The 57,671-nt window shown below is 57.3% G+C and carries 45 protein-coding genes, 3 pseudogenes and 2 riboswitches (1 of these 50 running past the window's edge); of the genes and pseudogenes, 14 read left to right on the forward strand and 34 right to left on the reverse strand.

The features are described from left to right. Window positions 1–508: 508 nt before the first annotated feature. The 10 genes and pseudogenes from AC6I6H_RS13875 to AC6I6H_RS13920 all read right to left on the reverse strand — a co-directional run bounded on the left by AC6I6H_RS13875 (window position 509) and on the right by AC6I6H_RS13920 (window position 11,849). Window positions 509–2,488 (reverse strand): WD40/YVTN/BNR-like repeat-containing protein, encoded by a 1,980-nt coding sequence (locus AC6I6H_RS13875; protein ID WP_497954458.1) that lies wholly within the window; start codon window positions 2,486–2,488, stop codon window positions 509–511. A 182-nt stretch (window positions 2,489–2,670) separates the two neighbouring features. Next, window positions 2,671–2,799: pseudogene (locus tag AC6I6H_RS13880) on the reverse strand (zinc-binding alcohol dehydrogenase family protein); the annotation flags it as partial. A 110-nt stretch (window positions 2,800–2,909) separates the two neighbouring features. Beyond that, window positions 2,910–3,272: a winged helix-turn-helix transcriptional regulator gene (locus AC6I6H_RS13885; protein WP_497954460.1), complete on the reverse strand. Its 363-nt coding sequence runs from the start codon at window positions 3,270–3,272 to the stop codon at window positions 2,910–2,912. Window positions 3,273–3,362: 90 nt separating this feature from the next. Then, window positions 3,363–4,163 (reverse strand): polysaccharide deacetylase family protein, encoded by an 801-nt coding sequence (locus AC6I6H_RS13890; protein ID WP_497954461.1) that lies wholly within the window; start codon window positions 4,161–4,163, stop codon window positions 3,363–3,365. A gap of 12 nt (window positions 4,164–4,175) precedes the next feature. Next, window positions 4,176–6,152, reverse strand: a complete 1,977-nt coding sequence (locus tag AC6I6H_RS13895) for a beta-galactosidase trimerization domain-containing protein (protein ID WP_497954464.1) — start codon at window positions 6,150–6,152, stop codon at window positions 4,176–4,178. A gap of 1,326 nt (window positions 6,153–7,478) precedes the next feature. Then, window positions 7,479–8,213, reverse strand: a complete 735-nt coding sequence (sigK, locus tag AC6I6H_RS13900; protein WP_497954465.1) for an RNA polymerase sporulation sigma factor SigK — start codon at window positions 8,211–8,213, stop codon at window positions 7,479–7,481. Between the two features lie 118 nt (window positions 8,214–8,331). Next, entirely contained in the window at window positions 8,332–9,288 is a 957-nt protein-coding gene (locus AC6I6H_RS13905) for a 3'-5' exoribonuclease YhaM family protein (protein WP_497954466.1), read from the reverse strand. Window positions 9,289–9,666: 378 nt separating this feature from the next. Beyond that, a complete protein-coding gene (locus AC6I6H_RS13910) occupies window positions 9,667–10,251 on the reverse strand; it encodes a beta-sandwich domain-containing protein (RefSeq protein ID WP_497954467.1) in 585 nt (194 codons plus the stop codon). Next, window positions 10,244–11,191: a hypothetical protein gene (locus AC6I6H_RS13915; protein ID WP_497954468.1), complete on the reverse strand. Its 948-nt coding sequence runs from the start codon at window positions 11,189–11,191 to the stop codon at window positions 10,244–10,246. The genes AC6I6H_RS13910 and AC6I6H_RS13915 overlap by 8 nt, the downstream gene beginning before the upstream one ends. A gap of 202 nt (window positions 11,192–11,393) precedes the next feature. Then, window positions 11,394–11,849 (reverse strand): GNAT family N-acetyltransferase, encoded by a 456-nt coding sequence (locus AC6I6H_RS13920; protein WP_497954469.1) that lies wholly within the window; start codon window positions 11,847–11,849, stop codon window positions 11,394–11,396. 180 nt (window positions 11,850–12,029) lie between these two features. On the opposite strand from AC6I6H_RS13920, the gene AC6I6H_RS13925 reads away from it, so the two are divergent. After that, window positions 12,030–12,659, forward strand: coding sequence for a nitroreductase family protein (locus AC6I6H_RS13925; protein ID WP_497954470.1), 630 nt, complete (start codon window positions 12,030–12,032; stop codon window positions 12,657–12,659). A gap of 20 nt (window positions 12,660–12,679) precedes the next feature. Then, the gene (locus AC6I6H_RS13930; protein WP_497954471.1) at window positions 12,680–12,976 is read left to right on the forward strand and encodes a putative quinol monooxygenase; all 297 of its coding nucleotides are present in this window, start codon (window positions 12,680–12,682) and stop codon (window positions 12,974–12,976) included. A gap of 237 nt (window positions 12,977–13,213) precedes the next feature. Here the strand turns inward: AC6I6H_RS13930 and AC6I6H_RS13935 are convergent, their stop codons facing one another. From AC6I6H_RS13935 to AC6I6H_RS13950, 4 genes are read right to left on the reverse strand one after another with little or no spacing between them, the layout of a single operon-like run. Next, window positions 13,214–14,005, reverse strand: a complete 792-nt coding sequence (locus AC6I6H_RS13935) for a sugar phosphate isomerase/epimerase family protein (RefSeq protein ID WP_497954473.1) — start codon at window positions 14,003–14,005, stop codon at window positions 13,214–13,216. A gap of 45 nt (window positions 14,006–14,050) precedes the next feature. After that, window positions 14,051–15,361 carry an ABC transporter substrate-binding protein gene (locus AC6I6H_RS13940; protein WP_497954475.1) on the reverse strand — a complete coding sequence of 437 codons (1,311 nt, stop codon included), beginning with the start codon at window positions 15,359–15,361 and terminating at the stop codon, window positions 14,051–14,053. Between the two features lie 20 nt (window positions 15,362–15,381). Further along, entirely contained in the window at window positions 15,382–16,215 is an 834-nt protein-coding gene (locus AC6I6H_RS13945; protein WP_497954476.1) for a carbohydrate ABC transporter permease, read from the reverse strand. Then, window positions 16,212–17,096 carry a carbohydrate ABC transporter permease gene (locus AC6I6H_RS13950; RefSeq protein ID WP_497954478.1) on the reverse strand — a complete coding sequence of 295 codons (885 nt, stop codon included), beginning with the start codon at window positions 17,094–17,096 and terminating at the stop codon, window positions 16,212–16,214. Before AC6I6H_RS13950 ends, AC6I6H_RS13945 begins: the two co-directional genes overlap by 4 nt. 229 nt (window positions 17,097–17,325) lie before the next feature. Between AC6I6H_RS13950 and AC6I6H_RS13955 the strand changes: the two genes are divergently transcribed. Beyond that, window positions 17,326–19,152: a cache domain-containing sensor histidine kinase gene (locus tag AC6I6H_RS13955; RefSeq protein ID WP_497954479.1), complete on the forward strand. Its 1,827-nt coding sequence runs from the start codon at window positions 17,326–17,328 to the stop codon at window positions 19,150–19,152. Next, on the forward strand, window positions 19,133–20,710 hold the full coding sequence (locus AC6I6H_RS13960) for a helix-turn-helix domain-containing protein (RefSeq protein ID WP_497954481.1): 1,578 nt from the start codon (window positions 19,133–19,135) through the stop codon (window positions 20,708–20,710). Before AC6I6H_RS13955 ends, AC6I6H_RS13960 begins: the two co-directional genes overlap by 20 nt. Window positions 20,711–21,332: 622 nt before the next feature. Here AC6I6H_RS13960 and AC6I6H_RS13965 read toward each other — a convergent pair. From AC6I6H_RS13965 to AC6I6H_RS13980, 4 genes are all read right to left on the reverse strand, one after another. Next, window positions 21,333–22,616, reverse strand: a complete 1,284-nt coding sequence (locus AC6I6H_RS13965) for a glycoside hydrolase family 125 protein (protein ID WP_497954482.1) — start codon at window positions 22,614–22,616, stop codon at window positions 21,333–21,335. Between the two features lie 250 nt (window positions 22,617–22,866). Next, window positions 22,867–24,747 carry a molecular chaperone HtpG gene (gene htpG / locus AC6I6H_RS13970; RefSeq protein WP_497954483.1) on the reverse strand — a complete coding sequence of 627 codons (1,881 nt, stop codon included), beginning with the start codon at window positions 24,745–24,747 and terminating at the stop codon, window positions 22,867–22,869. 443 nt (window positions 24,748–25,190) lie between these two features. Next, the gene (locus AC6I6H_RS13975) at window positions 25,191–26,174 is read right to left on the reverse strand and encodes an ADP-ribosylglycohydrolase family protein (RefSeq protein WP_497954484.1); all 984 of its coding nucleotides are present in this window, start codon (window positions 26,172–26,174) and stop codon (window positions 25,191–25,193) included. 406 nt (window positions 26,175–26,580) lie between these two features. Next, window positions 26,581–27,231 (reverse strand): SMI1/KNR4 family protein, encoded by a 651-nt coding sequence (locus AC6I6H_RS13980; RefSeq protein ID WP_497954485.1) that lies wholly within the window; start codon window positions 27,229–27,231, stop codon window positions 26,581–26,583. Between the two features lie 463 nt (window positions 27,232–27,694). On the opposite strand from AC6I6H_RS13980, the gene AC6I6H_RS13985 reads away from it, so the two are divergent. Then, on the forward strand, window positions 27,695–28,138 hold the full coding sequence (locus tag AC6I6H_RS13985) for a hypothetical protein (protein WP_497954486.1): 444 nt from the start codon (window positions 27,695–27,697) through the stop codon (window positions 28,136–28,138). A 608-nt stretch (window positions 28,139–28,746) separates the two neighbouring features. Here AC6I6H_RS13985 and AC6I6H_RS13990 read toward each other — a convergent pair. From AC6I6H_RS13990 to lipA, 5 genes and pseudogenes are all read right to left on the reverse strand, one after another. Further along, a pseudogene (locus tag AC6I6H_RS13990) lies at window positions 28,747–28,902 on the reverse strand (NADP-dependent oxidoreductase); the annotation flags it as partial. Next, window positions 28,896–29,042 (reverse strand): hypothetical protein, encoded by a 147-nt coding sequence (locus AC6I6H_RS13995; RefSeq protein WP_497954487.1) that lies wholly within the window; start codon window positions 29,040–29,042, stop codon window positions 28,896–28,898. The pseudogene AC6I6H_RS13990 and the gene AC6I6H_RS13995, both read right to left, overlap by 7 nt. Before the next feature lie 258 nt (window positions 29,043–29,300). Continuing rightward, window positions 29,301–30,992, reverse strand: a complete 1,692-nt coding sequence (locus tag AC6I6H_RS14000; RefSeq protein ID WP_497954516.1) for an ABC transporter ATP-binding protein — start codon at window positions 30,990–30,992, stop codon at window positions 29,301–29,303. 423 nt (window positions 30,993–31,415) lie between these two features. Beyond that, window positions 31,416–32,219: a lipoate--protein ligase family protein gene (locus AC6I6H_RS14005; RefSeq protein ID WP_497954517.1), complete on the reverse strand. Its 804-nt coding sequence runs from the start codon at window positions 32,217–32,219 to the stop codon at window positions 31,416–31,418. A gap of 101 nt (window positions 32,220–32,320) precedes the next feature. Further along, window positions 32,321–33,274, reverse strand: coding sequence for a lipoyl synthase (gene lipA / locus AC6I6H_RS14010; RefSeq protein ID WP_497954518.1), 954 nt, complete (start codon window positions 33,272–33,274; stop codon window positions 32,321–32,323). Window positions 33,275–33,507: 233 nt separating this feature from the next. Between lipA and AC6I6H_RS14015 the strand changes: the two genes are divergently transcribed. Then, window positions 33,508–34,584, forward strand: a complete 1,077-nt coding sequence (locus AC6I6H_RS14015) for a lactonase family protein (protein ID WP_497954488.1) — start codon at window positions 33,508–33,510, stop codon at window positions 34,582–34,584. Between the two features lie 631 nt (window positions 34,585–35,215). Here the strand turns inward: AC6I6H_RS14015 and AC6I6H_RS14020 are convergent. After that, window positions 35,216–36,463: a stalk domain-containing protein gene (locus AC6I6H_RS14020; RefSeq protein WP_497954489.1), complete on the reverse strand. Its 1,248-nt coding sequence runs from the start codon at window positions 36,461–36,463 to the stop codon at window positions 35,216–35,218. Between the two features lie 164 nt (window positions 36,464–36,627). Beyond that, window positions 36,628–36,771: pseudogene (locus AC6I6H_RS14025) on the reverse strand (helix-turn-helix domain-containing protein); the annotation flags it as partial. 468 nt (window positions 36,772–37,239) lie between these two features. Between AC6I6H_RS14025 and AC6I6H_RS14030 the strand changes: the two are divergent. Both AC6I6H_RS14030 and AC6I6H_RS14035 read left to right on the forward strand, forming a co-directional pair. Further along, window positions 37,240–37,785 carry a hypothetical protein gene (locus AC6I6H_RS14030; protein ID WP_497954490.1) on the forward strand — a complete coding sequence of 182 codons (546 nt, stop codon included), beginning with the start codon at window positions 37,240–37,242 and terminating at the stop codon, window positions 37,783–37,785. Window positions 37,786–37,822: 37 nt separating this feature from the next. Beyond that, a complete protein-coding gene (locus tag AC6I6H_RS14035; protein ID WP_497954491.1) occupies window positions 37,823–38,119 on the forward strand; it encodes a hypothetical protein in 297 nt (98 codons plus the stop codon). A gap of 69 nt (window positions 38,120–38,188) precedes the next feature. On the opposite strand, the gene AC6I6H_RS14040 is transcribed toward AC6I6H_RS14035, so the two are convergent. Next, on the reverse strand, window positions 38,189–39,100 hold the full coding sequence (locus tag AC6I6H_RS14040) for a LysR family transcriptional regulator (protein WP_497954492.1): 912 nt from the start codon (window positions 39,098–39,100) through the stop codon (window positions 38,189–38,191). A gap of 140 nt (window positions 39,101–39,240) precedes the next feature. Here AC6I6H_RS14040 and AC6I6H_RS14045 point away from each other — a divergent pair, with 140 nt between their 5' ends. Next, window positions 39,241–39,831, forward strand: a complete 591-nt coding sequence (locus AC6I6H_RS14045) for a LysE family translocator (RefSeq protein ID WP_497954493.1) — start codon at window positions 39,241–39,243, stop codon at window positions 39,829–39,831. A gap of 174 nt (window positions 39,832–40,005) precedes the next feature. Here AC6I6H_RS14045 and AC6I6H_RS14050 read toward each other — a convergent pair whose 3' ends face one another. After that, the gene (locus tag AC6I6H_RS14050) at window positions 40,006–40,920 is read right to left on the reverse strand and encodes an NAD(P)-dependent alcohol dehydrogenase (RefSeq protein ID WP_497954494.1); all 915 of its coding nucleotides are present in this window, start codon (window positions 40,918–40,920) and stop codon (window positions 40,006–40,008) included. 164 nt (window positions 40,921–41,084) lie between these two features. Between AC6I6H_RS14050 and AC6I6H_RS14055 the strand changes: the two genes are divergently transcribed. Further along, window positions 41,085–41,543, forward strand: a complete 459-nt coding sequence (locus AC6I6H_RS14055) for a hypothetical protein (protein WP_497954495.1) — start codon at window positions 41,085–41,087, stop codon at window positions 41,541–41,543. 395 nt (window positions 41,544–41,938) lie between these two features. Here the strand turns inward: AC6I6H_RS14055 and AC6I6H_RS14060 are convergent, their stop codons facing one another. Continuing rightward, the gene (locus tag AC6I6H_RS14060) at window positions 41,939–42,769 is read right to left on the reverse strand and encodes a helix-turn-helix transcriptional regulator (RefSeq protein WP_497954496.1); all 831 of its coding nucleotides are present in this window, start codon (window positions 42,767–42,769) and stop codon (window positions 41,939–41,941) included. Between the two features lie 207 nt (window positions 42,770–42,976). Between AC6I6H_RS14060 and AC6I6H_RS14065 the strand changes: the two genes are divergently transcribed. Beyond that, complete coding sequence (locus AC6I6H_RS14065) at window positions 42,977–45,037, forward strand: beta-galactosidase (RefSeq protein ID WP_497954497.1); 2,061 nt, start codon at window positions 42,977–42,979, stop codon at window positions 45,035–45,037. Between the two features lie 881 nt (window positions 45,038–45,918). Here the strand turns inward: AC6I6H_RS14065 and AC6I6H_RS14070 are convergent. The 5 genes from AC6I6H_RS14070 to gcvH form a co-directional block, all read right to left on the reverse strand. Then, window positions 45,919–47,310 (reverse strand): MATE family efflux transporter, encoded by a 1,392-nt coding sequence (locus tag AC6I6H_RS14070; RefSeq protein WP_497954498.1) that lies wholly within the window; start codon window positions 47,308–47,310, stop codon window positions 45,919–45,921. A gap of 106 nt (window positions 47,311–47,416) precedes the next feature. Next, window positions 47,417–47,818, reverse strand: coding sequence for a YrdB family protein (locus AC6I6H_RS14075; RefSeq protein ID WP_497954499.1), 402 nt, complete (start codon window positions 47,816–47,818; stop codon window positions 47,417–47,419). A gap of 26 nt (window positions 47,819–47,844) precedes the next feature. Further along, on the reverse strand, window positions 47,845–48,657 hold the full coding sequence (locus AC6I6H_RS14080) for a TetR-like C-terminal domain-containing protein (protein WP_497954500.1): 813 nt from the start codon (window positions 48,655–48,657) through the stop codon (window positions 47,845–47,847). A gap of 1,506 nt (window positions 48,658–50,163) precedes the next feature. Beyond that, window positions 50,164–50,916: an MBL fold metallo-hydrolase gene (locus AC6I6H_RS14085; RefSeq protein WP_497954501.1), complete on the reverse strand. Its 753-nt coding sequence runs from the start codon at window positions 50,914–50,916 to the stop codon at window positions 50,164–50,166. A gap of 569 nt (window positions 50,917–51,485) precedes the next feature. Further along, window positions 51,486–51,881, reverse strand: coding sequence for a glycine cleavage system protein GcvH (gcvH, locus tag AC6I6H_RS14090; protein ID WP_497954502.1), 396 nt, complete (start codon window positions 51,879–51,881; stop codon window positions 51,486–51,488). Between the two features lie 177 nt (window positions 51,882–52,058). Then, window positions 52,059–52,156: riboswitch (glycine riboswitch) on the forward strand. A 3-nt stretch (window positions 52,157–52,159) separates the two neighbouring features. Beyond that, window positions 52,160–52,252: riboswitch (glycine riboswitch) on the forward strand. A gap of 90 nt (window positions 52,253–52,342) precedes the next feature. Between gcvH and gcvT the strand changes: the two genes are divergently transcribed. From gcvT to gcvPB, 3 genes are all read left to right on the forward strand, one after another. Continuing rightward, complete coding sequence (gcvT, locus tag AC6I6H_RS14095; RefSeq protein WP_497954503.1) at window positions 52,343–53,464, forward strand: glycine cleavage system aminomethyltransferase GcvT; 1,122 nt, start codon at window positions 52,343–52,345, stop codon at window positions 53,462–53,464. Window positions 53,465–54,336: 872 nt separating this feature from the next. Continuing rightward, window positions 54,337–55,689 carry an aminomethyl-transferring glycine dehydrogenase subunit GcvPA gene (gene gcvPA, locus AC6I6H_RS14100; RefSeq protein ID WP_497954504.1) on the forward strand — a complete coding sequence of 451 codons (1,353 nt, stop codon included), beginning with the start codon at window positions 54,337–54,339 and terminating at the stop codon, window positions 55,687–55,689. Then, complete coding sequence (gene gcvPB, locus AC6I6H_RS14105; RefSeq protein WP_497954505.1) at window positions 55,686–57,269, forward strand: aminomethyl-transferring glycine dehydrogenase subunit GcvPB; 1,584 nt, start codon at window positions 55,686–55,688, stop codon at window positions 57,267–57,269. Before gcvPA ends, gcvPB begins: the two co-directional genes overlap by 4 nt. A 322-nt stretch (window positions 57,270–57,591) precedes the next feature. On the opposite strand, the gene AC6I6H_RS14110 is transcribed toward gcvPB, so the two are convergent. Continuing rightward, window positions 57,592–57,671 carry the 3' end of an MFS transporter gene (locus AC6I6H_RS14110; RefSeq protein WP_497954506.1) on the reverse strand. Its footprint extends 1,417 nt past the window's final position, so 80 of the gene's 1,497 nt are visible here — the last part of the coding sequence; its start codon lies off the right edge, out of view; it ends in the stop codon at window positions 57,592–57,594.

Here is a 57,671-nt window from a genome sequence, read left to right on the forward strand (position 1 = left end):
ATGTTGGTTTCTTGCTTGCCCCGCGCCTCTCGGCGACAGGAATTACATCTTAACACGTTTCATCGAGGCTGACAACTGTTTTTTTCTTCCTTATCGCAAGCCAGCGATAAAAACCGTGATTCCCAACCGCTTCGTTTCAAAATCTCGTTTGCGGCCGGAATAAGAATATACCATGGCCAAATGCCTTTCGGCAACAGGTTCTTTCTTCCAATTTTACATCAACCCCCTCTGCTTTTTGCAACGAACGATATATACACCTTGAAGGGAATGGACAATCTAAAGAAACAGCAAAGATGCCCGCCATCGGAGTCCCCAAAGGGAAGCAGCTTCCGACAGCGGGCCTGACAATCAAGGGACTCCATTCCGGTTGAGACTTGCGCGAACAAATTGGCTTCATTTTCCGAGCGGCTCACCGGCCCATGCTCATGCGCCGTGGTTCTGCAAACAAAGCCTTTCATCAAGCCCGGACGTCTATGGTCCAGCCCAGAAGGGTTTTGCCTGGCTTCTATTACTGCGTATGCTCGCTTCGGCGAAGGGATTTGAGATCGGCGGAGATCATTTTCCCGGTGCTGTTAAGCATGCCGGATTCGCCAAAGACGTACACCCGGCCCCGAAACTCCACCGCATGCTTCCACTCTCCCGCCGAAAGCACCGTCTGCTTCGTCCAGTTTACGGCATCCTCGGAAACGAACACGGCGCCCTCGCTGCCCACCGCGAAAAACAGGCCGCCGATAAAGGAAATGCCGTGGAGAACACCCGCACTGGAGCCTCTGAGCGTGAACCCGTCCTTAAAGACGGCTTCTTTCCAGCTCCTTCCGTCAGCCGAGCGAAGAATGGTGGAGGAATCGTTGGGGTAATAGTTGCTGGCGGACGTCACCACAAACTGTCCGTTCCCCCAAACGACATCATAATAAGGAACGTCGGTATTGCGTTTGATTCGTGTCCATGCGGTCCCGTTATCCGACACCAGAATCAGCCCGTCTTCCCCAACCGCCACAAATGTCTTGCCGCTCCATGCAATCGAATGAATGTCCGATTTCACATTGGTTTTGTGCACCGTCCACTTCTTTCTGTCCTTGGACGACAGGATCAGGCCTTTCGTTCCGGTTACGTAGTAGGTATCCTTGGCCTTCATCACCCGGGTCAGGCTTTCCTTTGTTGGTGAAGGTAATGCCTTCCAGCTCGATCCGTTTGCCGAAGCCATCATCCTGCCGTGAGCCCCGACGGCAAAAAATTCACTGCCCGTCCAGACCACGCTGGATAAGGGATAGCCCTGCACCGAGGAGGACGACCATTTGCCGTCGGATGAAAGCTGGACCGCTTCCGTTGTGCTCTTCTTGACCGAGTCATAATAATCCAGCTTGCCGCCGACCAGAACCAGCTTCCCGTCGCCCGCCTTTGCCGCGCCTTGAAGGCTCGTCGGCATACGGAACGAATACTTGGAATGCAGCCTCCACTTTTTTCCGTCCGTGGAGGTTTGAGTTCCGTAATCTGAATAGGCGACAAACTGCTTGCCGTTATGCAGCGTCATCCGGACAAATTGCTCCGGGCTGTTAAGGAAACCTGCCGCGCTCCAGCTTTTTCCGTCTTTGGAGGTGAGGTTTGCCGGTACGGTGTCGTCCTTTTTGGAATCCGTATAGTTGAAGCCTCTTACGAAAAAACGGTCTTTCACCCAACGGACGTCCGACCAAAAGCCCTTCGACGCGACATAAGACCATTTCAAGCCGTCCCGGGAAATCATAATAGTCATGTCCCCTACGCCGACAAACATCCCGCCGCCAAAAGCCAGCCCCCACATCTCCTCATAATTGGGCTGATGGGTCTCAACCCTTTTCCAGGCGATGCCGTCCTTCGATACCGACACTGCGCCTCCGCCGTAGCTCTGAGCGACAAAGGTCCCATTTCCCCAAGCCAGGCTCTTGATGTCCATTTTCAGGCCGGAGCTTCGCTTGGTCCAGGTCAAGCCGTCGTCCGAGGAATAGATCATGCCTTCCGAATAGGTTCCACCGGCAGCGACGTACCGTTTTCCGCTCCATACGACGGCTCTTATGTATGGCGTAGGGATGCTCTTGGCGGTCTTCGTCCACTTGGCGCCGTCCTTGGACGTCCATATCGAAGTATGGTTCGCTTCCTCCATGAACCCGAAGAACATCCCTTTTCCCCAAATGATCGTGATAAAGCTGTTGTTGGTGCCTACCCAATTCGTCTTCCAGACCAGTCCGTCTTTGGACGTCTTTACGTATCCTCCGTCAATCGGCACAACGTAGACTCCGTTTCCGTACGCGTAATGCTCCATCATCCCGGTGATCAGGTTGTCATGGGAGGTCCAGTCGAGCGTGAGCTCGGCCGGAGCCAAGGAAGCCGTAGCAACGGCACCTTCAAGGCTGCCCCCCTGCGCCTGAAGCGGGCGGACGGGCAAGACTTGAGCAATCAGAAAAAGCGTCAAAAACATGGATAAAAAGCGGCGATTACGACGGGAGCGGTTCATCCTTTTTCTCCTTTGCAGCGATAGGTATTGCTCTATTTTAGCATTATTCATACCCGCCGAAAGTAACCGATGTCGCAGCCGAAAGCTATTCAGTGCAACGCTGCGAGGCCGACCCCGAACCAATGTTGGCCTTCCGCCAAAACCCGAACTCCCAACTGGCTTCCCTCTTCTTCCCGATGAAATCAAAAACGCTCCACCACCACCTTGCCGACCGTACGGCCCGTTTCCAGCAGCGCGTGCGCTTTCCGAAGGCTTGCGGCATTGATCGGCTCCAGCCTCTCGGTTGCAGTCGTCCGGATCACGCCCGCATCCTAAAGCCGCGCTAACGCACATTTATGTGATATAGTATCTATTTGTTCTCCGAATCAAAAACGGCGCTTCTCCCGGTCACACAGGGAAAAGCACCGTTTCTCTGCGTTTGTTACGGCTGAACGGAAACACGTCCCGCCTTCTTGTAAGCTTCGCCCCATTCTTTCATGGCGGTAATCACCGGGATCAGCGTCCGTCCAAACTCCGTCAGCGAATACTCGACCTTTGGCGGTACCTGTTTGTACACTTCACGGTGCACAATCCCGTCTTCCTCCAGCTCCCGCAGCTGCAGGGTCAGCATCCGCTGCGTGACGGCCGGGCAGATGCGCCGGAACTCGTTGAACCGTTTGGGTCCATTCATCAAATGATACAAAAGCACGCCTTTCCACTTGCCTCCAATAACGTCCAGTGTAAATTCAACCGGACACCCCTCGTCGTTCGGACACACGCCATACCCGCTTTTGCGATCCCGCATCGCCGATCCTCTCCTTTCCCGTGCAACCATATTCCGCAGAAACCGGCTCCGTTGTTGTCCTTTTAGGCGTTCCCCGGCGGGTTGGCAATTTTAGCGAAGGCTCGTTGTTTTTCCGCCCGGCAATTCCGCCGCGCTCCCGTCCACGCTCACCCATACGCTCTGCGCGGAGGGGTTGTGCGCCCATCCGCAGTCCGCCGAAAAACGGAGCCGCTTCAGCGCGGAGACATAAGAAACGATCTCGGCATTGGTGGCATACCAAGTATCCGCTTTGCCGCCCGCAGCCTCGCCAAACCGGTCCAGCAGCTCCCAATTGCGGTCGTCCTCAAATTCGTAGCTGTGCCCCCATACATAAAGCAGCGCCATTCTCGAATGCCCTTGCCCCAAAGCTGCAAACCGGACGGCGCATTCCGCCATCTCTTTGTGGTGGCAGGTCGGATGCCATTTCAAAAAATCCGCCGGCATATCAAACCGCCCGTGGCTTTCCACCGTTCGGGCGTATTCGATTCCCAGAGCGGGCAAAAGCGAAACCACCTGTTCGTTATAGGTGCCGAACGGATAGCTCATCCCGCGAACCGGATAACCGACCAAAGCTTCCAGCGCCCTGCGGTCCTCCATTATCTCCCCCACGGCTTGCTCGGGAGGAGACTGCTCAAGAAAAGGATGCGTTACGGTATGGGCCGATACTTCGTGTCCCGCAAACAGGGAAGGCACCTCATCGGGAGAAAGGAACCCTTCCTTGCCGAGCGTGCCGCTGTTCAAATGAAACGTCCCTTTAAAGCCGTATTCGTTCAGCTTTTCCACCAGTCTTTTGTCGTAAATCCGCCCGTCGTCAAAGCTCAGGGTAAGCGCCTTATGAAGCCCATTGGGAAAACAGTCATACCGTATGTTCATCTTCCGTCTCCTTTATTCATAATCGAGAACCACCATCTGATGGCATTCCAGCCGGGGAACGGTGTAAGAAACCGCGCCGACCTCCTGATGAAAAGAAAGCGGCTCCAGCTGAGGAGCAAGGTATACCTTTGTGACACGGCGGGAAGTCCGGACGGAAACCGGAACATTATGGAGCGGAACGATATCTTCAATCACTTCGATGTTCCTCCCGCGGCGGACCGGGGAAGCGTAAAGCAGGTGGTTGACGAACCGCTTCTCTTCCTTTTGCTCCTGCAGCGTGACGACGCCCTGGGCGGGCAGACCGGTTTGCAGCGTCTTGTCCGGAAGCAGCCGGTTCAGCGCGTAAAGAACCGCTTCCTTCAAAATCAGGCTTCCTTTGTCCGCGTAGTCCTCAAAGACGTTCCAGGCAAAATAGATTCCGCTGCCGCTTTCCACCATGCCCGGCCCCCCGTAAGCGTAACTGCATGGCGTATGCTGGTGGGAGCAAAACGCAAATACATCGCGGTTGAAATACGGGTCTTCGCGGCGGCCAAGCTCCGTTCCGCCGGCAAGCTCAATTCGCTGTCCCCGGGAATAAAACACATAAGCGGCTTCTCCCAGGCTCTCCAGCTTGAACAGCGGGCGAAAATAATCGGGCCGGTACGGGTTCTCTCCCGTGTGCTTCACCCCGAAGTCGATTGCGAAGCGGGTTCCCTCCGGATCAAGCCCGGACCATCCCGTTGCAAAAAGCTTCCCGCCCTGAAGCAAAAATTGTTCCAGCTTGTCCCGCAGTTCCTCCTCCACTGCCACATAGTCCGGTAAAATCAGCACTTTATACGGAGTAAAATCATGTGTTTTGTCAATGACGTCAAACAGCAGGTTCCCCTCCAGCAGCATGCGAACGGCACCGGCGTCGGCATCCGCCGCTCGTCCCGGCTCCGCTTTGGCCTTCGGGTGGACGCCGGCCGCTTCCAGCGACAGCAGCGCCACATCCGCGACATTCGCCACCTTCACGCACCAGGCTTCCTTGCGCTCCACCTCGCGGTAGGCCGCGCCAATCAGCTCGTAGGTCGCTTCGTCCATCCGGCCGTCCGGGTGCAGCTGATCGCCGATCGAGCACCGCGCGCCGTTGGCGAGGCTGAGCGCGGTTTCGTAACGGAGCGCGTTCGGATGCTTGTAGCCTCCGAATTCTCCCCAGGAGGTATGAAATTTTCCGGTCATGCCGAGAAAATCGACCCCGAGCGTCTGCGCATAACGGGCCGAAAGCGGAAAATGGTCATAGCCCCAGCCTCCGGTCGGCAGCGATTCCAGCTCCAAATGCGTGTTCATGCAAACCAGGTCCCGCCGGCCTCGCGTGAGGTGCCCGCTGTTGTGAAAGATCGGGAGCCCCGGCTTGACCGATTCAACCGTTTCCTTCACCCGGGCGGCATAGGCCGCATAGGTTTTTTCCCAAAGGCTTTGCATGGCTGCCTCGTCGCGCGGGTCCTTCCCTTCCCGGCGGATGCTTACCACGTAGCTGTGGCAGTAGCAGCGGCGGACGCCGACAATATCCAGAAACAGCCCGTCTGCGTCATACCGGGACAAAACCTCCCGGATTTGCTCCAGCAGAATATCCAGATAAGGCGAATTCATGCAAAACTGATGGTAGCCCGGCTCCAGGAACCCCTTTACCCAGTTGGTCTGATCGTTTTCGTCGCGGATCAGCCATTCCGGATGGCGCCGGGCCAGCTTCTCGTCCACCCCCGCCGACAGGTAGACCGGCGTCTTCACACCGATTTCATGGGCAGCCTCGATGAGCGCCGCGAGCAAATCGAAGCTTAGCCCGGGGTGCGTTTCGTTCGCCTCCGAGGGATGGTAAGCCCAGCCGTGGTGGCATTTGGAGAAAACCGTGACGGAATCGACATGGGCCCGCATCAGCAGCTCCTGAAACTGCTTCTTGTCAAAACGGGCTCCGATCGGCGCTATCGCTTCGGAAGTATGAAAATCAAGATGAACCTGACGAAATCGCATGAGTACGCTTCCTTTCCGTATCGGATCTTCCAATCAGGGGCGTGGATTAGACTCCTTTTTTCATTGGTTGCCTGCATGAACTATTTAAAGTTAACCGTACTTCTTCGATATATCTCTCCTGCTCTTCATCGGGAATCATATGACCCGAGTTGTGAAACTCAACAATCCTGCAATGAGGGAGCATTTTTTTGTAATCGTCGTTAAGGCCGCAATGGTTGACCACCGTTTCGATATCCGACAGATGGTCGGCCAGCGTATAACCGGTTTTCGGTGTCGAGCTTGATCCTCTTCCCCGAAAGCTGAAAGCTACGATATGACCGGAAAGCCTGTCGAGGAGCGGAAGCGCCCTCTCGGCAGATTCCCAAAAACCGCAAACAATCAGTAAGAGGGGCTTTCTTGGCCGGCTTCTCCTTTCTCCAGAACATGCAAGTTTACAGAACCGTTGTTTATGCAGAAGCTTTTCATTCTCCTGCGTCCTCCATTCCTATTTCCCACCGTCTTCATGATAGCCGAATTCGCTATCTGTCGCTGTGCTTCATGTCCTTTTCCGTAACACAAGGTTGCATTCACTGCTCAAAAGATTCCGTGGTCGGGAGGAGACGCATTTCTCTAGGCTCAGAAAGAGTATAGCAGCATGTTGAGTCTACGGTGATCTGAAAATCCGATTCTGCCTTGCCTCGTTCTCCCTTCCTATCTCTCTGCTTTATTGGCTGAAAATCGCAAGTGGCGGGCACAAGCCAACGAAGCCCAGGAAAAAAGGCAAATAGGTGCACAGCGATACTTATTTGGATGATATCCCGTTCCGATCGCAAAAATAATTCCCTAGACGCACTTAATTCCGACTAAACAAGCGTTAGCCGGAGAAAAGCGGAGAAATAATTGCTTTTTTGCATTTAATCGGTCGAGAATAGACAAAATGATCGGATTAGTTGATTTTTTGCACTTCCTGTCCACGCTGCGAGCGCAAAACGCTCCGATTAATGGGGAGTTCGCGCCCGCTGCACTTTTGCATAAAAAATGCCTACCGATACTTTCTTGACAGCCTGAGAAGCGGGTCTCCCCGCTACTGGTATAACCCGCCTTTTTGCAACAACTGCTTCCATCCCCTGTCCGGTAATCAGAATATAAAACACCTCGTGAATATCGCAATCAATTTAGGGTTTAGAAATCGGATTTCTTTGCCAACTTTGCGTTCGCAATTTCTAAACAAAGCAAAAAAGCTTCTTCGAATAGCAGAAGCTTTTTTGCTGGAAAATTCTCTTTCCATTCCGCATAAAACGAATTCGCTGCCTGAATATATGCGAACTGCCTTTCGTCATGGATCTTCTACCGTTTCGCCTTGTAAAATTCGTGGTACAGCTTCATCAGCGCCCGCTTCTCGATGCGGGAGACGTAGCTGCGCGAGATGCCCAGTTCCTTGGCGATTTCCCGCTGGGTCCGTTCTTCCCCGCCCGCTTCCAGACCGAACCGGCCGCGGATCACTTCCTGTTCGCGCGGATCGAGAATGTCCAAATGGGCGTAAATTTTCGATTTTTCAATTTTGAGCTGCACCATTTCGGCGACATCGTCCGTTTCGGTGCCCAAAATATCAATCAAGGTGATTTCATTGCCTTCCTTGTCGGTGCCGATCGGATCATGGAGAGAGACATCCTTGCGGGTCTTTTTAAGAGATCTCAAGTGCATCAAAATCTCATTTTCGATACAGCGGGCGGCAAAGGTGGCCAGCTTCGTCCCTTTTTCCGGAGAAAATGACTCGATTGCCTTGATCAGCCCGATGGTTCCGATGGAAATCAGATCCTCCAAATCTTCGCCGGTGTTATCGAACTTTTTGACGATGTGCGCCACCAGCCGCAGGTTGTGCTCAATCAGGATGTTGCGCGAAACCGGATCCCCTTCCTGCATCCGCCGCAAATGCTTGACCTCGTCCGCTTCCGCCAAAGGCTGCGGAAAGGCGTTGTTCTTCACATACGAAACCAGGAGCGACAGGTTTTTGATCAGCAAAGCGATTGATGCAAAAAAAGCAGGCACTTTCGTCACCCTCCCACGATGCGTATAAAGCATCTTATGTGGGCGGGTGCCCGGAAGTGCCTGTTCGGGCGGATTTCGCGGAACCTGTTTTATGTGGCGAAGTTTTGTTTCATTTTAAGATGAAATCAACCCCATGCTCATTCACTCCGGCTTAAGATCGCGAGCGATACATCGCTTTGTTCTCCAGCCCGCGGACCGGCTGGGTCCACGTTTCCTTGTCCGGCGTGGTGTTCAGCGCATCCTCGGCCATTTGCAGCTTTGCGTCGAGCGCGTCGATGTGATGCAGCGCCACGGCTTCCGCCGTCTGCGGCTGCACCGGACTTCCCCATTCCCCAAGGTTGTGATGGGAAAGAACAAGATGCTGGAGCCCCACGACCTGCTCCGAGTCGAGCGAAATGTCCAGCCGCAGGGCGGCTTCGGTGATCCAATTCGCCGCCAAGGCGATGTGGCCGAGCAGCTTTCCTTTTACGCTATAATCCGTCACAACGCCGAGCTGCGCGATCATCTCCTCCGGTTTGGCAATGTCGTGCAAAAGGATGCCCGCCTTGATCAAATCGGCATTCAGAAACGGCCGCTGCTTGCAAAGAAACTCACCGATTTCCAGCATGCGGACCATATGATAGGCAAGCCCGGCATAGTAAGCATGATGATGCAGTTTCGCGGCCGGGTAATGCTCCAGCTTATCTCCAACCTTGTCTGCGCAATAGCGGACAATGTCCCGAATCACGGGGTCTTCGATACTCGCCATCACCGTATGTATAGTCCGGATTAATTCCGCCGCTCCGATCGGGGCCGCACGGATGAAATCCGTCAGCGAAACACCGTCTTCCTTTGTGGCGTTTCGAATCCGCAAAACTTTAACCTGCGGCTTCTCCCGGTACAATTGAACCGTCCCCTGCACCTTCACCAAGGTCATTGGCGAGAAGCTGTCCTTTTCCGTTTCTCTTACATCCCAGTATTTAGCCGGAATCTGACCGCTGGCATCACAAAGCACCAGATCGAAATAATCTTTCGCCGGCGTCGTGTTGGTTTGCTTGCATTCCAGCTCTTTCAACAAGAAGAAACCCGTGAATTCCTCCTGGGCGTTCAGTTCTTTAATCAGCGGCATCCGTTCTCCTCCGTCCGCAACCTTTTTTCGGCCATTCCATTTCTGTTATAACCATTTACGAAACAGATTGAACTTACTCCGGATTTCTACCGCATCAGGCGGATATTCAGGAAATCTGGAAACAACAGCGGCCGGAAGTCCAAGCATTCCCCGCAGTCGTGACGACTCGTTATATTAAACTCTTCAAGTTCAATCTATAGAAAAGTATAACATACCGGAGAAAAGACAACGGAGGAAACATGAACTCCCATGAGGCAGGACAAAAGACTTTCCCGGACCGCCGGGGGAAGGAGCAAGCAGCCTGCGGCAAGCAAAAAGACGCCTTCGCCTCGTGCTGCGAAAAGCGTCTCCGCCCTTTTTCACACTCTAATTCTTCAGTCAGTTCTCGGCAGCGGCCGCCGCAATTTTCTTTGTCATCAATGTTATCGCCGCAATGTAGGTATACACATTATCGGGAAACCGGATGTCTTTCAGCGGAAGGGTGCTGTCCACGTGAATTACAAGCAGCTGGATTTGAGCAGCCTGGTTAATGTTGTCCTCCTGGAAGCGGGTGTAGGGCATGTAAAGCTCTTCATCTGGATTTTGAACGTCCTTGTTGAAGCATTTCCAATCCCGGATGCCGAAGGGCACTTCCTCGACGTCTCCATTTGCGTATACCAGTTCCAGCACATCGACAAAATCTCCCCAGGTGCTGATGCCCAGGAAAGCAATGCCCGCATAGCTGCCTTCCGGAACGGAAAGCGTTTGGCCTTCCAGGCACATCAAGTCCGGTTCGGGTCCCCGGGTGGCCGGAAACTGAAACGGAACTCCTTTTACGGCAATTCGTTCGCCGTTCGGCAGCAGTTCGCCGCACAAGGATTCCCCAATGTGATTGATCGCGGCGGGGACGGACGGGGAAAGCCAGGAAATTCCCTTGGTGTTATACCGGCCGGTCAGGTCGATCTGGCGGAACGTCTCATCCATGGCTCGTCACCCTTTCGGCGAAAGCTTCAAGCTCTTCCGCACACTTCACCTCATGACTCATGATCCCGTCCAGACGCTCGGCAACATCCTGATAATCGTAGGCTTGGTTGACCTTTGTTTTCATCAAGCGGTTTCGAAACGCCATCCAGCGGTTTGCTGTCCGGTTCAGAAGAGCGGATAAGCTGCCCGATGCCTTGTCTTTCAAGGGAGACGCCTCGGAAAATTCCAAAAAAGAGACAAACTCCAGGAACTTTAACTTCTGGTCGGTTACGGCTTGCAGCTGGTTCCACCAGGTCTCCACATAGACGCCCGATTCTTCCTTCAGCCGGAGGACATCCTTTTTGTACCGGTTTATTCCAAGAAGGCCTTCGTCTTCGCTCTGCCCTTTTATCCGGGCCGCGGTCTTCAAAAGCATGCCGGCTGCCTGCGCGGCCGTAACCTGAATAGCGGAAGGCGGCAGGGTGAAGCACATCGTGCCTCCGACGGCGTTGACGTAGCCCCGGTTGATCACATCCATATCGACCCAGCCTTCGTATTCGGGAATCCGGTCGATAACGTACCCTTGGGACCGGTCCTCCGACTGCGTGATGAGGAGAAACCAGTGATTATCATGATACCTCCCCCCGTTCAGAGCCCAGGGAATGTAGTAGCCGTCCACCTTGAGGCAAAGGTATTCCGGAAGCGCGGTATCCGTCAGCCGTTCAAAGGAATGGAACTGCTGCTCGATTCCGTACAGCTCCCGAAGTTTCGTTCGAAGCGTTAATTCATCCTCCTTCTCTCCCAGGACGGAAATAGCGTCTATGCCCCGGTAGTGAAACCGCCAGTTGTCCGAAAACATGTATTGATACGGCTGGTTTTGATTCGTCAGTACGACGGCGGGGAGAAAATCAAGGCAATCGAAAACGTACTTGTTTACCGAATACACGCTGGGTCTTTGCATCCTTCTCCATCACTCCTCAGTCTGGCGAATACTATATAAAGTTCGTCCCTTTGCTTTCGCCTCCTCCCACCCACAAATTAACAATTTTGTGAACATACTTCTTTTTTTGCATAAAAAAACGCCTGCTTCCCCATTGGGGCCGCAGAGCGAATGAAAACGGACGCCGATTCAGGCGGATAACGCTGAGAGAGACGGTCACAATCTACAGCTCCAATGTCATAAATAAACTGTTCGGGTCCTCTGCGTAATCGGCAAACGGGCCGCATGCGCGAAAGCCAAACTGTTCATACAGCTTCACAGCCGGGGCGAAAGCAGCGAGCGAGCCGGTTTCCAGGCTGAGCCGGCGGTATCCGCGCTTGCGCGCCGCCTCAATGATATGCTCCAGGAGAAGTCTTGCGACGCCTTTACGCAAATAGCCGGCGGCCGTGCGCATCGATTTCAGTTCCCCGTGCTTCTTATCCAGTTCCTTCATGGCGCCGCAGCCGGCCAGCTCCCCCCGGTCCCATACGCTCCAGAACGTCACCTCCGGCTTGCGCAGCCCGTCCAGATCGAGCGCATGGCAGCTGTCCGGCCCGGACTCCTCCAGCATGCTTTGCAAATGCTCGGTGACCAGCGCCTGAATTTCCGCGCCGCTTAAATCATCCTCCCGGATCTCCATGCGATACCTCCGTCATTATTTTTTAGGACTACTATACGGACTTTAGCCAAAAAATACAATGGAAGGCCCGCAGCCCGATTCAGTTGACCGGCCGGATGATCCCCGGTAATATAATGTGTACAATATGATTTTTTGCAAGAGAAATGAAAATTGAAGACAAAAGGAGACCGTGAGAAAACCATGGAGCGAACCAATGATTTTATGCAAATTTTGCACGGGCGGCGTTCCGTCCGCCAATACGATCCAACCGTAAAAATCAGCAGGGAAGAAATGACCGAAATTTTGACCGAGGCCACCCGCGCCCCTTCTTCGGTAAATATGCAGCCTTGGCGGTTCCTGATTATCGAAAGCCCGGAGGGCAAAGCAAAGCTTGCTCCGCTGGTCAAGTTTAATCAGATGCAGGCGGAGACCTCCGCCGCCGTCATCGCCGTTTTCGGCGACCTCCAGAGCTTCGATTACGCCGAGGAGATTTACGGCGCCGCCGTGGAGCGCGGTCTGATGCCCGCCGAAGTGAAAGAACGCCAGCTGACCAACCTCGCCCCCTATTTTGCTTCCCTTTCCCGCGAAGCGAACAAAGACACCGTGCTGATTGACGCGGGACTGGTATCCATGCAGCTGATGCTGGTGGCCCGGGCGCACGGCTACGACACCAACCCGATCGGCGGCTACGACAAGGACGGGGTCTCCGAGGCGTTTGGCATGGACAAAGACCGGTACGTGCCCGTTATGCTTCTTTCCATCGGCAAGGCGGCGAACCCGGGCTATGAATCCGTCCGTCTGCCCATTCCCAAAATCACGGAATGGAAATAATGGAAAGGAGGAAGCACAGCATGTTTATCATCCATGCGGTTTTTCAAATCCGTCCCGACCGAAAGGCGGCGTTTCTTGAGGAAACCCGTCCGCTGATCGCGGCCACCCGGGCGGAGGAAGGTAACCTGTCCTACGAGCTGTATCAGCACGCCTCGCAGGACAATGTGTTCATCATGGTCGAGACCTGGCGCGACGCCGAAGCGGTAGCCGCCCACGGCGCCAGCAGCCACTATACCGCTTTTGCCGCCAAGGCGGGCGATTTCGTGTCGGCGCCGCCGGAAGTAAAAGTCTTCAGCGGCGAACCGGTCGCGCCTTAAGGGGCGGTCGGCCCGGCCCTTTCGCCGGACCGGGGTCGGAAAGAAAAAGCCCGCAAGCTTCCCTGTCCGGGAAGGCTTGCGGGCTTTGCCGTTTCCGGCTGGCCCCGGCCGCCGCTTAAATTTTCGGGCGCGGCAAGGCGGGCAGGTCGTGCGGCCGAGCTAGCCGAACGATGCGCCGGCCGTCCCCGGCCGGTGTCCGGCGGGCCGACGGCAGTCCCTCATCTTCACGTGGTCCGTTCAGCCGATATACCCGTTGGCGCGCAGCCAGGCCATGCTTTCTTTCATCGCCTCAATGGCGTTCGGCTTGGTAAAGTCCTGCTCGTATACCGCCCATTCCAGCCCTTGGCGTTTTGCTTCCTCCAGCACGGCCGGGAGGTCGACCTCGCCGGAGCCGAGCGGAACGGTGTCGACCGTTCCGTCCGGCAGACGCACCATGTCCTTCACATGCACCAGGTGCATGCGTTCCGCATTGGTCCGCATATAGGCCACCGGGTCGTTGCCGCTCCGGGTCGTCCAGCAGACATCAAGCTCCAGGCCGAGAAGCTCGGCCGTAACGCTTTCCAGCATGCGGTCAAGCACCGGCTCGCCGTCCACCGTCTCCTCGAATTCAAACCAGTGGTTGTGGTAGCTGTGCACCATGCCCGCTGCTTTACAGGCTTCCCCGATTGTCCGCAGATCGGCAAAGTGAGCTTTCCAGTCCTCCTCCGGCGTCTTGAAGTTCTCTTCAATGAAGTACCGGTCGTCCGGCGAGCCGATGGTCACATGTCGGCTTCCGAGCGTCTTGACCAGCGCAATCTTCTCCTGCGCAACGGGCGCCACCGCTGCAATGGGCGCTACGTGGACGCCCACCGTCTCCAGCCCGAGCTCGTCCAGCAGGCTTTTCAGCTCCGCCGGGGTCATGCCTCCATAACCGATAAATTCCGCGAATTCCACGCCCTGAAAGCCGCATTCCGCGACTTGGCGCAGGGTGCCGACGTAATCCTTCTCCAATTCATCCCGGAGCGTATATAATTGAATGCCAAATTTCATTTTCGTTTCCTCCTTTTAAGCCATTTAAGACCGCGGCGCGAATGATTACTTGGAGCTGGCCACTTTCCAGGCCGCTTCAAATTCCTTCAGCATCGTCGGAATGTCGATCTGCCCGGCGATCAGCTTCTGGGCGGAGGTGCCCAGATCCTGTGTGACGCCGTCCGGGTATTTTGTCCATTCCCAAGCCAGCGCTTTTCCGGCTTGCACGTACGTCTGCACATCCACGCCCGTTTGGCCGATTGAAGCTTCCTCGGCTTTCAGCGACTTCATCGCCGGGATGAACTGGAAGTCCTGCGTCATATATTTTTTGCCCGTTTCCGAGGTAACCAGCCAGTTCAGGAATTCCTTCGCTTCTTCCTTCACCGCCGACTTGTTGTTTACCACCCAGTAACGCGGAACGCCGACAAACAGCTTGTCGTTCAGCGCGCTGTCCTCGTTCAACGGGATCGGCATAATCCCGATGTTCACGTCCGGGTTCAGCTGCTTGATCGTGCCGTCAGCCCAGTTGCCGAGTACCGTCATGGCTCCGTTGCCGGCCGCGAATTCGGTCGCCACGGCATTGTAATCCTGCGTCAGCGGATTGCCGTAGGTGTGGTCCTTTTCAAACAGCATCAGCTTGCCCCAGTTTTCGAACAGCTCGTTGCCTGCAAAAGCTTCCGAGCCGTCGCTTAACCCTTTCATGAAGGCTTCCGGATCGGACTGTTTGGCGAACGCGTTGTTAAGCGAATGCACGCCGAGAGGAAAATAGGAGCTGCCCTGCATCACAAACGGCTTGGTGCCGATTGCTTCCAACTTGACGGCCGCATCCTCCAGCTCCGAAAACGTTGTGGGCACCTTGGAAATGCCCGCTTGCTCGAACAGATCCTTGTTGTACAGGTAGCCGTACCCTTCCAGGCCAAGCGGGAGACCGTACGACTTGCCGTCAAAGGTCATCCCCGGCAGCGCCGCGTCCACAACGTCGCCCATCCAGGGCTCTCCGGACAAATCTTCGAGCTCTTCGGTCCAGATTCCCATCGCCGAGGAGCCTTCCAGCGCGAAAATGTCGGGCATTTCGTTGGCCGCAAACTTGGTTTTTAGCGCCGTGTCGTAGTTTTCGAACACCGTTTCGATTTCCAGCGTCACATTTTCGTGTTCCGCTTCGTAATCGGCTTTGAGCGCTTTCAGTTGCTCGGCGATTTCAATCTTGTGGTTAAAAAACTTGAGCACGACCGGCTCGCCGGAAGCCGCCGGGGCTGATGACGCAGGCGCGGAGCTGTTCGTTGCGCCGGAAGCCGAATCGGAAGCTCCTCCGCCGCAGCCCGAAAGCAGGGCGACAGACGCCAGAATGCCGGCAAGGGTGATCGCTGTTTTTCTCATCGTTGTTGGCCTCCTCGTGATTATCCTTTGATGGCGCCGCCCATAATACCCTCCAGGACGCGCTTTTGCAGAAGAAGAAAATACAAAACCACCGGTGCGACCGCCATGACAAGCGCCGCCAGCGCCAGGTCCCACTGCTTCATGTACTCCCCGAACAGGGAGTTGATCGCCAGCTGGATCGTGTTCATCTTGGAATCGTGAAACATGATCAGCGGCACCATAAAATCGTTCCACAGCCAAAGCGTGTTCAGAATGAGGATCGAAGCCGTGATCGGCGCCAGCAGCGGAAAAACGATTTTCCAGAACAGACGCAGCTCGCCGCAGCCGTCAACGATCGCCGATTCCTCGATTTCGTATGGAATCGATTTGACAAACCCCCGGTACAGAAAGATTGTGTACGCCAGCCCGAGACCCGTGTAGACCAGCACGATTCCGCTCATTTTGTTGACCAGCCCGGCATTTCCAAGAAGCTTCACGAGCGGAATCATGATCGCCTGAAACGGCAGAGACATGGAGGCGAGAAACAGCACGGTGACAAATTTATTGAACCGGGTGTTCCGCCGGACGACGCGGTACGCCGTCATGGCCGAAAGCAGGGTGATCGTGAGGTTGCTGAACACCGTAATTTGCAGCGTGTTCCACAAAGCGCGGGGAAACCGCAGCACCTCCCACGCCTCCTTGTAATTTCCCCACTCAAAGGACACGGGCAGGGATGCCGCGCCTTTCAGAATATCCGGCGTTGTTTTGACCGAGTTGACCAGGACAAAATAGAACGGAGCAAGAAAAAGCAAAGCGACCGCGATCATCAGCACTTCCGTGGCAATAAGGCCGTAAGCAGATTTTTTCGTCGTCATGAGACCTTATCCTCCACCTTTTTCGTCAGGAACACCTGAAGCGAAGAAATGACGGCGACCGCCGCGAAAAACACCATCGCTTTTGCCGATCCGAGGCCGTAGTTGTTGTTCGTGAACGCCTCCGTGTAGATGTTCATCGTCACGGATTCGGTTGACCGGAACGGCCCGCCTGCGGTCAGCGAAAAGTTCAGGTCGAAGATGCGGAACGACCAGAGCAGCGTCAGGCACAGGCAAATCGACACCGTCGGCATAATCAGCGGGAGCACGATATGGCGCAGCTCCTGCCACTTGCTTGCTCCGTCCATCACCGCAGCTTCGCGGAGTTCCTTCGGAATACCCGTCAGCCCGGCAATATAAATGACCATCAGATAACCCGCCTGCTGCCAGACCGCCACCATGACGATGGCCCAGAAGGCGGTGGCTTCCGTTCCCAGCCAGCTCAGGTTAAAGAACAACCAGCCTGTCGCTTTTCCGATGGCGGCAAAGCCCCTTGTAAAGATAAAATTCCAAATAAAGCCAAGAAGCAGACCGCCCAGCACATTGGGCAGAAACAGCGCCGCCCGGAGCCCCATCCGCGTCCGCAAAGGATGAATGAGCGCATACCCGAGCGCAAAACCGAGCAGGTTGCACAGCAGCACGATCAGGAATGAAAGCTTTGCCGTAAACCAGAACGAAACGGCAAACTGCGAATCCACCATCGCCAGAAAGCGGTAGTTCGCGAGCCCGACCCAGTTGACCAATCGGGAAACGCCGTTCCAATCGGTAAACGAATAGTAGAGCCCCATGAATAGCGGAACGGCAACGATAAGCGTAAACACAAGCAGCGCCGGCCCGACAAAGACTACTTGACCCGTCCAATGGCGGATCGACCGTTTCCCCATTCTCCTCACCCCTTTCATGCTCTGTCTTCTACTTTGCATTCTAGCGGGAGCGGGCACGGCCGGACACCTACAATTCCGCGCAATTTGGTTAACTATTTTGTCATGAAGCTGTCATTTACTCGCAGAAACGGCTGGCAATACTTGTTCCCCCCCCACTTATGTGGTCACATTGCGAGGAATGTGATAGATTTAGTAACATAACCGTTTTTTTCAGAAAAGAGGAGCGTTCTTGCGTTTTCTGACGACCAGTATCCGCAACCGGCTGATTGTGCTTCTTTTGTCCGCTGTCGTCATTCCGACCGCTGTTTCGATTGTGATGACCGATGTGTTCACCAAGCAATCGCTAAAAGAACGTTTTGTAGAAGAAAACACTTCGCTTTTGTACCAGGGACGCCAGTTGATCGTCAGCCAAATGGACATTCTGAACCGCGCTTCCCTCGGCATCTACGCCAATTCCGCGCTTTACCGCCTTCTCGAAAAAAATAACGGAGCCCCCAGCTACAACGTCGAGCTGTATAACAAAGCCTATGCCCAGCTGCAATCCGTCTACGGCTCGGCCGACGGTATTTTCCGGGCCTCGCTGTACAGCGAGGCCGGCTCCGCCTACTTCGCCCTGCTGGATCAGGGCATCGTCAGCCGCGCCGTTCCGCCGGAAAGCCGGTTTCGCTACATGCCCAACCAGACGTACATCGAGCCGACGCACGCCACCAGCCGGCTGCATCTCGTCCACGGCGACCCGCTTCAATCCGAGCAGGTGTTTACCCTGTACCGTCCGGTCCAGCAGGTGCCGACCGACCGGCTGCTCGGCTATCTGGCCATTGACATCAAAACCGACTTCCTGCGCCGCCTGAGCACAAAGCTCTATCGGCAAGGGGAAGAAGCCTTTTATATCGTGGACGGTTCGGGCGTGGTTATCTACGCCTCGGATGAAACAATGAACGGGAGAGGCTTGGACGCGGAATGGCTCGCGGATGTGCTGGCTTCTCCCGCCGAAGCCGGCTCGCGAACGGTTCATTCGTCCGGGTTCGACGGAATGGTCATCTTTAATCGGGCAAAGACGGAATACATGAACTGGACGCTGGTAAAAACCGTCCCCGATACGGTCCTGTACGGCTATGCGACCCGGTTAACCTCGTTCAACTTCTGGCTGGCGGCCACTTTTCTCGCCCTGTCCATTACGGCCGTGCTGTGGGTCTGCATCCGGCTGACCCGACCGATCAAGCGGCTGACGCAGCATATCGCCCTGCTGCAAACGGGAGGGAAGCTGGAGCAGCCGCTCGCATTGTCCGGCCGGAACGACGAGTTCGGCGTGCTGGCCCGCCGGTTCCAGTCCCTGATGGATACGATCAATCATTACATCATCCGCGAATACCGGGCCGATCTGGCTGCCAAGTCCGTGCAGCTCAAAATGCTCCAGGCGCAGATCAACCCGCATTTCATCAACAATGCCCTGCAATCGATCGGGCACCTGGCGCTTACGCACAAGGACAAGGAGGTGTACCACCTGATCAGCGGCCTCGGCCAGATGATGCATTACAACATGGATGTGGAAGCGACGACCGTCACGCTGCGCGATGAAATGCTCCACATCGAACGCTATCTCGCCCTGCAGCGGCAGCGGTTCGGGGACGCCCTGCAGGTCCGGATCGATGCATCGCCGGCCGCGCTCGCGCTGGAAATTCCGAAAATGGTCCTCCAGCCGGTGATCGAGAACAGCTTTGAGCACGGCTTTTCGCTTGAGCCTGGGGAAAAACGGGTTGGCGTGAGGCTGCTTCTGGAGGACGGCAGGCTGGTCATTGAGGTGGCGGACAACGGACGGGGGCTTGCGGCGGATAACCGGGAGAAGCTGCTGAAAAGGCTGAACGAAAATCGCTTGTCGGCCGGAGAGCCGGGCGAACGGATCGGGCTGGCCAATGTGCTGCTCCGACTTCGGCTTCACTACGGAACGGAAGCCAGAATTGAGCTAGAGCCGGTCCAACCGTCCGGACTGCTCGTACGGCTGCAAATCCCCTTGATCCCGCAGAGAGGTGACACCGATGAAAGTGCTGATCGTTGACGACGAATATCATGTGCGGGAAACCATCCGGCTGCTGCCCGACTGGGAGGCGTTGGGCGTCGGGACGGTGCTGGATGCCGACAACGGCCTTACGGCCGCCAGGATCATTGAAGCGGAGCGGCCGCAGATTGTGCTGACCGATATGATGATGCCCGGCCGCGGCGGCGGCGAGCTGATGGACTGGATTCGCGGCTTCGATCCTTCCATTCAGCTGATCGCCATCAGCGCTCACCGGGATTTCGACCTGGTCCGCGTCACGATGAAGCACGGCGGCATCGATTATCTGCTGAAGCCGATCGAAGCGGGCATGCTGGGGGCCGCCATCGCCAAAGCGGTGCAGGCCTATGAGGAAAGCCGGATCAGCCGCAGCCTGCGGGAGCAGGCGGAAGCCATCCAGGAGGACGCCCGCACCTTCCGCGACCGGCGGCTGACCGATTACCTCGAGAATGAGCATCCGGGGGCGGCGGACGAAGCGCTGCTCGTGGACTTTCCGTTTCTCGGCGTATCTGGTCCCTGCCGCGCGGCCGTGTTGTACGCCCGCCGGACCGCCCGTCTCGTGGAGCCGTACGAGCAGTTGAAGTACAAGCGGCCCGGCGCGGAGGGCTTCGTGCTTTTCGAAGACCGGGACCATCCGAACGAGGTTATTTTGCTGGCGTGGGGAAACCGCGAGCTGACCGACGAGGCATTCGACCGCGTTCTGAGGAAGGTGGAGGGCACGGCCGGCCAGCCCGTCTACGCCGTCGGCATCGGCGGGAATACGGACGGCATGCGGCTGATCCGGCGTTCGCATCTGGAAGCGCGTCGGGCGCTCGGGGCCGTCAACCTGGTCGATCCGGCTGCGCGCATCGGCCGGTTCCGGGATCAGCCCGAAGGCGGTGCCGCCGCTTCGGGGCTGCAATTTCACGCGTACGAGGAGTGGTTTCGCGTGGCGCTGGCCGCTGGATCGGCGGCCGAGGTCGAGCGGGCGGCCGGCCGCTGGATCGAAGCCGTCGGCGAGCTTCCGGCCGTCACGCTGGAGGAGCTGCGGCACTGGTGCCGGGAAATCGACATCATGGCGTTGGCCTGGCTACGCAAGCACGAGCCGCTCCGGTACGCGGAGCTGCGCCATGATGCGGAGTATGTGCCGCCGCGCACGGCATTCGGCAAAGACGGGCGCTTCTCGCCCGGACAGTGGCAGCGTCGGCTGACCGAACGCCTTGGCCGCTTGCTCCAGCCAGGACCGGCGGAGGGGCGGACAAACGGCAGCCGCTTGATTGCCGCCGTCCGCCGGTACATCGAGGACAACTATCAGACCCGGCTGACGCTCGGAGAGCTGTCCCGGACGTTCTACATGAGCGGCGACTATCTCTCCCGGATGTTCAAGCAGCAGACCGGCTCCAACCTGGTCGATTATATCAACCGGGTCCGCACTGACAAAGCCGCCGGTCTGCTCGCCGCCACCGACCTGAAAATCGCCGATATCGCCCAACGGGTCGGCTACAACGACGAAAAATACTTCAGCAAAATGTTCAAGCGTTTTATCGGCAGCTCCCCTTCGCAATACAGGCGCAAGCCTTGATCCTCCGCTTCGGCAAATTTCGGATTTACAGGCTGAAGCGGTTCGGCTATCTTAGTAAAAGACATTCGGCTGCCGCAGTTATCTCTCACCGTAAGGCGGGCGTTATTTGCAATGGCTGGTTCTTTGCTGTATGCGGGGTTGATTTCGTTTGCATTTGTGCTGGTGCAAAAATGCGTCGGCGGTCTGGTACAGCCGGAGACTGGCGCGCGGATAAGGACCTTTTTCCAGTAACCCTCCATTTGTCCAATGGACACAACGCCAGAGGAGGCAAAAGAAAAAGCCGTTCCTTCGGCGAACTGACTGGACTTCCCAATCATTTTGCGAGAAAGGAATCGGCTTTTTTATCCAAGACGCACAGTTACTCTCTACGCTCCGAAATCCTGCAATAATGCAGGATTTTGACGAGCCTAACGAGCGTTGCCCGGAAATGCTGCGATTATGCAGGATAGTTTGGCGATTCGCGGCCAAACGGTGCCAAAAGGCGAATAATGATGCAGAAACGCAACAATCCCGGTTAAATCATTCGTTTGGGCTCTATATTAATGCATATTTGCATCATTCAATTCCTGAATCCCCTACCGGGCCTGGTTTGCAGCCGCATCCGGCGGGAAGAGAGGCTACGCTAATTCTTTTTGATCTCCAGCCCGCAAACGCTGAGCACGAATTCCACGAACATCGCGTTCGACCAGGAGAACCATTCCCGCGTATATTTCGCGGGGTCGTCCTTGTGGAAGCCTTCGTGCACCAGGTTGGTCCCGGCGTCCGTACGCTCGAACGTGTCCAGCAGCTCTTCTTTTTCCGCATCGTCGGCCGAGGTCATGCCCTGGAGCGACAGCGCGATGTGCCAGATGTAGTCCTGGGGCGTATGCGGACTGCCGATGCCCTTCGCAGCCGTTCCTTCATAATAGTACGGATTGCGCGGGCTGAGAATCATTTTGCGGGTGTTAAGGTAAAGCGGGTCATCCTTGGCGCAGTAGTCCAGATAAGGAAGCGACAGCAGGCTCGGCACGTTGGCGTCGTCCATCACATGTACGTTTCCAAGACCGTCGACCTCATAGGCGTAAACCGGTCCGAACTTCTCGTCCTGAATGACGCCGAACTCCCGGATGCCCCGCTCGATGTCCTCGCGCAGCGCAGCGACTTCGCGTCCAAACGCCTCGTCCCGGTAAAACGCGCCGTTGATCTCCTCCAGGTACCGCAGCGCCACGGCTGCAAACATGTTCGACGGAACGAGGTAGCCGTACACGCAGGCGTCGTCGCTCGGACGGAAGCCCGACCAGGTCATGCCGGTGTAGCCGACCTCGCTGCCTTTTCCTTCGCGCGGAAGCGTGTCGGTCGGCGGGCAGTTGTCGCGCTCGAAGGTATACGGCGATTTTTCCATATGATGCTGCTCGGTCCGCCAAGTCTTCAGCACAAGCTCGGCGGCTTCCTTGAAAACGGCGTCGAACTGGCGCGTCTGCCCCGTGTTCTTCCAATACAGGTATGCAAGCTGGATCGGGTAGCAAAGCGAGTCGATTTCGTATTTCCGTTCCCAGATCCAGCCGGTCAGCTCGGTCCGGTCGCTTTGGTGGCCTTTTCCGTTGTCGGATTCATTAAAAGCGTTGGCGTACGGATCGTGCAAAATGCCCCGCAGCTGCGATTTGAGCACGCCTTCGATCACGGCCTGGAGGTCCTTGTCCGCAGCGGCGGGCAGCAGATACGGCCGCAGCTGATTGACGGAATCGCGCAGCCACATGGCCGGGATGTCGCCGGTCAGCATAAAGACCGTTCCGTCCTCGTGCCGGCGGATCGTCGTTTCCAGCGTGTTTTGATAGCAGCTTTGAAACATTTGGACAATTTTCGGCCGATGCTTCATCTTCTCGGCCACAAGGGCCAGAATGTCGGCCTGGGTATAGCTCTGCGTCATCTGGTTGTCTCTCCTATGCTGGGGTTTGGGATAAAAACAAGCCGGAAGCTTGGAAAGCTTGGCTCCAACCGCTTATTTAGTCTGCGGCAGTCAACAAGGGTATTGTAGCAGATATCCGCCCGGTCGGCTTCCTTTTCGGCCTTTTGGCACCCCCCCTCTTCCTCCCGGAATGCAAAAAAACGGCAGCCTCCTCCCCCGGCGAAGGCGGAGAAAGCGCCGTTTTTCTTGACCTGACCGGCGTGGTACCGCGTCAGACCATGATTTTGCAGATGCTGTTGGTAAATTCAACCGGGTCCTGAATCGGCAGCCCTTCGATCAAAAGCGCCTGGTTGTACAGCAGGTTCGTGTACAGCCCCAGCTTCTCCTTATCCTGTGCATAAGCATCCTTCAAGGAGCGGAACACGTCGTGGTTCACGTTGATCTCCAGCACCTTGTCCGCTTTGACGCCCGGGCTGTCGGGCATCATGTTCAGGACTTTTTCCATTTCGATCGACAGCTCGCCTTCGGTGGACAGGCAGACCGGGTGGCTTTTCAGCCGCTTCGAGGCTTTGACCCCCGTTACTTTGTCGCCAAGCACGGCTTTCATCGCTTCAAACAGCTCCTTGTCCGCGCTGTCCTCGGCTTTGTTTTCATCTTTTTCGTCGGCCGCTTCGATGCCAAGGTCCGCACTCGACACCGATTTGAATTCCTTCTCCTTGTAATTCAGGATCATCTTGATCGCGAATTCGTCGACGTCGTCGGTGAAGTAAAGAATTTCATAGCCTTTGTCGGCGACCAGCTCGGTTTGCGGCAGCTTGTCGATCCGCTCGATGGATTCGCCGGCGGCGTAATAAATGTATTTTTGCTCCTCGGGCATCCGGGAGACGTATTCATCCAGCGAGACCAGCTTCTTCTCTTTGGAGGAGTAAAACAGCAGGAGGTCCTGCAGGTCTTCCTTGTGCGCGCCGTAATCGCTGTAAACGCCGTATTTCAGCTGGCGGCCGAAAGAGGCGTAGAACGTTTCGTACTTCTCGCGTTCGTTTTTCAGCAGCGTTTGCAGCTGGCTCTTGATCTTGCTCTTGATGTTCTTGGCGATCAGCTTCAGCTGGCGGTCATGCTGCAGCATCTCGCGGGAGATGTTGAGCGACAGGTCCTCGGAGTCGACCATCCCTTTGACGAAGCCGAAGTAATCGGGGAGCAGGTCCGCGCATTTCTCCATGATCAGGACGCCGCTGGAGTAAAGCTCCAAACCCTTTTCGTATTCCTTCGTGTAGTAGTCGAACGGCGTCTTTTCGGGAATAAACAAAATGGCGTTGTACACCACGGCCCCGTCCACGCTCAGGTGGATGTGCTTGAGCGGCTTGTCAAACCCGTACCGTTTCTCCGCGTAAAAGTTCTCGTAGTCCTGATCGGTCAGCTCGCTTTTGTTTTTGCGCCAGATCGGCACCATGCTGTTGACGGTTTGCTCTTCCGTATAGGTCTCGAACTCGCCTTCCGCGCCTTCCTTCGGACGGTGTCCGGTCACGTTCATTTTGATCGGATAACGGATGAAGTCGGAATATTTCTTGATGATGCTTTTCAGCCGGTATTCTTCCAGGAACTCGTCGTAATTTTCTTCCTCGGAGTTTTCCTTGATCTTCAGCGTGATCACGGTGCCCGGCTCGGCCTTCTCCGCCGCCGCGATGGTGTACCCGTCGGCTCCTGACGACTCCCATTTGAATGCTTCTTCGCTGTCATAGGCCCGGCTGACCACCGTCACCTTGTCGGCAACCATAAACGCCGAGTAAAAGCCGACGCCGAACTGGCCGATGATCGTGTGGCCGTCCTTTGCTTCGTTCTCGTTCTTGAAGGCGAGCGAGCCGCTCTTGGCGATGACGCCAAGGTTGTTCTCCAGCTCTTCCTTCGTCATGCCGATCCCGGTATCCGTAAGGGTGAGCGTCCGGTTCGGCTTGTCCGCTTCCACACGAATGTAATAGTCGTCTTTGTTGAACACGATCCGGTCGTCGGACAGCGCTTTGTAATAGATTTTGTCAATGGCATCGCTGGCGTTGCTGATCAGCTCCCGGAGGAAAATCTCCTTCTGGGTGTAAATCGAGTTGATCATCATTTCCAGCAGCCGTTTCGATTCCGCTTTAAACTGTTTTTTTGCCACGGGACGGTTCTCCTTTCGCAATTCGTTAGCACTCCCAAGTTCGGAGTGCTAACACTACTTCTTGTATATCACAATCGTTTTTTTGCTGTCAACTGCTGGATTGCGCACCGGGCCGCAGCCGGCCTCTCAGGCGACGCCCAGGCTGACAAGGAAGGGACGGCGGAGTTACACACAAACGACGGTCTGTTTCGTCTCAAAAGGTTCGCGTCAACTCGCCGGCCAGCTGCTTCCGAAGCCGCGCCGTCTTGTCCTTAACTCGGTGGATACGATGCGAGGAATGGAAATTTCCTGGGAAATCACACCGGGCGTTAAGCCTGCCGTTCCGTAAACTTCGGTCACAACACGGCTGCTGTCCCGCCGCCCCTTTCGTCTGGCGCGGTCGCCATTCAAGGAAAACGGTCGGCCAAAGCCGACCGCTTTAAACATCAAGCTGCTCTCGAAGTTCAATCCCTTTCGAAGCCGGTATCATTTATGGCCGTATAACGTTCCGCATGCAGCCGAAGCGCCAATTCCTCGATCCGCTCGCGCATGGCGAGCTTGTTTTTCCACTCGTCCGGGATGCCCGCTGCCGTATAGTAAGCCCCCGCGATCTGGCCATAGACTGCGCCCGTCGTATCCGCATCGTCGCCGAGGTTGACCGCCAGAAGCGCTCCCTCCGCAAAGCTCGCGGACTTGTGAAACGCCCACAACGCCGCTTCCAGCGACCGGACGACATAGCCGGAGCCTTGAATGGCAGGCGGCTCTTTGGTTTTGTACGAGCCGGCAAACACCTCGGCAACCGCAGGGGCAAGCTCCGCCGCAGGCAAAAGCCCGTCCAATGCCGCCGGATCAAGCAGGCGCTCCTTGTCCCAGTCGCGAACCGCCCCCACGAGAAGCGCCGCCTGCACCCGGCAGGCATCCAGGCATTCCGCCGCCGCATGGGTCGTCCGCGAGCTGTCGGCCGCCCGCTCTACGGCAAGCTTTGCGTCCTCGGCGTAGTACAGCGGCACCGGCGCCAGCCGCATGATCGGGCCGTTGCCGGCCGCCCGCGGATCGGGAAGGCCGGCATACGGCTCACCCGTCCGCTCGAACCGGTGCAGCGCCTCGCGCGTCGCGTTGCCGATGTCAAAGCATTCGCCGGTGCTGCTTAAATAGCCTTCCCGGTACCACCGGAGGTACCGCCGCATTTGGTCGAGCGGATCGAAGCCGCTTTGGGCAAGCAGGCTTTCCGCCAAGCAAAGCGCCATCGACGTATCGTCGGTCCACTGCCCCGGCTTCAGCCGAAACGCGCCCCCGCCCCGCATATCCGTTACCGGCTCAAACGTTCCCGGCCGGGAAAACTCCACCGCCGTGCCCAGCGCGTCTCCCGCCGCAAGCCCGAGCAGGCTGCCCAGATATCGCTCTCGGACGCTCGGGCCGTCCAAGCGGCTGCTCTGCCTGTCCGCCATGTTTTCCCCTCCCCTTTTCACCAAAACGGTCATGCTATTATTATATCGGCCGCGTTTTGCGGAAGCGAACTCCTCCGCCTTTTCGTCTCCCGTCCCCTAAGCTGTAATCGAAACTTGAAAGGAAAGGCGAAAACACGGCGGGATTTGACCATAACCGGCCTGTTTCGTGATCCAAGCATGACTTGAGCTAGCTCCACTTGAACTTAGTCGCCCGGCTTATTTGGCATGCGCAACCGAAAATGGAAAGCAGCATGATCCTACAAAACTGATTTCGCTCAATATCGAAACTATCGATCTGTTTTGCATAAAAAAGTCTGAAACGGAAAGCAGCCAGTCAACTTTTTTATCTTGAAACTCAATGGTTTGTAACTGATTTTCCCATGTATGTTTTGCTAGCTGCCCCACCTTAATGAACATCCGATATTCTTAGCAGTTCGCCAAGTTCGCCTAGCTCTTTTATATTTTTTTTAGCTAAGTCAATAGGAATGTCCTGCATGAGGACATAAGGAAGTTGTTTCGAGCCCTTCAGCAAATCAAACAGCCCCTTTTTTATTTGAAAGACCTCTTGAATTTTCTTTAGATCCAAAGCCCCGCCCCTAAGGGGATGGGTCAGAATCAGATCACAAAGCGGCCCGTTTTCCGTTTCCTCTTCTACTTCTAATAAATCTATGTTGAGTGCTCCGCTATGTATCCAATTCAAGAAATTCTTACTGACTACGGAGGCGAATTGCGGATTCATAACACCCGCATCTACTTGTAATAATTCCGTAGCATCCGTATCGGCCAGCATGAAATAGAACTTTCCTCCATCGTTGCTGCCGACCGCTACATACCCCTGAGCGTATTCGGAAACCTCATGGGTTTGATTTCTTTCCTTCAGCATATCAGTACCAAAAATGACGACTCCTTCGTTCGTTTCAAACCCGTTGGTGAACTTAAGTAGTTCCCGAAAGACTCCAGGGAATTTCAACCCCATTTCCCTCTCAACTTTGTTTATTTCATTTTCATCAACGGAAGGATAGAGATTGAAGTTCGATAAAGATTGCGGATTGATCATTTCAAGCCTCCTGGTCCATCAAAGATACGGTACGCTTCTCCAATTGCCTTTTCGATTCGTCTTTTTGCATGTCGTTACGCCGATAGAGTGGCAAGTGATTCATCTATTGTTAATTTTACCAATATTGACGGCGCGTTTGAACTGCAATCTTTGATCCCCTCTTGGCCCATTGTTTTGGCATTCATCTAGTATTGCAAAACGAGCCTTTACAAACCGATCTATTTTAGATGTAGCGCATCCTTGCGCAATTCTTCGATTTCTGTTTTTCCTCCCCCCACTCCAGCAAAATCCTAAAATCGTGCCCTATATCCCTGTAATCTGTGCCTATTTCCGCCCGAATCCCTTTGCATGCAGGTAAACCGCACCCAAGGGCGCGCAGGACGAACAAGGGAGGTTTATGACGGGTGAAAAAGCTTATTTCTAGAATTGATCTCGACTATAATAGAAAAAGGAGGGGGTTGCGTTGGATAAAAGCTTGCGGATTGGAATTCTGGTTGGCTCGCTGCTCGTGCTGCTTCTGCTGCCTTTTCTCACCACCATTTATTATCCGGTTTTTTACTTTGCGGTCGTGGCTCTGTTGTTTGTAGCCACGGTGTTATTTGTATGGCGGTACGACCGGATTCGGGAGCGGCGGCTCCAAAGCTGGGCGCGCCGGAAAAACAGCCGTTCCTTCGTCTGGAACGCGGCGCGGGAGAGTCTGTTCTACCTTTTTGTGTTGGTGGCGACCATTCTTTTCGGCCAGTTGGCGGGCAGCAACCGGACACCGCAAGCGATTGCGGAGCGCTTGAATCCGGGCGAGCTTATGGTGCTGGGCTTGTTTATTCTCACCGGCAGCTTGATTGGCGGAATCGCCGACTGGAAAAGCAAGCTCCGTCAATTGGAGAACGCTAAAGCGCCGTATGCCTGATACCGGAAAGCTTCTGCCAGACCTTTCCTATAACAAGTCCGTTGTTATCACAAGCCCGTCAAAGCACCGCGCTCCCACCGGGAAGACAACATTCACGATCTAATTGAACTCTGGAAACGCACGCGCTTTTGTACGCACATGAACAATCGCATAAAAAAGAGCGGCTTATGCCGCTCTCCGGCTGTCGGGGCTGTCCGACAGCTTTTTTGCAAGGAAGGCTTTGCAGCACAGGTTTTCCAGCGAAATAACAGGTTCCCGGTGAGCAAAAGAGCCAAGGGCATTCTATCTTTAACCGACGTGCCCTTTACCGACCCGGCTGACCCGCGTTTGAGCTCTAAGGACAGAAAGAGCAAGCTCCTATTCCTGCGATTATGCAGCATTATTCCCTCCCGGACGCCCGATTTGTGGAAAATGCTGCGATTGTGCATCATTTCGCTTCCACCTGGCCTACATTCGGGGGGAAACGAAGGAATATCCTGCATTTTCGCATCAAACGCTGAACGAGAGCCATCCGCCAACCGAGAATGCTGCACAATTGCAGGATTCTGCGAAAAATCAAAGGGACCAGAGAGGATCGATTGGAGCGAAACTACCTGCTAAACTCCCCGTCACTCCGGCCCGGCCGTTTTGACCACCTGCTTGCCGATGTTTTCGCCGTGAAACAGCCCAAGAAACGCTTTCGGGATGTTCTCGAACCCCTCCGTCACCGTCTCCCGCTGCTTCAGCTTGCCCTCCTTCAGCCACCCGCGCAGCTCCTTCACGCCTGATCGACGGAAACATAGAGCGTCTTGACGATCACCTCTCCGTCTCCTGCTTCGGGGAAAGGTGCTTCCTCCAACCGAAAATGCTCCTCGGACGGCATCCCCTCGGGTCTTCCGGCCAGCACAAACTGTCTGTTCTTCATTTATCCTTCCTCCTTTTCATTAAAAAAGGCTACGCAGCCCGGCAGCCTGCCGTTCTGCTTTCCCGAACGGCGCGCTTTGCCGAACCTCCGTAACCTCTTACCCGTTTGCCGCTCTCTTTGTCCTGCTGCGCCGGCCTTTTCCCGTCGTGGATTGGTTTCATCACGCCATTATGCCAGTCTCACTCTGCCGTTTCGCGACATTTGCCGCAATCCACTTTTCTTTTCCGGCCACGACCCGTCACTTTCTCTCCGCTAGCCTTAGCCTTCATCAAGCCCGGCCGGGTTATCCAGACGCTGCACGTTAAACAGCCGGGCATAGGAGCCGTCCCGCTCCATCAGCTCCCGGTGCGTGCCCCGCTCGGTAATTTGGCCGTCCTCGACGACCACGATCTGATCCGCGTGGGTGATCGTGGACAAGCGGTGGGCGACGATAATCGTCGTGCGGCCCTGGCTGAGCGTCCGCAGCGATTCCTGGATCAGCCGCTCGGACTCCAGGTCGAGCGCCGAGGTCGCCTCGTCGAGAATGAGAATACGCGGGTTTTTGAGAAACACGCGGGCGATGGCGATGCGCTGCTTCTGCCCGCCGGACAGCTTGACGCCGCGTTCCCCGATCTCGGTGTCGTACCCGTTTGGCAAAAGCTCGATAAAGCCGTCGGCGTTCGCCGCTTTTGCCGCGGCTTCCACCTCTTCGTCCGAAGCGCCCGGCTTCCCGAGCAAAATGTTGTCCTTCACGCTGCCGCTAAACAGCGTGTTGTCCTGCAGCACCATGCCGACCTGCTCCCTCAGGCTGCGGATCGTGAACGACCGGATGTCCTGCCCGTCGAGCCGGAGCACACCCTGCTGCGCTTCGTAAAACCGGGGAATGAGGCCGATCAGCGAAGACTTCCCGCCGCCGCTCATGCCGACAAGGGCGATCGTCTGCCCGGGATGAATGGTCAGATCAATGTCCCGCAGCACCCAATCGGAGGATGCATCATAACGGAAGCAGACCCGGTCGAATTCCACTTTGCCCGTCAGGCGCGAAGCCGATCTCGCGTCCGGTGCATCCGTAATGTCGTACGGCTCGTTCATCAGCTCCATGACCCGGTCCAGCGAGGCGCTTGCCTGCGTCAGCTCGGTGGACGAATTGACGAGACGGCGCAGCGGGGCGTAAAGCCGGTCCAGATAAGCGAAAAAGGCAACAAAAGCTCCCAGTGTTACATTCCCTTTTACAACCTGATACCCTCCGTATCCGATGACAAGGAGCGGCGCGATATCGGTCAGCGTATTGACGATGGCGTTCGTTGTCGCGTTCCACCGGGTATGGGCGAGCGCCCGTTCCAGGTAGCGGCCGTTGCGGCGGCCGAACTGGGCCTGCTCGTGCTTTTCCAGGGCAAAGCTTTTGATCACCGGCATCCCGGCGACGCGTTCGTACAAGTACCCCTGCATTTCGGCGAGTGCCTGCGAGCGGGCCTTGGTCAGCTGCCGCAGCCGTTTGTACAAGGTTTTCACCGACAGCGCATAAAAAGGGAACACCGCAATCGCCACCAGCGTCAGCTTGACGTCCATCGAGAACATGAATACCAGGGCGATGCTGAGCGTAAACATGTCCAGCCAGACGTTCATCATGCCGGTTTCGACCAGGCTTTTGGTCTGCTCCGCGTCATTGATCATCCGGGATATAACCTCGCCGGTCTTGTGGTTGTGGTAGTAGCGCAGCGAAAGCTTTTGAATGTGCCCGAACAGATGAGACCGCAGGTCGTACAAAATGCGGGAGGTGGTCAACTGGGCAAAATACTGCCGAAAATACTCCACCGGCGCGCGAATGACCACAAACAGCACAAACGCCGCCGCGAGCATCCGGAACAAATCGCGGATTTTTTCGTCGGGCGGCAGTTCGCCGGTCAGCAGGTTGTCCACCGTGTATTTCATCAGGAGCGGCAGGGTCAGCGGGATGCCGAATTTGACCATCCCGATCAGTACCGTCACGGTCACAAGCTTCCAGTACGGTTTGACAAACGCAAGATAGGCGCGGAACGGCTTTTGGGCAGGCCCGGGGGTTGAGTTGGTTTTGGTCAAGCCGGAATCACCGCCGTTTTCTTCTAAAAATAACCCGGCTCCCGGCCGTCAGCCCAAGGCCATGGCCTAGGCTGCGGCCGGAGCCGGGGAATGCGCAACGTTTGCCGCGACGGCACGCGGAGCCGGGGGAATGCGCAATGTTTGCCGAGACGCCAGCGGAGCCGGGGGAGCGCAACGTTTGCTGCGACGGCACGCGAGCCGGAGTGCTGCGCCATATGCCGGTAGGGAAGCCCGCCCCAGGTGCTGCGCTCCGCTGCCGTAACGGCAGCCAGAGCGGAGGGCGCAATCAACGCCTGCGCGGCATGGCGGGCTGTGTCAGCGCGACCGGTTCCATTCCTCCGTCCCGTATTTTGTGGCCACCAGCTCGGCCGCCAGCTCTTCCTCATAAGCCGAAAGCGGCTCCGGCACTAGAGGTGCGCCGAACGCTTCCTCGAAGCCGAGCCGGAACGCTTCCTCCGCCTCGGCGAGCGTCGCTTCGCGGCCGCCTTTGGCGCGGAGCGCTTCGTTGATCGCGACCGCTTTTTCTTCCACGATGCGCTTCCAGCGCTCCTTCGAGCGCCCTTCGGCAAACCGCAGCAGCTCGAACAGGAGATCCGTCTGCGCGTCCACGGGAATGGACCCGTGCTGCAAAACAACGCCGCGCGAGCGCACCTGCGCGCTGCCCGCGATCTTCCGTCCTTCCACCGTCAGCTCGTAGCGGGACGGGGAATCGAAGCAGGCCGCCGAGTGCGTCTGGCGGGCGGCGTGGGCTTCCCCGACCGCCATGTCATGCGCGCCGGCCATCTCCGCATCGAGCCCAAGGCGGCGGAAGCCGTACAGCAGCCCTTCGCTCAGCATGCGGTAGCCCTCCTGTACAAGCGCCGGCAGGCCGGGGTACGTTTCCGGCACGACCAGCGAATACGTTACCTCGCGGTCGTGCAGAACGGCCCGTCCGCCGGTCGGCCGCCGGACAAACCCGACGCCGTGCCGTTCCAAAGCGGCGAAATCGACTTCCTTTTCCGCCTTCTGAAAATACCCGACGGACAGCGTTCCCGGCCCCCAATTATAAAACCGCACCGTAGGAGGAATGCGTCCTTCGTGCTGCGCAATCATCATCGCTTCGTCAATGGCCATGTTCATGGCCCCGGAGCGCCGGCCCGTATGGACAAAACGCCAGGCGGGCACGGGCCCTTTTTTGCTCAATCCTTCCGTTCCGTTCAAGAAAAATAGCGCCTCCCCGCTTATTCCGTTACCGCCGCTTCGCGCCGGATTTTGGCATGCTCGGCCTGCTCGTGCGCATGGTACGAGCTGCGGACCAGCGGACCGGATTCGACGTGGGCGAAGCCGAGCTTCAGGCCTTCTTTTTTCAGCTCGGCAAATTCATCCGGCGTATAATAGCGCTGCACCGGAAGATGCTTGAGCGAAGGCTGCAAATACTGCCCGATGGTGATGATATCGACGCCCGCCGCACGGAGGTCGGCCAACGCTTCCACGAGCTCTTCCTTCGTTTCGCCGAGTCCGACCATGATGCCGGATTTCGTCGTTTGATTGGGACGGAGTTCCTTTGCCTGGCGCAGCACGCTGAGCGAACGGTCGTACTTCGCTTTGGCGCGCACCTTGTCGGACAACCGGGCCACGGTCTCCAGGTTATGGTTCAGGACATGCGGCTTCGCGTCGAGGACAATTTGCAGCCGGTCGGCTTCCCCGCCGAGGTCGGGAATCAGCACCTCGATGTTGGTCATCGGGTTCAGCTCGCGGACAGCGTTAATCGTGGCGGCAAACATCGAGGCGCCGTGGTCCTTCAGGTCGTCGCGCGCGACGGACGTGATGACCACATGCTTGAGGCCCATGTCGCGGACCGATTCGGCCACATGGCCCGGTTCCTCCAGGTCCAGCTCCGTCGGCAGGCCGCTTGTCACGGCGCAAAAGCGGCAAGCCCGGGTGCAGACGCTGCCCAGGATCATAAAGGTGGCCGTCCGCTGGCTCCAGCATTCGTAAATGTTCGGGCATTTCGCCTCTTCGCACACCGAATGCAGCTTGCGGCCGCGCATCATTTTTTTCAGTTCGTTGTATGTACCCCCGGTATCCAGCGAAATGCGGAGCCAATCCGGTTTTCTCTCCATTGTCTGACGCATGGTTCTCCTCCTTGAGATCGTTGTTGGATATTCCCGTTTGCTCTTTCGCAGCCCAACCATACCCAGACTGAGTTTCATTCTCCATTACATTGTAGTCGTACCGGGGAGCGGGTTCAAGTTTCGGGGAGAACGGAATTTCTTTCCTGATCCCCAACCCTCCTTTTTCAGCCGCATGCTCGTTCTGATTGCTTTTGCCGCGCTTTCTGCCGCGGTTTGCCTTGCCCCGTCCGTTTTGCGATAATGCACAGAGAGACATTTTTCCATCCAACATCGCTTAAAAAAGAGGTGCTCCCATGTCCGAATCATCCGAATCTCAGGTTTTGGTGTTCCTTGGTTCCTACGCCGAGCCGACCGAACCGTCCGTTCATGCGTGCCGCTTTGACGGGCAGACGGGCGAATTGACGCTATTGGAATCGATCACCGGCCTGCATAACCCGACCTTCCTGGCCGTAAATCCCGAAGCGCTGCGGCTGTACGCCATTCAGGAAGCAATCGGCCCCGACGGCAAAAAAGCCGGAGAAGCCGCCGCGTTCGCCATCGACCCGGCAAACGGCAAGCTGACGCCGGTCAACCACGCGCCGACGGTCGCTTCGCCCACCTGCCATGTCACACTGGATGCGACCAAACGGTTCCTGATCACCTCCAGCTATCACGGAGGCATGGTCGGCCTGTCGGCCGTCGGGGAAAACGGTGGCGTCGGCGAGCTGCTGGACGTGCATCAGCACGAAGGCGCAAGCATTCTGCCTGCGCAGACGCAGCCGCGCTGCCACTCGGCTTTTCTCGACAACAACAACCGCTTCGCCGTCGTCTCCGACCTCGGCGCGGACAAGATCGTCGTGTATCGGCTGGATACGGAAAACGGCAGGCTGGTGAAGCAGTCGGAGAACACGGTTGCGGCGGGCTCGGGGCCGCGCCATTTTGCCTTCCACCCGCAAAAGCCGTACGGCTACGTGATCAACGAGCTGAACAGCACGATCATCGCCTATGACTTCAACCCGGAAACCGGCGCCCTGACGGAAAAACAAACCGTCTCCACTCTGCCGGAGGGCTTCGACGGCGAAAGCTACACCGCCGACATTCACGTGTCGCCGGACGGCCGCTACGTATACGGCTCCAACCGCGGCCACGACAGCATCGCCGTGTTCGCCGTAAACGAAGCGGACGGGACACTCGCCCCGGTCGAGCACATCCCCACCGGCGGCGGACACCCGCGCAACTTCGCGCTGACGCCGGACGGCCGCTTCCTGCTCGCGGCCAACCGCGACGGCAACAACGTCGTCGTTTTCGCCCGCGATGCGGAAACCGGGCGGCTTGCCGCGACGGGACATGAGCTGTCCGTGGCGAAGCCGGTGTGCGTGAAGTTTTTGTAGGGAAAGAAAAAGCCGGAGGGCGGGCCGTCCGGCTTTTGACTGCCGAGCTTGCTTCGGCAGTCTTTTTTTGTTTATCGTCGGCTGTCTTCTTTTGCTAGTCGTTAGCAGTCCTCTTTTGCCTATCGTTGGCAGTCTTCTTTTACTTATCGTTGGCGGTCTTCTTTTACTTATCGGTGGGGGACTACTTTGCTTAGGAAACAACCGGATGCTCTCATAGGAGGAGCTGCCTGAGCATTCGGAATCCACTTCTTTCTCCTTCGCGGTGAGGTTGAACAACCTCGGTTGACGCCGTGCTTCCCCTCGGTCCGTTCCTTCTCTCTTAACGTACTTGTGTTGAACACGATCGCAGCCTGCGAACGATAAATTTTGCGGCTAACGCGACCAACGAGAAATGTAACGGTTGCCACAGCGGCTATTTGCCCAAAAAAGACGGGTTTTGAATTCTAACGGTTGCCATTGAGCTTATTTCCGTTTTTTGGCTGGGTTGAGCAAGCTTTTTCTTCAAATAAGCCCCGTGGCAACCGTTACAACAAAAAAAGGGCGATTTTCGCCCAAATAAGCGCTGTGGCAACCGTTACACATGCCAATGTCTTCCGTCCCGTAGTTCCCCACCACTCCACCGTCCGAATCCCTACCACTCCACCGTTTGATCCAGCCCGGCCCAGTCCGCTTGCAGCAGCCCGAGCCGCCAAAGGGCGATGCCCTTCAGATCGTACCGCTTCGCTAGCCCCACCTTCGCGCCGATAGTAGAGGCGGTTTCGCTGTTTGCGTTGATGCCGAGAAGCAGCTTCTCCTTCGGAGCGTATTCCAGCGCAAGCCGGATCGCTTCGTCCACTTTCCCCAGCGGTTCGGGGGTTTTGGCGGCTCCGTAATCGTAAGCCATGAGGATGAGATGATCGGACACCGCAGCCAGTACCTTGTAATCGTAACCGGAGTAAGCGCCGTTCAGCGGGTGAACCGCCACGTTGAGCGTGAGTCCCGCCTCGCGCAGCTTACCGGACAGCGTTTTGACAAAGACGTTGTACCCTTCCCGCTCCTTGGCGATGTCGCCGCTAAGTCCAAGTCCTTCGAGGTCCAGGGTGACGCCGCTGAAGCCTTTTTCCTTTGCTGTATTGACGATCGCCTCAATCGTCCGGGCCTGAAGCGCGGGGTCCACCAGATTTTTGCTCAATTCGCCCTGCCCATCCACCGAATAAACCATCAGCGAGGTTTTGGTTCCGTCCCGCTCCGCCCCTTGCACGATGGATTCCGGCGTATCGTCTCCCGCCGCCTGCGGCCAGCGGTATTCCGAGCCGCTTGTCGTGAACTCGCCATTTCGCTCGATCCGGCTCCAGCCAAAGGCCGCCTCGTCAAAGCTCGGCAGAAGGCTCCGCTCGTCATAAGAAGAAAGCGCGTAAAACGCGAGCGTGTACATGTCTTTTTTCGGAGAGGTAATCGTGACGGTTTTCGTGGCTTGCGTCCAGGTGACCGCCGCGCCAAACTGCTGGCTAAAAAAGTTCAAAGGAATCAGCGTGCTGCCCTTTACCGCGGTCGGCGCCTGGACGAGCGTCACGGCTTTGCCGTCTACGAGAGCCTGTTTGCTGCCGAGGGTCAGCACCACCGTTTTTTTGCCTGCGGAGCTGGAACGAACGGCCGTAATCCGGCCGGGCTTCGGTTCCCATTTGATCGCGATCCCGAGCGCTTCGGCTATGGCCCGGAACGGAACCATGGTTGTCCCCCTCACGACCATCGGCTCTACCGGAAAAGGCAGCGGATACCCGTCCATCAGAATCGTAACCTTACTAGACGCGGCAGGCGCTGCCTGGACAGGCGCTGCCGCCGGAACAATGGCCGTCACTGCGATCGCGGCGGCCAGAATAAAACGTCCTATTTTCAACATGAAGCGGCCCCTCTCCCTCTCCCTATTAACTTTCCTTCCCAATAGACGGTTTTTCATCCGGCCGGGTTTCTATTTTTTCAGCCAGCAAACGCTTTGATGGAAGAAGAGAAAATACATAGAAACTATGGGTACGAGGTTTAATTATAGCAATTGATAAAAGCATTTTATCGATCCGGCGAGTATTCAATTAAGTCAGATAGCTTGCAGTTAAACGTGTCGCACAATTTAAAGAGGGTTTCCAGCTTTGTTGTTTCCATATTCACTTCCCGATAGAGCTTATTAATCGAATTTCGGCTTAATCCCGAACGGTAGTCATATAATGACTCTATAAAGTTATCAAGGGAGGCGTGTCCTGAATGATACATAGTTTGGAATCCGCAGTCGATCCGCTTGTTCGTATCCGTCTTGAAATGATCCTCCGCCATCTAAAAAACGGCAAATACGGACTTTACCCTTCAATTCAGGGAACGAGAAGAACACTTGGCTATCCTTAGGGAAACTTTGCCGGAACATTTAAAACATAATCTTTTCCTGTATGAAGACGCACACCTTACGGTTCAATCCATCCTAGACAAGAATATTTATCTGCAGGGTTTCCAGGATGCACTCTATCTTTTAGAGGAAATCCAGCAATCATCATACTAAAGTGGAAAGAATCCCTTTTCCCAGACAGTTCTATCCCATCAACGAGAAACCCTTTACAGAAAAAACGCAGCAAAAACTTGGCGCGCCTTCCAGCGCTTCGGTATACTGGCGTGGAGGAGAGTGACCGCCTTTTGAAGCCTAAAATGAACCGCTGGAGCTTCATGCAGCTGGAAAAAGACGCCCTTTGCGACGCCTGCTTCATCCCTCTGATACAGTCCTATAAGAAAAGAGCCGCCGAAGAGACGATCGAAAACGATGCGGCGATGAAGGAAGAATTTTTCGGGCGGTTGACGGACGGGCAGCGCGCTTTGTTTGCCTATCGTGTATACCATGATCATGCCGTCGAATCGCTCGCCGAGTTTTATTGGTGGAGCGCCTACTTCAGAGCCCAGCCGAAAACCTGGGCCGCCCTTAAAGCAGGAGCAAGCTATTTGGGAGCCGAAACGATGCGCCAGGTCTTGGTTGAAACGGAATCGCTCCTCGCCCGTATCCGACATCCCGCTCGTTTGGACGGATTCGCTGTTAGCCGTGAGGCTCTTTTTCAGAATCCGGAGCTTCTTGCTTCCGTAAGCTCTCTGCACGCCCGCTTTCTCGAAGCCGCTCCCTATACGGTGCAGTTGATCAACGACGCGATTCGAAAGCAGCCCGAGGATTTTCTGATTCTCGCGGACGACTAGCAAACGAATTCGACAACTTGAACGGGAGGGACGCTTTTTGAAATGGGGGACGGTGTTAGAAACCACGTACCGGCGTTTTCCGGGGCTGACGGTAAACGGCCTCCGCTTCTTCGCGCAAAACTGGAACCGGCCGCTTTCGCCGGAGGAATTGCGGGAGATTGCCGAGCGCCAGCGCAACCCGTTTCCGGCTGCTCACCCGCTTCACGCGCAGTACAAGCCGGGCGCGGTGACGTTTGCCATGGACGGGAGCGGAACCCACTACATCCGGGACATGCGCAGCACCCCGGAGAACGGAGAATACCCCATCCTCGTGTCCCAGCAGCCTCGGCTATGACGAGGCCGCCCGGATCGCGAACACGTTTCCCGAGCTCTGCCGGGGAACGGCGTCCGCCGAAGAGGTTCCTTACGGCTGACCCCCGCCGTCCGCCGCCAAAGGGGTGCCCTCGCCCCACAGCCGCGTCACGACCGACCCGAGTTCATGGAGAACCGGGTCGGTTTTCTTTTCCTGGAGATAGCCAAAATGCAGCGCGACCGAGAAATCGAGTCCTGTCCAGACCCCTACGCGCTTTTCCCGCGCCAAGCGCGTCGCGATCGGCTCCGCCAGAAGCGAGCAGCCCACCCCGTTCTGCACCAGCTCACCGATCAAAGCTTCGTCATCGACGTGGAGAATTTTTTGCGGGACCAGCCCCCGCCGCAGAAAATAATCCCTCGACTGACGGTAAAAAGGGCAGCCCTGCGTCGTCCAGATCCACGGTTTTTGCGCGAATGCCTCCAAGGTCGCTTCCCCGGAAACCGCCCAGCCCGCCGGATAAACGAGCGCCATCCGGAAGGAGGCCAGCGGAAGCCCGTGAATGGCCGGATCGGCGGATGGGCCGTAGTAAAAGCCCGCGTCCAGCTTGCCCGCCGCGGCGGCCGCCGGGAAATCCTCGCTTTTCGTCTCCAGCACGTGCAGCTCGACCTGCGGCAAAGATTCCCGCACAGCCGCAAAAAGCTCCCCGGCCCGCAGCAGTCCGCCGTCCGTGTTGAATCCGATGCGGACGGTTCGCTTCGTTTGCGCCCGCAAGGCGGCCGTTTTCCGCTCCAAGGCCTGGACGGCGGTCAAAACGGCTTGGGCTTCCCGGAGAAGCTCCGCGCCTTTTTCCGTCAGGACCATCCCTTTGGGCATCCGCTCAAAGAGCGGAAAACCCGCTTCCGCTTCCAGGGCCTTCAGATGAGCGCTGGCGGCGGGCTGGCTCGTATTCAGCATGGCGGCCGCTTCGGTGAGGTTGCCCGTTTGCGCAATCCCCGCGAAGGTTTTCAGGTGGTACAATTCCAAATGTTGCAGCCTCCTCTTTTGGCTGACGTGTGACGTGACCGATCCGGTTTTCAAATGGCGGCCATCCGAACTTGCGATTGGACGCCCCGCTCCCGGCGCGCTATAGTGACTCCAGCAAGCTGCGGCAAAGGAGCGGGAAAATGCCGGTTATCATCGCCATGTGTTTGTTTTCGTTGTCCATGTCCCTGTCGCCGGGGCCGGTAAACCTGACGATCCTTTCTTCCGGCGTCAACTACGGCTTCCGCCGGTCCATTCCGTTCGTATCCGGCGCCACCATCGGGTTTGCGGCTCTGCTGACGGCGGTCGGGCTCGGAATATCCGGTCTGGTGGCGCAGGTTCCGCTTTTCGACAGCCTTTTGCGATTTGCCGGAGCCGGTTATATGGGCTATATCGGCTGCAAGATTGCAGGATCCCGCCCGGAGCTCGCGGCAAAGGAGGAAGCCCGACCAGGGTACCGCCACGGGTTTTTGATGCAGTGGCTGAATCCGAAGGCCTGGATCGCCTGCCTGTCCGGCGTGACTGCCTTTGGCCTGAACGGCTCTTACGGGATGCTGTTCGTGTTCGTCGGCCTCTATTTTGTCATCTGCTATCTTTCTCTGGCCGCCTGGGCCCTGCTCGGCTCAAAGCTCCGTTTTCTCACCCAAGTAAAAAACGGCATCCGCGCGTTTAACCTCGTCATGGGCGGTTCGTTGGTCGCCGTAGCTTTTTATGTATGGGTGGCGGGCGGGTAAAAGATCGCCCCTCTGCCAGTTTTTAGGATGAGCCCATAAAAGTCAACGCTTCAACAAAAAAAATCCCCTCCTTGCCAGGCCGGGCGGGAGCGGCAGCGTGGAAGGGGGATAATTCGACAAAAGAAAAAAGCCCCCGCACCCCGTTCGATGCGAAAGCCTTCCCCCGGTCCCCGTTTATTCCGCCACCTTGATGATGACGTTTCCTTTTTTGCGTCCGGTTTCCACGTACCGGTGGGCGTCGGGGATTTGCTCCAGCGGATACGACCGGTCGATTACCGGCTTCAGCTTCCCCGCTTCCGTAAGCTCCCGGAGCGTGTCCAGATCCTCCGGCCGCACCTTCGCGATCCCTTGCCCGTCCACCGTCACAAAGCTCCCCTCCGGAGCCAGGGCTTTTCGCGCCACTGGCTTCGCAAGCTTTCCGACGGCGTCAAACAGGAGGTCATACCGTTCGCCGTGCGCCGTAAAATCTTCTTTTGTATAATCCACGACGCGGTCGGCGCCAAGAGCCTTCACCAGCTCCGCATTGGCGGCGCTGCACACCGCCGTTACCTCCGCTCCGTAATGCTTCGCCAGCTGAACCGCCGCCGTGCCGACCGAGCCGGAAGCACCGTAAACGAGCACTTTTTGCCCGCTCCGTATTTTTCCTTTCCGCAAAAAATACAGCGCCGACGTCCCGCCGAACGGAATCGCCGCTGCTTCCTCGTAGGTTGCGTTTGCGGGCTGGAGGGCCATAATCGCCTTCTCGGATAAACAAACGTATTCGGCATACGCGCCAAAGCCCATCCCGGTCAAGGCGTACACGCGGTCGCCTTTCTTGAACCGCTTCACCTGCTTGCCCGCCTGGACGACCTCGCCGGCAAGCTCAACGCCGAGGATCGGCTTTCTTGGCTTCGTAACCCCAAGCACCATGCGCATGGGGAGCCAGAACAGCGGCGGACTCCGAAAGCCCCGCACCCGCAAATCCCCCGCCGATACGGTGGTCGCGTGAATTTTGACCAGCACTTCGTTGTCTTTTGGCACCGGCTTGCGGACTTCCGCCAGCTTCAGCACCTCCGGCGGTCCGTATCCGGTGCACACCATCGCCCTCATGGGATTCCTCCTTAAATTCCTTCGCTGGGAATTCCTTTTTAATGTATCTATTCTTTTTTATTCCTAATAAGGTATAGTAATGATACCTGATTCCAATCGACTCAAAAGAACCTGCACCTTTGTCCATCCGGAATCACTTGTACTGGCCGAAAGGAAGCCGCCTGATGAAACAACGCTTGATCGTCCTTGGTATTCTTGTGCTTTTGATTGCATGTCCCGTTGTATACTATACGATTCCGCTGTCGGCCGGTACCGTTTTTCCGTATCAAAAGAGGCTGGATAAGATAACAATTTACATGATCATAGATAATGGAGAGCTTACAACGCCTTTTAAAGAAATAGATGATCCGAAACAGCTTGCCGATATCCTGACCCTGTTGAAAAAGGAAACGTATACCCGGCATTTTATGCCTGCCGATGTTCGCAACCATGGTGATTTCATCATGGCTTATGTGGCCTACCACGACCGGGATGGAAATTGGGCGGAATACCCCCTCGACATTAACGAGCATGGGGAAATTGCCAGCAACAAAAAGAAATACAAGGTCCGGGACGCGGACAGCCGGTTATTCGACCTGCTGCTGGATGAAGTCAGGCCCTACGCTCCATCCACCCCAAAATAAGCGCTTCATACTCCACAGGAGGGAAAAATGAAAAAACGAGCAAGAACAAGCGAGCATTTCCCCCCTTACTGGCACTCGGCGTTTTTGGGGTCCCTCTCATCTGGTATCTGGCATTGCCGGCTTACATTGTGGGAGAGCATCACCAGCTTATTGGTCCTCATGGGGAACTTTACGAGCCGGCCGTCGGGATGGTACGGCATTTTGAAAACGGTAAGATTAAGCAGGGGAAACTGATAGGCAAGATCACGAGAAAACATTATTTTATTGACTGGCCGACATTAGTCTGGAATACCCACTACGAGGATAATGATCAATTTCTGCTTTCGAACCCATCCGTCCATCCTTCGCAAATGAAAATGCCCTCTACTGCCCTCTTCCCCTTCGCTTCCCTCGTCCTATCCGTACAGCTCGCGGTACCGCTTTGGCGGAACGCCTTCCTCCCGGTGAAACACCTTGATAAAATAGCTCGGGTTCGCGAACCCCGACCGCCCCCCGATCTCCGCCACCGGCAGCCGCGTGGAAACGAGCAGCAGCTTGGCGCGAACCATCCGGCATTCGAGGAGAAAGCGCGCGGGCGTCTTGCCCATCGTCCGCCGGAAGACGCGCAAAAAATGAAAGGGACTTAAGCCCGAAAGCCGGGCCATCGTTTCCAGCGCCCATGGCTCCTCGCACCGGCTGTGAATCGTGTCGGCCACCGCACGCAGCGAGTGAAGCCTCGGCATCGGCGGCGCTTCCGTCAGCGTGCCGGAGTTGTGCTTAAGCTCGGCCAGCAGCTCGTAAAGCGCTGCGGAAATGCGCGGTTCCTGCCGGATTTCAAACGGCCCGCTCAGCGCAAAAAGCTCCTCGAACAGCTCCGCCAGCCGGTCCCCCCGGCCGTAGGTGAACAGCCAGCCGCGCGTCCGGTCCGCCTCCTGCAGCAGCGGGAACGGTCCCGCGACATGAAAATGAATCCACCGGACATCCCAGGGCCTTGCCGGATCGGAGCCGTACTGCTGATACGCACAGGGCGGGAACAAAAAACCCGTTCCGGCCGGAAGCTCGACCTTTTTCCCCTCCTGAAACACATATCCTTCGCCGCCAAACACCAGATGCAGGTTGTAGGTCTGCAAAAGCCCCTCCTCCCGCCGCTCCATATGCTGCGGAAAATCGGTGTACCGCCCGAGGATTTCCGGGTAGCACACGTAATCGGGCCGCGACGGCGGCGGCAGGTAAAAATGCTGCTTCACAGGCGTTCCCCCTTCGGCCGCAAGATCGTTATATCATCGCAAGATCGTTCGATTTACAGGCGCTTTTCCCGATTTTACAATGAAAATGGAGCAAACGGAACGCAATTTTTTTACATTGTTTCTCCGCAGATTGAGAACGAAAGGAGCGGACAAGGCCGTCTGGGCCTGCCGTTCCGTCTTTATTATGATGACCGGGAGGCTGTCCGAATGCAAAACGCGCAAGCGCAAACCGTCCAGCTCGGCGTTTGTTATTACCCTGAGCATTGGCCGGAGGCGATGTGGGATGACGATTTTCGGAGAATGAAGGAGCTGGGGCTGTCGATTGTCCGGATGGGTGAGTTTGCCTGGACCATTTTCGAGCCGGAGGAGGGGCGTTACGAGTTCGGTTTGTTCGACCGAGCGCTGGACTTGGCGCACAAGCACGGGCTTCAGGTGATTTTCGGAACGCCGACCGCCACGCCGCCTGCCTGGCTGACCGATCGCTACCCCGAGTCGCTCAACGTGACGTACGACGGCATGACGCTGCGCCACGGACTGCGCCAGCACACCAACCACACCAGCCCGAAATTCCGCGAGCTCTGCGTGCGGATCGTGGAGCAATTGGCTGCTCATTACGCGGAGCACCCCGCCATCGTCGGCTGGCAGATCGACAATGAGCTGAACTGCGAAATCGGCGTGTTTTATGCGGAGTCCGACCACCGGGCGTTCCGCGAATGGCTGCGGGCCAAATACGGCACGCTGGACAAGCTGAACGAGGCTTGGGGCGCGGTGTTCTGGAGCCAGACGTATACGGAGTGGGAGCAGATTTATCTGCCCCGGCCGACCGCTTCGGCCCATCAGCCGAATCCGCATCAGGCCCTGGATGAAAAGCGGTTTATTTCCGACACGACGATCGCGTTTGCGGGCCTTCAGGCAGAGGTGATCCGGCGTCTTGCGCCGAAGCACTGGATCACGACCAACGGGCTGTTCGGACACCTCGACAGCCACCGGCTGACGGACGAGCACCTGGATTTGTTCAGCTACGATTCGTATCCGCAGTTTTCGACCATCGGCGACGATAAAGAACCCGCGCCGCTCCGCGACCGCAGCTGGAGCTTGACGCTCTCCGCGGTGCGCTCCATCCGCCCGAATTTTTGCATCATGGAGCAGCAGGCCGGGCCGGGCGGCTGGGTAGGCCGGATGAACATGCCATCGCCGAAGCCGGGGCAAATGCGGCTGTGGACTTACCAGTCGATTGCCCACGGCGCGGATCGGGTGCTCTATTTCCGCTGGCGGACGGCCACTTTCGGCAACGAGATTTACTGGCACGGCCTGAACGACTACCACAACCGCCCGAACCGTCGGGTTCGCGAGGCTGGAGGGATTGGCGCGGAGCTTGCCGCCGTTGGCGGCAAAATTGCCGGCACACGCAACCGGGCCGCCGTTGCGATCGTCCGCGATTACGACAACGAGTGGGATGGCGAATACGATGTGTGGCATGGGCCGTTCCAGTGGAAAAGCAGCCGGAACTGGTTCAAGGCACTGACGCGGCGGCACATCCCGAACGACATGCTTTATCTGCGCACCGGGACGACGCTGGACGAGCTGCTGCGTTACGAGGCGCTGGTCTATCCGCATCCGGCGATCATGCGGGAGGAAACCGCCGCGCTGTTGGAAGCGTACGTGCAGCAGGGCGGAAAGCTGGTGCTCGGCTGCCGGACCGGCTACAAAGACGAGCGCGGGCACTGCCGCATGGCGCCTTTTCCGGGCGCGGCCGCAAAGCTCGCCGGCATCAGCGTGGAGGAGTTCACGATGGTGAACGGCACGCGGGAGGCCACGTTTGTGCGGTGGGCGGATGACGGAGTCCAAGCCGAGCTTTGCCAGGCCGACGATTTCAACGATATTCTGGCCGTGGAGTCGGATAGCGTTGACGTAATGGCCGTTTACGAATCCGACTACTACGCCGGAAAACCGGCGCTCACCCGCAACCGTTTCGGCAAAGGCGAGGTGTGGTACTACGGCGCCGTGTTCAACGAGGAAGCGGCGGGCCGGATGATCCCGCTTCTCGGTCTTGCTTCTCCGGCCGCCGATTGGCTGGAGCTCTCGCCCGAGGTGGAGCTGCAAATCCGCGAGGGCGAAGCGGGCCGGTTCGTGTTCCTGCTCAACTACGCCGAGCAGCCCGCTGCCATCCGGGTAAGCCGCCCGGATACCGTTGATTTGTTGAGCGGCGACACGCTTTACGGCGACGTGACGATCCCCGGCTTCGGCGTGCTGATTCTGTCCGCATAAAATTGCAGAAGGTGATGGGGCTTCCTCTCAACGAATAGCAAAAATGGCCCGGCTCCATCGCAACGAATAGCAAAAGCGGCTCGGCTCCCTCTCAACGAATAGCAAAAAAAAGCGGCTCCTCCCGGTTACTTATCCGGGGGAGCCGCTTTTTGAGCGTAAGGTGGGGGCAGGAGTGCCGTTTTTCCGTTTGGAAGGTTTGCTTGGTTTGCTTGGTTTGCTTGGTTTGCTTGGTTTGCTTGGTTCGGATGTTCCGCGATGTTCCGCGATGTTCCGCGATGTTCCGCGATGTTCCGCACGTTCCACAATGCTCTGGTTGATCCGCACCTTCTCACGCATGCTTATTGCATGATCGCAGGTAGCTTGTTTCGAAAAACACCCGTTGGATTCGTCCAAAAAATTCTAACGGTTGCCACGGAGCTTATTCGGGCTAAAAACGCCCTTTTCCAATTCTAACGGTTGCCACAGCGGCTATTTGAGGAAAAATGGACTAAAACAGGCGCAAAACACGATCATAAGCTCTGTGGCAACCGTTACAATCTGAGACTACCCGATTTTGCCCAAATAAGCTCTCTGGCAACCGTTAGCCGCTCCCGCCAATTTGTTTATGATCAACTGGACTCTAAAAAACTTCGGAAGCCTTCGCCGGTCACCTGCCGCATTTTTCCCGGTACTTTCCCGGCACTATTTCGGCGGAGAGCAACTTTCGTATCCGCTTGTTTAAACTAACTATACTAGCACCTGCGTCTACACTTGCCTCTTCTTTCGCGCTCATCTCGCCGCCGGACCGCTCGCCAGCTCCGGCACAGCGGCCGCCCCCGCCACGCTCATCCCGCCGCCGTACCGCTCGCCAGCTCCGGCACAGCGGCTCGCCTCCCCCACGCTCATCCCGCCGCCGTACCGCTCGCCAGCTCCGGTACAGCGGCCGCCTCCGCCGCATCGCGGTCGACAAGCGCGTACCGCTCCCACCGCCGGCTCTTCCAGCGGAAAAACATAATCACGGCCCGTGTCCACTCGTCCGCCGCGATGGCAAGCCAGACGCCCGCGACGCCCATGTCGAGCACAAACACCAGCAAATACCCGAGCGGCACGCTCATGCCGAGCATCGACAGCATGCCGATCCAGACCGGGTATTTTGCGTCGCCGGTCGCCCGGAGCGAGTTGATCAGGACGATGTTCACCGTCCGCCCCGTCTCCAGCACAAAGCTCAGCAGGAGAAGCTGCGTCGCCAGTCCCACAACCTCCGGGTCGTCCGTAAAGACGCGCACCAGAGGCTCCCGCAGCAAAACAACCACCCCGATCATCACCAGCGTCGCCGCGCTGGCGTACCGGGTACTTTTCCACACCTGATGATACGCCTCATCGCTCCGGTTCGCGCCCACCAGCCGTCCGACGATGATCGACGTTCCCATGCCGATGGCAAACGCAAACAGATAGATGAACATCGAGATGTTCGAGGCGTACTGGCGTGCAGCCAGCGAGGATTCCCCGAGATACGTGACATAGTACAGAAAAACAATCTGGCAGGACTGATAAATAATCTGCTCAAAAGCCGACGGAAGCCCGATTTTCAGAATCTGGGCGATCCGCTCCCGTGCCAATTGGACGTAATAAACGAGCTTTGGCTTGATCTCCATGACGCGGTACAGCATCCAGAAAAAGACGACAAGCGCCAGCCCCCGGCTCACCACGGTCGAAATGGCCGCCCCTTCCACGCCCAGACGGGGGAAGCCGAAGTTCCCGAAAATCAGCACGTAATTCAGAAAAAGGTGAAACACATTCATCCCGAGCGACACATACATCGACTCTTTGGTAAAGCCATGAACGCGGATCAGCGCGGACAGTGAGTTTATGATCGCCTGGATAAAAAGCCCCCCGCCGACGATCGCCAGGTAGCTCTGCGCATAAACGTATATATCGCCGCTCAGGTTCAGCGTGCGCAGCATCGGGCCGTTAAACAGCAAAAACGCCGTCCCCATCACAAGTCCGACCATCAGATTCAGGGTAATGGCGGTAGCGGCGATTTTTGCCGCATCCAGCGCTTTGCGGGAGCCCAGGTATTGCGCTACCACGATCGAAGCGCCGTTGCCCACAACCTCCAGGATCAGAATGGCAATGTGCAAATACTGATTGGCCGCCCCCACACCCGCAACCGCGTTGTCGGAAATCGCGCTCAGCATAAATGTGTCGGATATGCCAAGCAGCATAAACAACGCCAGCTCGAGAAAAATGGGCCAGGTCAACCGGAATAAGTTAAATTCGCGTGCGGAAGTCATGCTGTCACCTGCTCTTTCGGTCATCATTCAAACAAACAAAACGAATGATAGCACTGAAAGCGCTTCGCATACTACTGTCCAAAATATATTTTTTTCGCGAACGCCCCTATTGTTTCCAGACCAGCATCAAAAGGCGGTGCAGCAGATAAACAGCGGCGAAAAGGACAAACAAACGGCGATATCCCGCGGCAAAAAGCGCCGAAGCCGCCAGCCCGAAAACCACAAACTCCAATAACAAGGCGGCCGGGATAGACGGCCGGAATCGCGCCTTCGGTGACAGAACCGCGGCCCAGAAAACCGACAGGACGAGCGGTCCGCCCAAGCCGAGCACGAAGCGGCCGATCCGGCCGTCGCCGGTTTGGAAGCCCCATATGCCAAGCGCGGTCAGGGCTCCCAGCTCCAAGAGGAAGCGCACGACCAAATTGCCTGATTTCATAAAAGCGATCATGACAGTCTCCACTTCTTTTTCCCGGCTTTTTCCCGACGTTCCCGCCTTGATTAGAAACATCTCACACGCGCATCCTCCCATTCTTCCTACGTCCGGGGACGCCCACCAGCTTGTGCCCGCAGCCCGGCCAAAAAGGTCTCTATCAGCTTGTGCAGCGTGACTCCGGCATCAAGCGGCAGGTTAAAGCCGCCCCCCGCCTGCAAAGTGGCAAAGCCATGCAGCATGCTTCGCAGCCCGCGCACCATATGCACGGATTCATCACCCTGCAAGCCGTAGGCGGCCAGCACCTGCCGGACCAGCTCAACGGATTTTGCCGCGGCTTCCTGCGTTTCGGCATCCTGCCAATCGGCCGCCCGCATGGTGGCCTCATAAATGCCGGGATGCCGTCGGACAAAATCGACGTAAGCAGCGGCTACTGCATGGACGGTTTTATCCTTTGCGCGTTCGGTGGCATAGGAAGTTTTGTCCTCGGCTTCTTTTAGGGCATACAAGGATTCGCTATTGGCCCGGTCGGGAACAAGCCCGTCATCGAAAGACGCTCGTTCGGGGGCGATAGGCACCGCTGCATCGTTGACATGCCCGGCGTCGGTCATTTCAGACTCGGCGGCAGCATGCGGCGTACGTTGATCCGTATCGCAGCCCGCATCGCCTTTGGCGGCCACCTCCTTCGCAAGCTCAACTGCTGCGGCCATTGCCTCATTCAGCTTTCGCATCCCGTACAATGCCAGCTTCCGGCGAAGCGCTGGGAGGCCTTCCACATGGTTGTACAGCGAAGGCGGCCGGACGTTCAGCTTCTGGGCCAGCGTCGACAGCGTGACCGCGTCAAGGCCGTTTTCGTCGGCAAGCTCGGCAGCCGCCTGCAAAATAATCGTTGCATCCAATCCTGCGCGCGGAGACATGCACGTCCCTCCTTGTCCGTTAAGTTGCTTTCATGATCGATTCGTTGTTCCTTTGGTCGTTTCGTTGCTCCTTGCTCGTTGCGTCGCTCCTTGCTCGTTTCGTTACTCCTTGCTCGTTTCGTCGCTCCTTGCTCGTTTCGTCGCTCCTCGTTCGTTGCGTCGCTCCTTGCTCGTTTCGTTGCTCCTCGCTCGTTTCGTCGCTCCTTGCTCGTTTCGTTGCTCCTCGTTCGTTGCGTCGCTCCTTGCCGTTTCGTTGCTCCTCGCTCGTTTCGTCGCTCCTCGCTCGTTTCGTTGCTCCTTGCTCGTTTCGTTGCTCCTTGCTCGTTTCGTTGCTCCTTGCTTTGCCTGACCCCTAATTCTCCGTGCTTGCTGCGCTAGTGCCCGCCTTACGGAGGTTTTTCTCTCTTGATGGTCCAGTTTGCTTATCGTGCCTTTCTTTTTGCAAATATTCCCTTGGCTGGACAAGCAAGCGGCGGGATGAGGCCGTTGGACAGGTTGGACCAATCAGCTGGATGCTGGCCATGGAACGAGGAAGCGAATAGGTGCAAAGCCGCACTTAATTTCCAACCTTTCCCGTCCCCCTCGCGAAATAATAACCTAGACGCACTTATTTCTTAAAAAAAGGGCGGAATCTGCAGAATTCAGAAGAAATAAATGCTTTATTGCATCTATTCGGTAAAAAATGATGGTTTTCGGTACAAATAGGTGCTTTTATGCACTTACGGTCCATTCATACGAGTGGGAGACCTTCTGGAAAGTTGGAGATTCGGGTCATAACCGCCCGTTTGTGCAGACGAACATAATCCTCCTTTCCAACCTACGATATTGGAAGGGCCACTAGTTCCGCTTGTTCCGCTAGTTTTTCCGCAAGTTCGCTAGTTCCGCTAGTTCTGCTTGTTCCGCCTGTTCCGCAAGTTCGCAGGTTCCGCTTGTTCCGCAAATTCGCAGGTTCCGCTTGTTCCCGCAGTTCCGCCTGTTCCGCTTGTTCCGCTTGTTACGCCTGTTCCGCCTGTTCCGCTTGTTCCGCCTGTTCCGCAAGTTCGCAGGTTCCGCCTGTTCCGCAAGTTCGCAGGTTCCGCCTGTTCCGCAAGTTCGCAGGTTCCGCTTGTTCCGCAAATTCGCAGGTTCCGCCTGTTCCGCCTGTTCCGCCTGTTCCGCAAGTTCGCAGGTTCCGCAAGCTCGCTAGTTCCATTAGTTCCGCTAGTTCTGCTTGTTCCGCCTGTTCCGCCTGTTCCGCAAGTTCGCAGGTTCCGCAAGCTCGCTAGTTCCGCTAGTTCCGCTAGTTCTGCTTGTTCCGCCTGTTCCGCCTGTTCCGCCTGTTCCGCTAGTTCTGCTTGTTCCGCCTGTTCCGCAAGTCCGCTAGTTCCGCCTGTTCCGCTTGTTCCGCCTGTTCCGCAAGTTGCTAGTTCTGCTAGTTCCGCTAGTTGCACTAGTTGTGCTTTTTCTCTTTTCGTACTTTTTGTGCTCCCCGTTCCCTTAGAGCCGAACCCAAATTTACTCGTACCATCAGCGGTGCGAATCCATTGCTTGTCTGTCCGGCGGCTGTCCGTGCAGCTTGCGCTCGGCGTTCCGGACCGCCTTTTCCATAACGGCGGCCGGCCGCTCCAGCAGATTGCCATGCCCCACGGCCAGCCAGGCCGGTTCAAGAGCGGCAAGCCGTCGTGCGCTTTCCAACGCCCTTGCTTTGCTCCAGGTCGCCAGCGCAGGGAACGGAAACCGCAGCTTCACCTGGCCGCTTACGGCCGCGCCGCCGCGCAGCTGAAAAGCATCCCCCGCGAAAAGCGCCCCGCTGCGTTCATCCCGCAGCGCGATGGAGCCCGGCGTGTGGCCAGGCGCGGCAATCACCACCAGCGAACCTACGCGGTCTCCGTCTTCGAGCAGCACATTCGGGCGGGTCGTTATGGTGCCCGGCTTCGGCACCCCACCGCGAATCGGGCTCTCCGGTTCACCGGGTTCCAGCGAGCGGTCGCCCGCAAGCAGCCGGACGTCACGGCGGGAAATGCAAACGGCCGCATCGGGCAGCGCCTGCTTCAGTTCATCGAGTGCTCCGATGTGGTCCCCGTGCGCATGCGTGAGAACAATCCGCACGACAGGCTTGCCGATCTCCCGGGCCGCCCCCAAAATCCCCGCCGCGCTGGACGGGAGTGCGGCATCGATCAGCGTCAGCCCGTCCTTTTCTTCAACCAGATAGCAATTTACCGGAAAAAGTGTTGGCAAAAAGGTCAACTGGCTGAACGTCCCTTTTCGAATCAGACGCATACCCGCATCCACCTTCCCTTTTAAAAACTAATGTCGTTAGTTTCATAATAACTAATGCTATTAGTTTTGTCAAAACATAAACTTCCTATTTGACAAATGCGGGAGCTTTCGATACCAATTTGTTTGCGCGCCCATGCCTTCCGCACTGTTCGCCCATCTGCGTTTGCCCCACCTCCCACCGTCTTTTTGCATAACCTGCCGGTCCGCCTACCAGGCTCCCTTTGCCCCCTGCCCGCGATCCCCCTTTTTTTGCATAACCCACAGGTCCGCCTACCAGGCCTCCCTTGCCCCCGGTCCGCCGTTTGCCTCACCTTCCACAGCCTTTTGCAGCACCGGCAGAACCACCTTTCCGGGGCAACTTCGCCTTTCATAACCTTCGGCAACACTCGCAGGTCCGCCCTCCAGGTCAGGGCTGCCTCCCCCGTTCCGCATCTGCGTCGTCTTCCGCACCTCATCCGCATCCCCTGGATCCCCACCCGCCGCCCAAACGTGAAAAAGCGCCCGGAAAACGGCCGCTGCCGTTCTCCCGACGCCTGGAGTTAGCCGCTCCGCCGCAAGGCTTCCCGGGACTACTCCTCTTCGATGAATTCCGTATACTTCTCCGGGGAAAGCAGGCCGGCGAGGGCTTCTTCCGCTCCGTTTTCCGTCTCCAGCTCGACCATCCAGCCGTCGCCGTAGGGCAGCTCGTTGACCAGCTCGGGCTTTTCCAGCAGCGCGACGTTCACTTTGACGACTTTTCCGGCGATGGGGGAAAACAGGTCCGACACCGTTTTGACCGACTCGATCGTGCCGATTCCGTCTCCGGCGCCAACGCTTGCTCCCACTTCCGGAAGCTCCACGAATACGATGTCGCCCAGCCGGCTTTGCGCAAAATCGGTAATGCCGATGCGGACCCGGTTGGCTCCGGCCGGTTCCGCCCACTCGTGCTCCTGGCTGTAAAACAAATTGCTTTTAACCTCGCTCATCACTCGAACCTCGCTTTATCTAATGGATTGCTGGCAGGAGTTGCGAATACGTAATTAAAGTACCGGACCTCGGGTTCGTTGTCAATGGCGAAGAAAAGGAGCGGTTTATTTGCGTCACTTTTGTTGACATTTGGCCCCGATTCCCGTATACATGAAGATGACAAGAAGATACGGCGGATGAACGCAATGGGAGAGACTGCCGGCAGCAAGCGGCGGCGCCGAAGGAGTAAGCCCCCCGGGGTGAATCTCTCAGGCAAAAGGACCATGGCCGGACGCATCTCTGGAGAGAACCCGCTTTTGGCGGGTCACCCAAGGGGAAACTTCCGTCGCGCGACTCGGCGGAAGGTAACTCTCAGGTACAAAGGACAGGGGAAAAGACACGGATAACCCGGCAAGGGCCCGTTTCTTTTTTCCTGTCTTTTTTGCTGCCCGCTTCCCATTTCACGAAAGAGGTGACGAGGTTGACCGATTTGAAACGAACGCCCCTCTACCCGCTTTACACCGAAGGCTTTGACGCGCGCTGCGTGCCTTTCGGCGGCTGGGAGCTGCCGGTGCAGTTCACCGGCATTCAGGCCGAGCATGACGCCGTCCGGCAGCGGGCCGGCCTGTTCGACGTTTCCCACATGGGCGAGGTTTGGGTCACCGGCGCAGGCGCCGAAGGCTTCCTCCAGCGCCTCACGGTGAACGACGTGTCCCGGCTGGCCGACGGAAAAGCGCAGTACAGCCTCATGTGCTACCCTGACGGCGGAACGGTCGACGACCTGCTGATCTACCGGGCGGCGCCCGACCGGTTCTTCCTCGTGCTGAACGCGGCGAATCTGGAAAAAGACCTCGACTGGCTGCGCAGCCATCAAACCGGGGACGTAGACATCCGCGACGTTTCCGAAGAAACGGCGCTTATCGCCCTGCAAGGCCCGCACGCGGCGGCCATCCTGGCCAAAGCCTCGGATGCGCCGGCCGGCGGGCTGAAGCCCTTCACGTTCCTGCCGCAGGCGAACGTGTGCGGCACGGACGCGTTAGTCTCCCGCACCGGCTATACGGGCGAAGACGGCTTCGAACTCTACGTCCCGGCCGGGCAAGCGGCCGGCGTATGGCGCGGCCTGCTCGCGGCGGGCGAAGAATACGGCCTGACGCCGGTCGGGCTCGGCGCGCGCGATACGCTGCGCTTTGAAGCCTGCCTGTCGCTGTACGGCCAGGAGCTGTCCGCGGACATTTCGCCGCTCGAAGCCGGCCTGGACCGCTTCGTCCGGCTGGACAAAGGCGACTTTATCGGCCGCGAAGCCTTGCTGCGACAGGCGGAAGAAGGCCGGCCCCGCCGCCTCGTCGGCATCGAAATGGTCGACCGCGGCATCCCGCGCAGCCACTACCCGGTTTATGCCGGCGACCGCCAAATCGGCGAAGTGACGACCGGCACGCGAGCCCCGTCGCTGAAACGCGACCTCGGCCTCGCGCTTATCGAATCCGCCTATGCGGAGCCCGGCACGGAGGTTTGGGTGGAAATCCGGGGCAAAAAGCTGAAGGCTCAGGTCGTCCCGACGCCATTCTACAAGCGGCCGAAGCCGGGCGCGGGGGCGGCTCAATAAAGAGCGATGTTCGCTCGCCAACGGATTCTTCTCCGATTCGGATACCGGTTGCTGCGGTTTGCGCCGCCCCATGCTGCGGTTGCGGTCATTCACATCCGAACGACGGCAATCGACGGCTGCGGTCTTTCGCTTCCGAACGGCGACAATCGGCAGCCGCTCCTTCCTCATTTACGAGCGGTTCGCAAGACTGACGGGAAGAGCAATCATGCATAAGTGCATCATTTTCCGTCCCAACAAGGGGAAAAGGGGGAACAATGCTGCAAATGTGCAGCATTGTCCGCTTCTATTGCCCCTATCCATCCGCCTGTCGAGAAAAATCCTGCAAAATCGCAGCAATGGTGGATAAACGTTTCTTTTATGCCTGCAATTGCTGCATTTTTGCAGGAAATACCGCTGCGCCGAGGCCGAGGGGAACAAGTAAGGACAGGAACGAAACAATTTCTCGACCATCCAAAGGGACGATTCCCTGCCTCGACAAATAAGGACGCCTATAACCTGCCCCGTCAAGGACGCTTATTCCCTGTCACGTCAAAAAAAGGAAGCCGAAGCAACTCGCACTGCCGCCGTCTTTGTCCAAACGGGACGTTCACTCCGGACGTTGCAGCACGTTTGCAGCGAAACAAGCTTAATCGCCGGGTATCGCCAGGTATCGTCAGGTATCACGGTATTTCCAGGTATTGCCGGTTATCGCCAGGTATCGCGGTATTCCCAGGTATCGTCAGGTATCGCGGTATTCCCAGGTATCGTCAGGTATCACGGTATTGCCAGTTATCGCCTGGTATCGCCAGGTAAAGGAACCCCATCCGCCCGGTAATTGAGAGGCATTATCACACATCAACACCCAAATTCAAAGGAGCGAGGAGAGAATCCAAGTGAAGCACCGCTATTTGCCGATGACCGAAAAGGACCAGGCGGAGATGCTGCAAGCGATCGGCGTCGACACGGTCGACGACCTGTTTGCCGACATTCCCCGGTCGATCCGCTATGAAGGACGATTGCCCGTTTCCGAAGCGCTGGACGAATACGCCCTTTTGCGCCACATGAACGCGCTCGCCGGGCGCAACGCCGATTCGGACCGCTACACGAGTTTTCTCGGGGCCGGGATTTACGATCATCACATCCCGGTCGTCATCAATCACGTCATTTCCCGCTCCGAATTCTATACCGCTTATACGCCCTATCAGCCGGAGATCAGCCAGGGCGAGCTGCAAGCCATCTTCGAATTCCAATCCTACATCTGCGAGCTGACCGGCATGGCGGCCGCCAACGCGAGCATGTATGACGGCGCGACGGCGCTGGCGGAAGCCGGCGCGTTGGCGAGCGGCGCAACACGGCGCAAGCGCATTGTGGTTTCCCGCGCCGTCCATCCGGAGGCGCGCGAAATCCTGCGCACCTCGGCGCGGGGGCTTGGCCTCGAGGTCGTCGAGGTCGCCTGCCCGGGCGGGGTGACCGACCCCGACGCCCTCGCCGCGGCGCTAGACGGCGACACGGCGGCCGTCATTCTCCAGTCGCCGAACTTCTTCGGCTGCGTCGAGGACCTGCCCGCGCTGGAGCCGGGCATCCATGCCGCAGGCGCGCTCCTTGTCGTGAGCGCCAATCCGCTTTCGCTCGGCCTGCTGGAAGCGCCGGGCCGCTTCGGAGCCGACATCGTCGTCGGCGACGCGCAGCCGCTCGGCATCCCCGCTTCCCTCGGCGGCCCGACCTGCGGCTTTTTCGCCGTCAGCGACGCGCTGAAGCGGCGCATGCCCGGCCGGATCGTCGGCCAGACGGTGGACCGGGACGGCAAGCGCACCTTCGTGCTGACCCTGCAAGCCCGCGAGCAGCACATCCGCCGTGAAAAAGCGACCTCGAACATCTGCTCGAATCAAGCCCTGCTCGCTCTCTGCGCATCCGTGTACATGTCCGTCATGGGCAAACAGGGCATGCGGGAAAACGCGCTGCTTAACCTGAACAAAGCGCACTACGCCGCCGAAACGCTGGGCCGGATCAAGGGCGCCTCGCTCGCTTTTGCCGCTCCCTTTTTCAACGAATTTGTCGTCAAGCTTCCCGAATCCGCCGATATCCCGGCGATCAACGAACAACTGCTGCAGGACGGCTTTATCGGCGGCTACGACCTCGGCCGGGACTACCCGGAGCTGAAAAACCATTTGCTTGTCGCCGTGACCGAACGCCGGACCAAAGAAGAGATTGGCGCTTTCGCCGCCCGATTGGAGGAACTCGCATGACGAACGTGAACCCGAACCCGAGCGGTCAGCCCGAAGCGGCTGCTCCGTCCGCCCCCGTCTCCGCTCAGCAAAGCGCTGTCCCCGCCACGGCCGTTAGCGGGCAAACCAAGCCGGAAGTGCCGGAGCAGGAGCAAAAGCTGATTTTTGAGCTCAGCCAGCCGGGACGCATCGGCTACTCCCTGCCGGAATGCGACGTGCCGGAGACCGACCCGGCCGCTTTGATTCCCGCCGGTCTTCTCCGCTCCGAGCCCGCCGCTCTTCCCGAGGTGTACGAGGTGGACGTCATCCGCCACTACACGGCCCTTTCGCGGCGCAACTTCGGCATCGACAACGGCTTTTACCCGCTCGGCTCCTGTACGATGAAATACAACCCGAAGATCAACGAAGACACGGCCCGCTTCCCCGGGTTTGCCAAAATCCATCCGTACCAGCCGGAATCGTCGATCCAGGGTGCGCTTGAGCTGATGCACCGGCTCCAGAACGACCTGGCCGCAATCACCGGCATGGACAAGGTCACGCTCCAGCCCGCCGCCGGCGCGCACGGCGAATGGACCGGCCTGATGCTGATCCGCGCCTATCATGAAAGCCGCGGCGAGCGACGCACGAAGGTGATCGTGCCCGATTCCTCGCACGGCACCAATCCGGCGAGCGCGACGGTGGCCGGCTTCGAGACGGTGACGATCCGCTCCAACGAGCGCGGGCTGGTCGACCTGGAGGCACTGAAGACCGCCGTCGGTCCCGACACCGCCGCCCTGATGCTGACCAACCCGAACACGCTGGGGCTGTTCGAAGCCGAGATCGGGGAGATCGCCCGTATCGTCCATGAAGCCGGCGGCCTGCTTTATTACGACGGGGCCAACTCGAACGCGATTATGGGCATCACCCGCCCCGGCGACATGGGCTTTGACGTGGTGCACCTGAACCTGCACAAAACGATGAGCACCCCCCACGGCGGCGGCGGCCCCGGCTCCGGTCCGGTCGGCGTCAAAGCCAAGCTGATCCCGTTCCTTCCGAAGCCGATAGTGGAACGCAAGGAGGACGGGACGTATTATTTCGACTACAACCGCCCCGAATCGATCGGCCGGGTCAAGGCGTTTTACGGCAACTTCGGGATTCTGGTCCGGGCCTATACCTACATCCGCTCATACGGACCGGACGGCCTGCGCCGGGTTTCCGAATGCGCCGTGCTGAACGCCAACTATTTGCGCAAGCGGCTTGCTCCTTACTACGAAGCGCCGTTCGATGCGATCTGCAAGCACGAGTTCGTCCTTTCGGGCAAAAAGCTCGGGGCCTACGGCGTGCGCACGCTGGACGTCGCAAAGCGGCTGCTCGATTTCGGCTACCACCCGCCGACGATCTACTTCCCGCTTAACGTCGAGGAATGCATCATGATCGAGCCGACCGAAACGGAAAGCAAAGAAACGCTGGACGGCTTTATCGACGCGATGATCCGCATCGCGGAGGAAGCGGCGGCGAACCCCGAGCTGCTGCAAAACGCACCGCATACCACCGTGGTCCGCCGTCCCGACGAAGCGCTGGCGGCCCGCAAGCCGGTGCTGAACTGCTCCTGCGGCGTTTAATTCCTCGGAGAGCCAGTCAGCGGAAGCAAGCGGGGAGATCCATGATCTATGAGCCGTGAACCGCGTTCCGTGATCCATGATCCGTAACCTGTGCCGTGATCCGTAACCTGTGATCCGTGATCCGTAACCTGTGATCCGTGATCCGTGAACCGTGGTGCCCGCCCATACGGCGTCGTTGCCTCCCCTCCCTAAAAAACGTCCCATCTCCGCTAGCAGTGCGGGATGGGACGTTTTATTTGGGCGATATTCTCCAGTGTTATTTCAGCGTTTTTTTGCGTTTATTCAGTTTTTTTGGAAATTCATCAAGCGACGCTTCCCCGCTTCAGGCGACTTTGTCCGCGTGCCCTTTTCCGCGTCGTGTGGTCACCAGCACGCCGAGGAACGCGATGCCGGCCGCGATCC

The sequence above is a fragment of the Gorillibacterium sp. sgz306347 genome (genome assembly GCF_059735245.1).

Excerpts from the sequence above, each read along its gene's own strand:
- AC6I6H_RS13945 (WP_497954476.1), bottom strand. The coding sequence starts at position 16,215 with ATGACGACGAAAAAATCTGCTTACGGCCTTATTGCCACGGAAGTGCTG.
- AC6I6H_RS14000 (WP_497954516.1), bottom strand. The coding sequence starts at position 30,992 with ATGGTCAAATTCGGCATCCCGCTGACCCTGCCGCTCCTGATGAAATAC.
- AC6I6H_RS13965 (WP_497954482.1), bottom strand. The coding sequence starts at position 22,616 with ATGACGCAGAGCTATACCCAGGCCGACATTCTGGCCCTTGTGGCCGAG.
- AC6I6H_RS14005 (WP_497954517.1), bottom strand. The coding sequence starts at position 32,219 with ATGAACATGGCCATTGACGAAGCGATGATGATTGCGCAGCACGAAGGA.
- AC6I6H_RS13895 (WP_497954464.1), bottom strand. The coding sequence starts at position 6,152 with ATGCGATTTCGTCAGGTTCATCTTGATTTTCATACTTCCGAAGCGATA.
- AC6I6H_RS13890 (WP_497954461.1), bottom strand. The coding sequence starts at position 4,163 with ATGAACATACGGTATGACTGTTTTCCCAATGGGCTTCATAAGGCGCTT.
- gcvPB (WP_497954505.1), top strand. The coding sequence starts at position 55,686 with ATGACGAACGTGAACCCGAACCCGAGCGGTCAGCCCGAAGCGGCTGCT.
- AC6I6H_RS14065 (WP_497954497.1), top strand. The coding sequence starts at position 42,977 with ATGCAAAACGCGCAAGCGCAAACCGTCCAGCTCGGCGTTTGTTATTAC.
- AC6I6H_RS14055 (WP_497954495.1), top strand. The coding sequence starts at position 41,085 with ATGAAACAACGCTTGATCGTCCTTGGTATTCTTGTGCTTTTGATTGCA.
- lipA (WP_497954518.1), bottom strand. The coding sequence starts at position 33,274 with ATGGTTGGGCTGCGAAAGAGCAAACGGGAATATCCAACAACGATCTCA.
- AC6I6H_RS13905 (WP_497954466.1), bottom strand. The coding sequence starts at position 9,288 with ATGCCGCTGATTAAAGAACTGAACGCCCAGGAGGAATTCACGGGTTTC.
- gcvH (WP_497954502.1), bottom strand. The coding sequence starts at position 51,881 with ATGAGCGAGGTTAAAAGCAATTTGTTTTACAGCCAGGAGCACGAGTGG.
- AC6I6H_RS13950 (WP_497954478.1), bottom strand. The coding sequence starts at position 17,096 with ATGGGGAAACGGTCGATCCGCCATTGGACGGGTCAAGTAGTCTTTGTC.
- AC6I6H_RS14085 (WP_497954501.1), bottom strand. The coding sequence starts at position 50,916 with ATGCGTCTGATTCGAAAAGGGACGTTCAGCCAGTTGACCTTTTTGCCA.
- AC6I6H_RS13975 (WP_497954484.1), bottom strand. The coding sequence starts at position 26,174 with ATGGCGGACAGGCAGAGCAGCCGCTTGGACGGCCCGAGCGTCCGAGAG.
- AC6I6H_RS13875 (WP_497954458.1), bottom strand. The coding sequence starts at position 2,488 with ATGAACCGCTCCCGTCGTAATCGCCGCTTTTTATCCATGTTTTTGACG.
- sigK (WP_497954465.1), bottom strand. The coding sequence starts at position 8,213 with ATGCTTTATACGCATCGTGGGAGGGTGACGAAAGTGCCTGCTTTTTTT.
- AC6I6H_RS13935 (WP_497954473.1), bottom strand. The coding sequence starts at position 14,005 with ATGAAATTTGGCATTCAATTATATACGCTCCGGGATGAATTGGAGAAG.
- AC6I6H_RS14075 (WP_497954499.1), bottom strand. The coding sequence starts at position 47,818 with ATGTTTCTAATCAAGGCGGGAACGTCGGGAAAAAGCCGGGAAAAAGAA.
- AC6I6H_RS13995 (WP_497954487.1), bottom strand. The coding sequence starts at position 29,042 with ATGAAGAACAGACAGTTTGTGCTGGCCGGAAGACCCGAGGGGATGCCG.
- AC6I6H_RS13980 (WP_497954485.1), bottom strand. The coding sequence starts at position 27,231 with ATGATCAATCCGCAATCTTTATCGAACTTCAATCTCTATCCTTCCGTT.
- AC6I6H_RS14020 (WP_497954489.1), bottom strand. The coding sequence starts at position 36,463 with ATGTTGAAAATAGGACGTTTTATTCTGGCCGCCGCGATCGCAGTGACG.
- AC6I6H_RS13925 (WP_497954470.1), top strand. The coding sequence starts at position 12,030 with ATGGAGCGAACCAATGATTTTATGCAAATTTTGCACGGGCGGCGTTCC.
- AC6I6H_RS13930 (WP_497954471.1), top strand. The coding sequence starts at position 12,680 with ATGTTTATCATCCATGCGGTTTTTCAAATCCGTCCCGACCGAAAGGCG.
- AC6I6H_RS13885 (WP_497954460.1), bottom strand. The coding sequence starts at position 3,272 with ATGCGGGATCGCAAAAGCGGGTATGGCGTGTGTCCGAACGACGAGGGG.
- AC6I6H_RS13960 (WP_497954481.1), top strand. The coding sequence starts at position 19,133 with ATGAAAGTGCTGATCGTTGACGACGAATATCATGTGCGGGAAACCATC.
- AC6I6H_RS14015 (WP_497954488.1), top strand. The coding sequence starts at position 33,508 with ATGTCCGAATCATCCGAATCTCAGGTTTTGGTGTTCCTTGGTTCCTAC.
- AC6I6H_RS13910 (WP_497954467.1), bottom strand. The coding sequence starts at position 10,251 with ATGGATGAGACGTTCCGCCAGATCGACCTGACCGGCCGGTATAACACC.
- AC6I6H_RS13920 (WP_497954469.1), bottom strand. The coding sequence starts at position 11,849 with ATGGAGATCCGGGAGGATGATTTAAGCGGCGCGGAAATTCAGGCGCTG.
- AC6I6H_RS14080 (WP_497954500.1), bottom strand. The coding sequence starts at position 48,657 with ATGTCTCCGCGCGCAGGATTGGATGCAACGATTATTTTGCAGGCGGCT.
- AC6I6H_RS14050 (WP_497954494.1), bottom strand. The coding sequence starts at position 40,920 with ATGAGGGCGATGGTGTGCACCGGATACGGACCGCCGGAGGTGCTGAAG.
- AC6I6H_RS13915 (WP_497954468.1), bottom strand. The coding sequence starts at position 11,191 with ATGCAAAGACCCAGCGTGTATTCGGTAAACAAGTACGTTTTCGATTGC.
- AC6I6H_RS14045 (WP_497954493.1), top strand. The coding sequence starts at position 39,241 with ATGCCGGTTATCATCGCCATGTGTTTGTTTTCGTTGTCCATGTCCCTG.
- AC6I6H_RS13940 (WP_497954475.1), bottom strand. The coding sequence starts at position 15,361 with ATGAGAAAAACAGCGATCACCCTTGCCGGCATTCTGGCGTCTGTCGCC.
- AC6I6H_RS14070 (WP_497954498.1), bottom strand. The coding sequence starts at position 47,310 with ATGACTTCCGCACGCGAATTTAACTTATTCCGGTTGACCTGGCCCATT.